At 39.2% G+C, this 57,671-nt stretch carries 38 protein-coding genes and 1 tRNA gene (2 of these 39 cut by a window edge); 13 read left to right on the plus strand and 26 right to left on the minus strand.

What is annotated here, in order from left to right; all coding sequences use genetic code 11:
* Positions 1 to 684, minus strand: the 5' portion of a protein-coding gene (locus AC1RJ8_RS01245; RefSeq protein WP_492952153.1) for a zinc-binding dehydrogenase. The gene continues 399 nt to the left of window position 1, outside the view; 684 of the gene's 1,083 nt are visible here — the first part of the coding sequence; it begins with the start codon at positions 682 to 684; its stop codon lies beyond the left edge, outside the window.
* Between the two features lie 218 nt (positions 685 to 902).
* On the opposite strand from AC1RJ8_RS01245, the gene AC1RJ8_RS01250 reads away from it, so the two are divergent.
* From AC1RJ8_RS01250 to AC1RJ8_RS01265, 4 genes are all read left to right on the plus strand, one after another.
* The gene (locus AC1RJ8_RS01250; RefSeq protein WP_492952152.1) at positions 903 to 1,595 is read left to right on the plus strand and encodes a phosphonatase-like hydrolase; all 693 of its coding nucleotides are present in this window, start codon (positions 903 to 905) and stop codon (positions 1,593 to 1,595) included.
* 273 nt (positions 1,596 to 1,868) lie between these two features.
* The gene (locus AC1RJ8_RS01255) at positions 1,869 to 2,231 is read left to right on the plus strand and encodes a SnoaL-like domain-containing protein (protein ID WP_492952151.1); all 363 of its coding nucleotides are present in this window, start codon (positions 1,869 to 1,871) and stop codon (positions 2,229 to 2,231) included.
* 293 nt (positions 2,232 to 2,524) lie between these two features.
* On the plus strand, positions 2,525 to 3,430 hold the full coding sequence (locus AC1RJ8_RS01260) for a phytanoyl-CoA dioxygenase family protein (RefSeq protein ID WP_492952150.1): 906 nt from the start codon (positions 2,525 to 2,527) through the stop codon (positions 3,428 to 3,430).
* Between the two features lie 327 nt (positions 3,431 to 3,757).
* Entirely contained in the window at positions 3,758 to 4,336 is a 579-nt protein-coding gene (locus tag AC1RJ8_RS01265; RefSeq protein ID WP_492952149.1) for a hypothetical protein, read from the plus strand.
* Positions 4,337 to 4,563: 227 nt separating this feature from the next.
* Here the strand turns inward: AC1RJ8_RS01265 and AC1RJ8_RS01270 are convergent, their stop codons facing one another.
* From AC1RJ8_RS01270 to AC1RJ8_RS01360, 19 genes are all read right to left on the minus strand, one after another.
* The gene (locus tag AC1RJ8_RS01270) at positions 4,564 to 5,262 is read right to left on the minus strand and encodes a DUF1826 domain-containing protein (protein WP_492952148.1); all 699 of its coding nucleotides are present in this window, start codon (positions 5,260 to 5,262) and stop codon (positions 4,564 to 4,566) included.
* A gap of 145 nt (positions 5,263 to 5,407) precedes the next feature.
* Positions 5,408 to 5,481, minus strand: a tRNA-Arg gene (locus AC1RJ8_RS01275).
* A 230-nt stretch (positions 5,482 to 5,711) separates the two neighbouring features.
* The gene (locus tag AC1RJ8_RS01280) at positions 5,712 to 5,945 is read right to left on the minus strand and encodes a hypothetical protein (protein WP_492952147.1); all 234 of its coding nucleotides are present in this window, start codon (positions 5,943 to 5,945) and stop codon (positions 5,712 to 5,714) included.
* A gap of 245 nt (positions 5,946 to 6,190) precedes the next feature.
* Positions 6,191 to 7,360 (minus strand): mannonate dehydratase, encoded by a 1,170-nt coding sequence (uxuA, locus tag AC1RJ8_RS01285; RefSeq protein WP_492952146.1) that lies wholly within the window; start codon positions 7,358 to 7,360, stop codon positions 6,191 to 6,193.
* A gap of 67 nt (positions 7,361 to 7,427) precedes the next feature.
* On the minus strand, positions 7,428 to 8,252 hold the full coding sequence (locus tag AC1RJ8_RS01290; protein ID WP_492952145.1) for an SDR family oxidoreductase: 825 nt from the start codon (positions 8,250 to 8,252) through the stop codon (positions 7,428 to 7,430).
* A 21-nt stretch (positions 8,253 to 8,273) separates the two neighbouring features.
* A complete protein-coding gene (locus tag AC1RJ8_RS01295; protein ID WP_492952144.1) occupies positions 8,274 to 9,740 on the minus strand; it encodes a glycoside hydrolase family 30 protein in 1,467 nt (488 codons plus the stop codon).
* 5 nt (positions 9,741 to 9,745) lie between these two features.
* On the minus strand, positions 9,746 to 10,870 hold the full coding sequence (locus AC1RJ8_RS01300; RefSeq protein ID WP_492952143.1) for a glycoside hydrolase family 18 protein: 1,125 nt from the start codon (positions 10,868 to 10,870) through the stop codon (positions 9,746 to 9,748).
* A gap of 1 nt (position 10,871) precedes the next feature.
* Positions 10,872 to 12,044, minus strand: a complete 1,173-nt coding sequence (locus AC1RJ8_RS01305) for a glycoside hydrolase family 88 protein (RefSeq protein WP_492952142.1) — start codon at positions 12,042 to 12,044, stop codon at positions 10,872 to 10,874.
* A gap of 1 nt (position 12,045) precedes the next feature.
* Positions 12,046 to 13,233 (minus strand): alginate lyase family protein, encoded by a 1,188-nt coding sequence (locus AC1RJ8_RS01310; RefSeq protein WP_492952141.1) that lies wholly within the window; start codon positions 13,231 to 13,233, stop codon positions 12,046 to 12,048.
* A 21-nt stretch (positions 13,234 to 13,254) separates the two neighbouring features.
* Positions 13,255 to 15,717 carry a glycoside hydrolase family 2 TIM barrel-domain containing protein gene (locus AC1RJ8_RS01315; protein WP_492952140.1) on the minus strand — a complete coding sequence of 821 codons (2,463 nt, stop codon included), beginning with the start codon at positions 15,715 to 15,717 and terminating at the stop codon, positions 13,255 to 13,257.
* Between the two features lie 12 nt (positions 15,718 to 15,729).
* The gene (locus AC1RJ8_RS01320) at positions 15,730 to 16,947 is read right to left on the minus strand and encodes a DUF5009 domain-containing protein (protein ID WP_492952139.1); all 1,218 of its coding nucleotides are present in this window, start codon (positions 16,945 to 16,947) and stop codon (positions 15,730 to 15,732) included.
* Positions 16,919 to 19,561: a glycoside hydrolase family 2 TIM barrel-domain containing protein gene (locus tag AC1RJ8_RS01325; protein ID WP_492952138.1), complete on the minus strand. Its 2,643-nt coding sequence runs from the start codon at positions 19,559 to 19,561 to the stop codon at positions 16,919 to 16,921. Before AC1RJ8_RS01325 ends, AC1RJ8_RS01320 begins: the two co-directional genes overlap by 29 nt.
* 204 nt (positions 19,562 to 19,765) lie before the next feature.
* A complete protein-coding gene (gene bglX / locus AC1RJ8_RS01330) occupies positions 19,766 to 21,985 on the minus strand; it encodes a beta-glucosidase BglX (protein WP_492952137.1) in 2,220 nt (739 codons plus the stop codon).
* A gap of 10 nt (positions 21,986 to 21,995) precedes the next feature.
* A complete protein-coding gene (locus AC1RJ8_RS01335) occupies positions 21,996 to 23,090 on the minus strand; it encodes an endo-1,4-beta-xylanase (RefSeq protein WP_492952136.1) in 1,095 nt (364 codons plus the stop codon).
* Positions 23,091 to 23,093: 3 nt separating this feature from the next.
* Positions 23,094 to 24,923, minus strand: a complete 1,830-nt coding sequence (locus AC1RJ8_RS01340; protein ID WP_492952135.1) for a glycoside hydrolase family 2 protein — start codon at positions 24,921 to 24,923, stop codon at positions 23,094 to 23,096.
* 106 nt (positions 24,924 to 25,029) lie between these two features.
* Complete coding sequence (locus AC1RJ8_RS01345) at positions 25,030 to 26,754, minus strand: RagB/SusD family nutrient uptake outer membrane protein (protein WP_492952134.1); 1,725 nt, start codon at positions 26,752 to 26,754, stop codon at positions 25,030 to 25,032.
* Positions 26,755 to 26,775: 21 nt separating this feature from the next.
* The gene (locus AC1RJ8_RS01350) at positions 26,776 to 29,799 is read right to left on the minus strand and encodes a SusC/RagA family TonB-linked outer membrane protein (RefSeq protein WP_492952133.1); all 3,024 of its coding nucleotides are present in this window, start codon (positions 29,797 to 29,799) and stop codon (positions 26,776 to 26,778) included.
* An 89-nt stretch (positions 29,800 to 29,888) separates the two neighbouring features.
* Positions 29,889 to 31,607 (minus strand): RagB/SusD family nutrient uptake outer membrane protein, encoded by a 1,719-nt coding sequence (locus AC1RJ8_RS01355; protein ID WP_492952132.1) that lies wholly within the window; start codon positions 31,605 to 31,607, stop codon positions 29,889 to 29,891.
* 4 nt (positions 31,608 to 31,611) lie between these two features.
* Complete coding sequence (locus tag AC1RJ8_RS01360; RefSeq protein WP_492952131.1) at positions 31,612 to 34,779, minus strand: SusC/RagA family TonB-linked outer membrane protein; 3,168 nt, start codon at positions 34,777 to 34,779, stop codon at positions 31,612 to 31,614.
* A gap of 460 nt (positions 34,780 to 35,239) precedes the next feature.
* Between AC1RJ8_RS01360 and AC1RJ8_RS01365 the strand changes: the two genes are divergently transcribed.
* Positions 35,240 to 36,259 carry a LacI family DNA-binding transcriptional regulator gene (locus AC1RJ8_RS01365; RefSeq protein ID WP_492952130.1) on the plus strand — a complete coding sequence of 340 codons (1,020 nt, stop codon included), beginning with the start codon at positions 35,240 to 35,242 and terminating at the stop codon, positions 36,257 to 36,259.
* Positions 36,260 to 36,412: 153 nt separating this feature from the next.
* On the opposite strand, the gene AC1RJ8_RS01370 is transcribed toward AC1RJ8_RS01365, so the two are convergent.
* Entirely contained in the window at positions 36,413 to 37,642 is a 1,230-nt protein-coding gene (locus tag AC1RJ8_RS01370; protein WP_492952129.1) for an MFS transporter, read from the minus strand.
* A gap of 170 nt (positions 37,643 to 37,812) precedes the next feature.
* Here AC1RJ8_RS01370 and AC1RJ8_RS01375 point away from each other — a divergent pair, with 170 nt between their 5' ends.
* The 3 genes from AC1RJ8_RS01375 to aqpZ all read left to right on the plus strand — a co-directional run bounded on the left by AC1RJ8_RS01375 (position 37,813) and on the right by aqpZ (position 40,201).
* The gene (locus AC1RJ8_RS01375; protein WP_492952128.1) at positions 37,813 to 38,256 is read left to right on the plus strand and encodes a MarR family winged helix-turn-helix transcriptional regulator; all 444 of its coding nucleotides are present in this window, start codon (positions 37,813 to 37,815) and stop codon (positions 38,254 to 38,256) included.
* A gap of 46 nt (positions 38,257 to 38,302) precedes the next feature.
* Complete coding sequence (locus tag AC1RJ8_RS01380) at positions 38,303 to 39,139, plus strand: MBL fold metallo-hydrolase (RefSeq protein ID WP_492952127.1); 837 nt, start codon at positions 38,303 to 38,305, stop codon at positions 39,137 to 39,139.
* Positions 39,140 to 39,493: 354 nt separating this feature from the next.
* Positions 39,494 to 40,201: an aquaporin Z gene (gene aqpZ / locus AC1RJ8_RS01385; protein ID WP_477584917.1), complete on the plus strand. Its 708-nt coding sequence runs from the start codon at positions 39,494 to 39,496 to the stop codon at positions 40,199 to 40,201.
* Between the two features lie 73 nt (positions 40,202 to 40,274).
* Here aqpZ and AC1RJ8_RS01390 read toward each other — a convergent pair whose 3' ends face one another.
* Positions 40,275 to 40,787 carry a glutathione peroxidase gene (locus tag AC1RJ8_RS01390; protein WP_057934336.1) on the minus strand — a complete coding sequence of 171 codons (513 nt, stop codon included), beginning with the start codon at positions 40,785 to 40,787 and terminating at the stop codon, positions 40,275 to 40,277.
* Positions 40,788 to 41,364: 577 nt separating this feature from the next.
* On the opposite strand from AC1RJ8_RS01390, the gene topA reads away from it, so the two are divergent.
* Together topA and AC1RJ8_RS01400 are read left to right on the plus strand one after the other, a co-directional pair.
* Entirely contained in the window at positions 41,365 to 43,926 is a 2,562-nt protein-coding gene (gene topA / locus AC1RJ8_RS01395; RefSeq protein ID WP_492952126.1) for a type I DNA topoisomerase, read from the plus strand.
* A 134-nt stretch (positions 43,927 to 44,060) separates the two neighbouring features.
* Entirely contained in the window at positions 44,061 to 44,465 is a 405-nt protein-coding gene (locus AC1RJ8_RS01400; RefSeq protein WP_492952125.1) for a hypothetical protein, read from the plus strand.
* 41 nt (positions 44,466 to 44,506) lie between these two features.
* On the opposite strand, the gene AC1RJ8_RS01405 is transcribed toward AC1RJ8_RS01400, so the two are convergent.
* The gene (locus tag AC1RJ8_RS01405; RefSeq protein ID WP_492952124.1) at positions 44,507 to 45,661 is read right to left on the minus strand and encodes an ATP-binding protein; all 1,155 of its coding nucleotides are present in this window, start codon (positions 45,659 to 45,661) and stop codon (positions 44,507 to 44,509) included.
* A 51-nt stretch (positions 45,662 to 45,712) separates the two neighbouring features.
* On the minus strand, positions 45,713 to 46,135 hold the full coding sequence (locus tag AC1RJ8_RS01410) for a nuclear transport factor 2 family protein (RefSeq protein WP_492952123.1): 423 nt from the start codon (positions 46,133 to 46,135) through the stop codon (positions 45,713 to 45,715).
* Positions 46,136 to 46,348: 213 nt separating this feature from the next.
* On the opposite strand from AC1RJ8_RS01410, the gene AC1RJ8_RS01415 reads away from it, so the two are divergent.
* The 3 genes from AC1RJ8_RS01415 (at position 46,349) to pbpC (ending at position 55,894) form a co-directional block, all read left to right on the plus strand.
* Positions 46,349 to 51,940, plus strand: coding sequence for an alpha-2-macroglobulin family protein (locus AC1RJ8_RS01415; protein WP_492952122.1), 5,592 nt, complete (start codon positions 46,349 to 46,351; stop codon positions 51,938 to 51,940).
* Positions 51,941 to 52,753: 813 nt separating this feature from the next.
* Positions 52,754 to 53,389: a hypothetical protein gene (locus AC1RJ8_RS01420; RefSeq protein ID WP_492952121.1), complete on the plus strand. Its 636-nt coding sequence runs from the start codon at positions 52,754 to 52,756 to the stop codon at positions 53,387 to 53,389.
* A 123-nt stretch (positions 53,390 to 53,512) separates the two neighbouring features.
* A complete protein-coding gene (pbpC, locus tag AC1RJ8_RS01425) occupies positions 53,513 to 55,894 on the plus strand; it encodes a penicillin-binding protein 1C (RefSeq protein WP_492952120.1) in 2,382 nt (793 codons plus the stop codon).
* Positions 55,895 to 56,134: 240 nt separating this feature from the next.
* Here pbpC and AC1RJ8_RS01430 read toward each other — a convergent pair whose 3' ends face one another.
* Both AC1RJ8_RS01430 and AC1RJ8_RS01435 read right to left on the minus strand, forming a co-directional pair.
* Positions 56,135 to 56,827, minus strand: coding sequence for a lysoplasmalogenase (locus tag AC1RJ8_RS01430; RefSeq protein WP_492952119.1), 693 nt, complete (start codon positions 56,825 to 56,827; stop codon positions 56,135 to 56,137).
* Positions 56,817 to 57,671, minus strand: partial view of a sterol desaturase family protein gene (locus AC1RJ8_RS01435; protein WP_492952118.1) — the 3' portion only. Its footprint extends 363 nt past the window's final position; the window shows 855 of its 1,218 coding nt (coding positions 364-1,218); its start codon lies off the right edge, out of view; the stop codon is at positions 56,817 to 56,819. The genes AC1RJ8_RS01430 and AC1RJ8_RS01435 overlap by 11 nt, the downstream gene beginning before the upstream one ends.

Genomic DNA, 57,671 nt, shown 5'->3' on the forward strand with positions numbered 1-57,671 from the left:
TAGAACATTGGCTCCGAACGCTTCGGCTAACTTTAAACGTCCTTCATTTACATCCGCTACATGGATTTCTTTTGCACCATCGGCACTGCACATTGCTGCACATACTAAACCCAACAGCCCAACACCAGAGATTAATACCTTTTTCCCTTGAAGGCTTCCTGAAAGACGGACAGCACCTGCAACCGTTGCCACAGCACAATTAATTGTAGCGGCAACTTTAAGCGGAATTTCTTTACTGATTTTAAGTACGGTAGTACCATGCTTTAATACACAGTGGGTTGAAAGTCCTCCGTGAAGCGCATCTGCATCTGTAACTTTAGCATGTCCATATTTAAATAGACCATCAGCCTTTTGAGGCATACCTTCTTTTGCCCTTGCCGAATCTGCGTTGGAAGCAAATATGCTCCAGGTTACCCTATCGCCGATTTCAAGTGGGTTTCCTAAATAATCTTTCTGGTTATGTTCTGGATGAAAAGCCAGCACTTTACCCACAATTTCGTGCCCCAAAACCGTAGGAACAGCTTCACTCCGCAACCCGCAGAAGGTATGCAGATCGCTTCCGCAAATCGTGGTATAAAGGTTTTGCACTAGGATTTCACCTGGATTAAGTACAGGAATAGCTATTTCTATTTCCTCAAGGGCCTTTCCCGATCCATTGAAAACAATGAGGGTTGCGATTTTCATTTTTATCTTTCTCTGTTGATTTAAATTTGGTTGTTCTAATCCATATTTTCTTATTGACGAAACAATAAAGCAAAAGTGAACTTTTAATGTTTAGCTAAAGTAAACAAATGTTAATATAAATGTTAACTATTACTAAACATTTGTTTAGTAAAAATACTGATAGTATATTTGACGACAATAGTTCAAAAAATTAATTTATCTAATTTAATAGAAAGCAAATGTACCCTGAAATTAAGATGGTAGTATTCGATATGGCTGGCACTACAGTGAACGAAAACAACCTAGTTTACAAAACACTAATGAATGCAATAAATGCCGCTGGTTTTTCTTATACCCTTGATCAGGTCCTTGCTGTTGCAGCTGGAAAGGAAAAGAAAGAAGCAATCAGATCGGTACTTAAAACCTACAAAGGTTCTTTTGATGAGGCAATGGTATTCGATATATATGAAGAATTTATTGGTAAACTAAAACTGGCATATGAAACTGAGGAAATTTTACCTCAACCAGGTTCAATTGAACTTTTTGAAAAACTTCGAAAAGAAGGAATAATTTCGGTGCTTAATACAGGTTATGACAGGGTTACTGCAGAAGCTATCCTGAGCAGGTTGGGTTGGAAAGCAGGTACAGAATTCGATACACTCGTTACTGCTTCGGAAGTTAGCCAGAACAGGCCTGAACCTGATATGATTTTATTGGCGATGAGACACCATGGTCTTACCGATGGTAAATCGGTTGTTAAGGTTGGAGATTCAAGTATTGATATTGAAGAAGGCAAAAATGCAGGTTGCGGCCTAAGCATTGGTATTACAACTGGAGCCCATACACAAAAACAATTAGAAGAAGCTAAACCTGATGTGGTAATAGACAATTTAATGGAGATCCTGGCCTTGGTAACCAACAAAACCAAATAATGAATCATTAAATAATAGCCGTTTAAATTTAAGGGCAGGCCAGGATTAACAATTTGTTAAACTCCGAAATGCGAAACTTAAAATGTTTTGTGTGATGAATATTTTATCCATTTCTGTGACTGTAATCCCATTTACCTAAGACTAATTTCAATCACGAATTTTAATAATTGCAATCTTCTTCATTAACACTTCAAGTTAACCTAAACTTAAAACCTTTTAAACAGGTAAAGCGTTTATTTTTAGATAACTTAGATCATAACTAAATATAAGCATATGAATACTCAGGAAGTAGCTGACAAATTGGTACAGCTTTGCCGTGAAGGCAAACACGAACAGGCCATTGATGAACTTTACGCCGACAACGTTATAAGCAAAGAGCCAAAAGGCTCGCCAATGGAATTAACAGAAGGCAAAGATGCCGTTAAAAAGAAAACCATACAATGGGAAGAAAGTGTTGAAGAAATTCATAGCGCTTCGTGCTCCGAACCAATTGTGGCAGACAATCATTTTGCTATTGTAATGAACATTGATGCCACTTATAAAGCTCATGGAAGAATGGCCATGAGTGAAATCTGTGTTTATGAGGTTAAAGACGGAAAGATCGTAGCCGACGAGTTTTTCTATCGCATGGGTTAAATATAAAAAGCCCCGATATCCATCTGGGCTTTTATAATCAACTAACCTAAACTTATAAATACTAACCAAATATTTATACCGCAAAACTAATGACCGATTATTAATTCAATGTTAAATATTTATCACTTGTTATCTGAAATTGGTTACACCGCATTAACTCATTAAATTGTAAAACACCGTTTATCGGCTGAAAAATAATTAGAATCAAATTTGCCTTGCCTGTTCTATGACGGAAAATGTTTTATTACCTTTAAATAAATGAGCAATTTCTAACCATAAAACGTATAAAATTGATGGCCAAACCCAATCTGCAAGACCTCTCAAAAAAACACCGACTCATTTCCGACCTATTTAAATGGCCTACCAAAGCTTCTGAATGGGAACAGTACAAGCTCGGCAACGAGCAACTTGATTTTTTTAAGACGTTTGGATACATTAGTGATGTAAAGTTATTGGATGAATGGCAGGTTGAGCGGTTGAACAAAGAATTAGCAGAAATTGTAGATCCTGCACACCCGCTAAACGGGCTGTTTCACGAATTTCACAGCAATGAATCTGCAGATCCCAACTCAGTTTTATTTCATGCTTTAGGCGCCTGGCGCATTACCGAAAGCTTTCATGATGTAATATGGAATCCGGCCTTTGCGATGGCGGCCAGTCAGATTTTAGGCAATAAAGGCGTACGTTTCTGGCATGATCAGTTGTTCTGTAAACCAGCAAAACACGGAGGAGTTGTAGCCTGGCACCAGGATTATTCTTATTGGACACGCACTGGCCCCATGCAACATTTAACCTGCTGGGTTGGATTGGATGATGCAACTACCGAAAACGGTTGTTTATATTATGTACCTAAAAGCCACAACTGGGGCTTGTTGGATAAACCAGATTTAGCTGGAGATATGGAAGGCTTAATGCCGTATTTAACAGAAGAGCAAAAGGCAGAATTTAATCCTGTCCCTATCGAACTTAAAAAGGGATATGCTACGTTTCACCATCCGTTAATGGTTCATGGTTCGTTCCAAAATAAATCACCGCGCTCAAGAAGCGCTTTCGTTTTAAATGTATTTACTGACGGTACCGAATCGAATACCGACGAGGCCTTACTTAAAGGCGTGGCACCTATTAGAGCGGGACATAAAATGGAAGGGCAATTTTTTCCACTGATATTTTCTCCTGATAGGCTAATGTCATTAAGTTGATCAAAGCGGTTGTAAGTCTGATTGTAGTTGAAGATTCTTTCTCATCAGTTAAATCGAAAAAAGATTGTCATTCAACTACACTAGAATTGATAGATTCCTAATAGAAAGGTCATCATTCCTGCGCAGGCGCAAACCAGAATTGCTCAGCGAAACTAAGCTTCAAGTAATGGTTAAATATAGAGGGGATTGTGACTTATTATAAATAAACCGGAGCAAAGAAAAAATTAACTCCCTCTTGGTGATCCATTTATAATAAAACTATCTATTCGTTTTCTCTAGGCGCTTTATATCACCTCAACGAAGCCGTACATTTGTAAAAAAAACACCATGAACGATATTACAGATTACCCTGTCTTGGCATATGTTGTTAAGCTCATCAAAAACACTATCACCGATATCAAAACAGAATATATTGCGCCAGCTAGCGTAGAACTAAAGGACGGCAATGACACGATATACCTCCAACAGCGATCTGATGAAAATGGTAACCCCTCAACAATTTTTATTAACGATCCTAAGGATATCATCTTCAGTGAAGACCTGCTTCCCTCTTTGAAGAACCTACAGGAAGGAGCTGAAGGAAAAACAGCACCAGCGCTGTTGAATGCCAGGGTGATCATCAACGAATTGGATGTAGAAACACACCTAATCTTCCATGCAGTAAAGGATCATTTTGACGAAATTAGCAACAGCTATGAATTTTCTAAAGCAATTGAAAAACAGGCAGACAAAATTAAAAGCAAATTTAAATTCGGGAGTCATGCCTTTGAGCTTACGGTGACCAATCATACGCAGCTGATCTCTATCACAGCAGACTTCGCTCCTTCATTTGACGAGTCTATCAAAAAAACTATCGAAAATGACACTGCTAAAGTCCAGCTGGCTGTCAACAAAATATTTAGATAAAGTAACAATAGCAGCGTATTAAAGATTGAAGCTAAAAGAAATGAGGGGTTGTATCATAATATAGATTTGTCATTCTGTCCAAAGGACTCCTATCCTACGGAGAGCTTGTCGAAGGACTTGTTTAAATACCATTAAGGTGTTTCGACAAGCTCTGCGTAGGAGTCTTTTGGACAACGTGACAGTGATTAACACCTAATAAAGGGGATTAGATAAAAAAAATTTTAATTTTAGCAGATCAGAAGCAATCTATACTCGCCATCTTTTTCAATTGGTGCACGGTGAATACAGGGCAAACATTGTTTTTCAGGATGATCCACTGCTAGTCTCCATAAATGTCCCAATCCTAGATTGATGGGCTTTGCACCAGCTTTGGCCTGGTAATGCAAGTCAAAATAATGTTCCATCAAAAAGTTTTCAAATTCCGATTCCGGACCGTTATACAACTCTTTGAGCTTTTGCCGGATTTCAGGGACTAAGATTTTCTGTTCAGCCTGATTATTAGCTAAGATTTCACTCGCAGCACCATAGTAGGTACATAAAAAAGTATCGGTACCAATGGGCGATCGGTCTACATGAAATGAATATACATCTGTTGAAATGAAACCGAGTTCCTCATCCCGCTCGTAACTTTTGATTAAATTAAGAGAAGGTGATGTACCTGAATCTGCCAACAACTCAAAATCACTTAAGATTACTTCTCTTGCCATATTACCTTGTTCAGATAGCTTAAGCACATGAAGGTCTTCCATAGAAACTTCCGTGAGGTCAGCTTTCAGTTCAAGTTTAGATACAATTTCCTTAAAGTCGCCAACCAGGTCTCTCTGCCAGCAACCTGCATTTATATCTCCCTTAAAATCCGTATTTAAAAGATGAGAAAAAGTGGAAACCACCGCTACCTGCTTGCTATCAGAAAATCTATTATCCATTACTAATTCAATAATTTAGCTATAAATACTTGTGTATTGAGGATTATTCCAAAGTTAGAATGCTTTTCGGGCATAACAGTTCTTCATCGATTTTAGGCCAGAAATAAAAAAAGCTCCCAGTTTTTTAACTAGAAGCCTTTAAATGTACCCCGGAAGGGATTCGAACCCCTGACCCACGGTTTAGAAAACCGTTGCTCTATCCAACTGAGCTACCGAGGCTCATTTTTTAATGAGCTGCAAATATAGAAGTTCTATTTAATATGTAAAAATATATTTTAAACTATTTAGAAGCTGCTTTTCGCATTTCAAATAAGTATTTAAGAACGAAGCAATTAAAATTTAATCCAGGCGAAATAAATTTGATTTAAGCCTGTAAAAAACATGATTTCTCACCCAATTCTGCATGATTACTACAGAACAGCTACGCTAAAAATCAAATCAATGCTAAATTACGCGTCTTCTCCGTTCCAAATATCATCATCGGCATGCCGAATTTCGTCATGACTGGCGGTAACACTCTTTAATTCTTCATGGTGATAATTTCTTTCAGGATTTTCCGGCAATCCGCTATCGTGATTTAGCGGCACCTTTCGTAAATGCTCAGGCTTCTTAACCTCAGGTAAATCATCATGTACAACAGAAGGCGTTAAGATCTTCTTCTTGGGGTTATTGCTGTTTTCCATAATTATAAGAGACTCAAATTTCAAGCCACAAGCAAAGGTGAGTTAAAATTTTGGGAATTGAGGTGTATTTGTGAAGAATAAGGGTTGGCGATAAGTGTCTGGCGGTCGGCGAAAGGTGGATAATGAAAAATGCGCACAAATAAATCAATGTTTTTATTTGTGCGCATATGTGATAAATTAAACACTAAAAGATCCTTCGACTACGCTCAGGATGACAAAGCGAAAGTGTTTCTCTAGGAAATTGTTTAGTAATTCCCTGTAACGCCTATTTCTAAGCCTCTTAATTCGGCCAAACCTCTTAATCTACCAATTGCAGAATAACCCGGATTAGTTACTTTAGCTAAATCATCCAACATTTGGTGTCCATGATCCGGGCGGAAAGGAATTGATTTATCGCGCAGTGCATTCTCTTCTGATAAGGCTTTCATGATTTCGTACATGTTCACATCCCCACCCAAATGATCTGCTTCGTAAAAACTACCGTCTTCATCTTTTTTGACGTTACGCAAATGCGCAAAATAAACACGCTCTTTAACCGCATTAAAGATCTCTAAGGCATTATTCCCCATGCCAGCTCCCAGCGAGCCTGTACAGAAACAAACACCGTTAAAAGCCTGATCTACTTCTTTAATGATATAATTAAAATCTTCGAGCGTACTCGCAATTCTTGGCAAACCTAAAATAGCATATGGAGGATCGTCAGGATGGATGGTCATTTTTATGCCTTCTTCTGTACAAACCTCAGCAATAGCTAACAAGAAAAATTTCAAATTTTCTTTTAATCCTTGTGTACCAATGGCTTTGTATTCATTAATACTGTTGCGCAAAGTCTCCAGTTCGATTTCTTTTTCATTAGGAATCCCCATTAGTACATTTACACGAAGATCAGCTAAATCCTGTTCTGTTAAAGTTGTATATTTAGCAGCAGCCCTATCTAAAATAGATTTTGAATAATCTGCCTCAGCTCCTGCTCTTTTCAAAATATAAAGATCAAAAATGGCTAAATCGATCCAGTTAAAATAAAGTGCTTTCGATCCATCGGTCATTTCGAGGTCCAATTGTGTACGTGTCCAATCTAATACCGGCATAAAATTGTAACAAACAATTTTAATTCCGCAAGCAGACAGGTTACGCAAAGAGGTTCTATAATTTTCGATGTACTGTCCGGCATCTGCCCTACGCGTTTTAATCGCTTCGTGTACGGGAACACTTTCTACTACCGACCAGGTTAAACCTGCAGCCTCGATAATGGCCTTTCTTTCCTGAATATCATTTAATGGCCAAACTTCGCCATGCGGAATATGATGCAATGCGCTTACAATGCCTGTAGCACCTGCCTGTTTAACATCTTGTAGGCTAACTGGATCGTTCGGACCGTACCAACGCCAGGTTTGTTCTAATTTTTTATATTTCATTTAATATATGATTACACAGATTTTGGGATTACATTGATAAAATGATCGTACAAATTACCTAAATTATTTAAACGCCAGAAAATGCTGTAAATCCTCCATCCACTTTAACATTCTCTCCATTTACAAATTTAGAGGCATCACTTAGCAAATATACTAAAGCGCCGATTAATTCTTCTGGGGCTCCAAACCGCTTAAAGGGTGTTTTAGAAATAATGGCCTGCCCTCTTGCAGTTAAAGAACCATCTTCGTTGGTTAATAGTGCCCTGTTCTGGTTGGTAATAAAAAAGCCAGGAACAATGGCATTCATCCTGATTTTATCCTGATAACGATTGGCTAATTCAACAGCCATCCATTTCGTATAACTATCAATAGATGCCTTAGCCAGCGAATAACCCAACACCCTGGTAAGTGCCTGGGTTGCCGAAACAGAAGATATATTTACTATGCTACCGCCGTTTTTGGCTATTTCTTTGCCAAAAATCTGCGTTGGCATAATCGTTCCGAACAGGTTTAAGTCAAAAGCCTGCTTTAAGGCCGGAATATTTAGGTCAAAAACATCGCTACCTGGTTGGATTACTGCCTCAGCCACGTTGCCTCCTGCTGCATTTACCAATGCATCGATCCGCCCAAATTCTTTAATAATGGTTGCATTTGCATCAATCAGGTTCTGTTCATTTAATACATCGGCAATAATGTAAATTGCTTTACCACCTGCATCAATTACATCTGCGGCCCTTTGTTTTGCTATTTCTTCATTTCTTCCGATTACAACGATTGTAGCACCTGCGGCACACAAACCGTTAATAAAAGCCTCGCCCAAAACACCTGTAGCTCCTGTAACTACTACAACCTTATTTTTCAGCGAAAACAGGCTTTCTACTTCTTTTACCATTTGTTTAGTTCTTTTTTAAGTTTATTCTATTACTAATGTTGTGATGGAGTGTGGCAAACTGGTTGTTGCTGCAGCCTCGCCCTTTATCCATAAACTGTATTTCAATTTATCATCTGATTGATTCATTACCACTACAACCAACTTACCATCGGGATTTAAAAAGGCTGTTGATTGTAATTTATCGCGACTGGATGCTGCTCCTATTCTTTTAGCTCCCGGGCGGATAAATTTAGAAAAATGTCCCATATAATAATAAGCATTTGTATAAATCAATTTATCATTTTTAGTATCGGCATGTATCGGAGCAAAACAGAAGTTACCGACATGGTTTGGACCACCTTTTTCATCTAAAAGAATATTCCAATCTGTCCAGGCAGCTGTTCCGGCATTAAAATCGTTAATCATGGAGTAACCATAACGCTCACCCAAAGTCCAGTCATCCAGTTTATTTACATCGTACTTTTCTTTACATCCTTCAGTAAAAATCAGGGCTTTATCCGGGTAAGCTTCATGTGTTTGTTTCACATTACCGAACTGCATTCCACTGCCTGTCCACGTTTCGTACCAGTGAAAACCAATACCCCAAACATATTTAGCCGCATCCTTATCATTCAAAATGGTACTGGCCCTTTGAAAAATCTGATCGCGGTTATGGTCCCAGGCAATAAGTTTTTTCGCCGAAAGGCCAGACTTCTGCAAGGTTGGGCCCAAGAAGTTTTTAATGAAATCGCGTTCTTCCTCGGCCGTGAACAAGCAAGATTCCCATTTCTGTTTGGCCATAGGTTCGTTCTGGACACTTAAACCCCAAACCGGAATACCTATAGCCTCGTAAGTTTTGATAAATTTCACGTAATGATTTGCCCAGCTTTGTCGGTATGCAGGCAATAAATGTCCGCCCTGAATTAAACTGTTGTTATCTTTCATCCACGCTGGTGGCGACCAAGGGCTTACAAACAGAGGCAATTTACCTCCAGATGCGGCAATAGCCTGTTTAATCAAAGGAATTTTAAATTCTTCGTCGTGCGCTACGCTAAAAGTTTTAAGGTCTTTATCATTATCCTGCACATAGGTATAACTTCCGCTCGAAAAATCGCAGCTGGCGATATTGGTACGTGCCAAAGTATAACCGATACCTTTATCTTTACTGTAATATGCCGTTAAAAGTTCCTGTTGATTTTTCTTAGATAACTTAGCAAATGTTTCTGCAGAAGCATCCGTTAAAGCGCCACCAATTCCCACTAGGGTCTGGTACTTTATAGTTGGATCTACAAAAATACAAGGCTCTGTTTCAAATGGTTGCTTATGCTCAACAAAACTTAAGGTTTCGGTTTTACTGATGCGATATTCAGACTTGTCTGCTGTAGTGTAAACCGTTACTTTTTTGTTGGAAACGGTATAAGTTTGTACCGGCTTAACCACTTTTTTTTTCTGGGCAGATACATTAAATGCCGCTGCCAAAATCAATAGGATGCTTAGATTTCGTTTCATTATTATCATTTTAAACTTTTATTGATCTGATTAACTAAATAGCCATTTAAATCAGAGTCGTACTCCCAAAACATCACCCCAGCCATGTTATTTTTCAATACATATTCACATTTTGCCTTTACCGATCTTTCATCATCATAAGTCATATATTCACGGCTTGCGGCATTATAGAGATAAGAAGCTTTGGCGTCTTTATCGTAATGTTTCTTAAAGCCTTTCTGATTGATCAGACTGTCTTTTAAAAAAGTATAACCTTTTCCATATCTGCTGCTTAAAACAGGATCGCCTAAGCCATTTTTAGCACCTTCTTTAAGGGTGAAAGACCGACTATAAAAGGCAATTCCCATTACTAATTTCTCGTCGGGAACGCCTGCAGCGGCAAACTCGCGAAAGGTTTTGTCTGCATAATGCTGTGCTGGGTAGCTTTTTGAGTTATACAGATTGGTATGATGCCCCGCAAAACTACCATTGTAGAAATCGTAGGTCATTAGGTTTACATAATCCAGATACTGTGCTGCTTTATCCATTTCCGTATGGCGGATAAAATCAGTAAAACCACCAACCGCAATGGTTAAGAGCTTTTTAGATTGATATTTATGTTCTAAACTATCCAATTCTAAACGGAGTTCTTTCAGCATCAGCGTAAAGTTCTGTTTGTCCTCCGGTCTGAAAACGTTACCTTCTTCGCCTGCTATACCAGGATATTCCCAATCAATATCTACCCCATCCAGCTTAAATTTCTCTATAATTTTAACGGCACTTTCGGCAAAAGCTTTACGCGATGTGTCGCTCAGTGCAGCATCTGAAAAATTTTCGCTCCAGGCCCATCCACCAATGGAAATCAGGATTTTAAGGTCAGGGTTTTTAAGTTTAAGCTGATTGAGCTGCTGAAAATTAACCGTATCAGTTGCTTCCCGGTGTAAAAAAGCACGGTTGTTTTTTACGTCGACAAAAGCATAATTGATGTGTGTGAGTTTCTCCGCAGAAATTTTACGCACATCAACCAGACCTCTATAACCGCCAACATAGCCAATAACCACTTTCTTTTTGGTTAAATAATCTGCCGGCATGCCCAGTAGTAAGCCGGCAGCTAGGCCCGCACCGATAAATAGCTTTAATAGACGCTTCATTTTAGTTTTTACTTCTTAACAAAGCTTCTAAATAGTAATAATCGGCATAATTGATCGGCACATCTATTTCAGACTTTGCCGGGCGGTGCCCAGTGCTGTGTTCCAAAATAAAGCCATAATTTGTGCCAATTTTACTGGTGTACTTTGTGCTGAGCGAATTTAAGATTTTATCGGCAGCGGCTTTGTATTTTTTACCATTGGTACTGTACTTTGCCAATTCGTAAAGTGCCGAGGCTGTAATTGACCCAGCAGATGCATCTCTGGAAACATCGGGAATTTTAGGATCGTTATAATCCCAATATGGAATGCCGTCAGCCGGCGTAATTTTACTGTTTAAGATAAAACCCGCAACACCTTCAGCCTGAGCTAAATATGCTTTATTTTTAGTTTCACGATAACACATGGTATAACCGTAAAGTGCCCAGGCTTGTCCACGTGCCCAAGCCGATTCATTAGCGTAACCCTGTGCGGTTAATTTCTGGCGCACATTACCTGTTAAGGTATCATAATCGATCACATGATAAGAACTAAAATCGGGTCTGAAATGATTCTTCATTGTGGTATTGGCATGTGTTACCGCAATTTTATAGAAAGATGAATCGCCGGTTAACTTAGTGGTTTCGAATAACAGCTCAAGGTTCATCATGTTATCGATAATTACCGGATATTTCCACTTATCGCCATTATGATCCCACGATTTTAACACAGCTGCTTTGACGTTGAATCTGGTAGACAATGATTTTGCCGCCTGAATAATTACAACTTTATAGGCCGGATCGTTGGTTAAACGGTAGCCGTTTCCAAATGGACAATAGATCATGAAACCTAAATCGTGTGTTCCTGTGTTAAATTGTTCCTTTTTGATATCCTCAGTATATTTCTTGGCCAAATCGAGCCATTTCTTATCCTTGGTATATTGATAAAAATACCATAATTCTGCCGGAAAGAATCCACTGGTCCAATCTTTCGACACCACCATTTTAAACTGTCCGTTTTCTACAGTCCGTGGTGAAACCAGATTAGGCTTTACTTTCCTGGCCGAATCTACATTTTTAATCAGTACTTCTGTTTGTTTTGCTGCAGATGCAAATGCTTTTTTAACATCTGTTTTTTGTGCCTTTACTATACTGAAAGACAATACAGTTAGCGCCGTTATTGTTACTTTTAAGTTCATATTATAACCAGATTAATGGGTTACGGATAGGTAAATTTCTAATTACTTCTTCTACCTGAGGCTGATGGTCTAATTTTGCCCAGGTTTGGTACCAATTGGCTTGATTGTATTGTACTGCTCCAAACAGTAAAAAAGGCTGTGCTACAGGCCAATTTTCCCAGTACATTACATCGGGCTTTAAGGTCCACTTGCTTTTATCGGCAATAAACGGATATAAATAAGTTAATCCTTTTTTTATGGATTTTCCATCGGCAGTTTCAAAATTCCAGAGGTTATCTTTTGGCGTAGATAAAATCTGGCAGAGCATCGTCATGGCATCAAGGTTAAAGATCGAATAACCGTAAGGTTTTGTTCTCGCCATTTCCAACGGAAAGCTACCGTCATCGCCCATTTGGTTTGGCAGAAGGATAGTTTTATAACTGGTACGCAAGGAATCGAGCATATTTTCGTTGCCACAAAGTTTTGCAAAAGATGCTACCTGCATGGCCCAACAGGTTGCATGGTTATTTTTCACGGTTTTTTCCTGAACACCTGGCTTGCTGGTGTTTAACCATAAGGTATAATCGGCAAACCATTTTTTCACACCTTTATTGGTATGCTGATCAAATGCTTTTGCTTTTTCCATGACTAATGCACCTTGAGCCACTTCCATTAAATGAATAGTATCGATAATACCATAATTACGCCCCGTAAACTTACCTTTTACCGCTTGCGCAAACAATAGATTGGGGTTCATCAATGTCTCCGAATTGATAAACCAGGCTTGAAAATGTTTAACGGCTTGTTTTATATATTTTTCATCGCCAGTAATTTTATAGGCGGAAGCCAGCGCACCGATAATTTTACTAAAACGGACCATCGCCTTACGGTGCGCTAAAAAGTTATCAGGATTGGTGAGTCCATCCCTGTTGATGTAAGGACCATCCGGATTTTTCGGGTCAGGCCAAAAATAGTCCGCTTCAGAGAAGAAATCATGCTTCCCACCTGCACTCCTTGGCGACGATGAAGCGGTAACAGTAATCGGTTTTTGCTGCATGGCCCAGGCTGCTTCTCCTAAAATCTGTTTTTTCAACAATGCTTCTGCCTGCTTTTTTAAATCGGTTCCTTTCAGATTGGGCTTTGGATATGCAAAGGCTGTTCCGGTAAGACCGAGCAGCACTAATAATGCATGGGTAATGATTTTTTTCATTGGTATATATTTGGTTAGGTATTATAAAGTTATAAAAACCGTTTTCAGACCTTCAGAAATTGCCGATACTACGCTTTGACCTTTATTTAATTTCATGCTGATCATCGCTCTTCCATTGTAAGCCTGCACTTTCCTGGAACCAGATGAAGTTCCTTGATTATCAATCAATTTACCATCGCCAGTTAAACCAAAAGTAATTAAATTAACGGCGTCTAAACATTGAATTCCTTTGGCATCAAAAAGCTTTACTTCAATGGTTGCCACATCATCTTGCTGACTGATTTTTTTCAGTTCCATTTGAGCTGGCTTTGTCCATTTTTCGGTTTGATAAGTAAATTTAATTTCGTCGGTTACGGTCTCCTTCCCTTTTTTGGCGATTACCTTAACCGTGTTTTCACCCTTTACAAACGGAAGATTCCAGCGCAAACCCGCTGCCGGATAATCTTGACTATTGCGTTTTTTACTGCCAAAACTTTTGCCATTTAAGAAAATTTCGGCATCTGTACAGTTGGAGTAAACTTTCACCATTTTCTCTTCACCTTCATCGCCCCAACGGATGGGCCAACTGTGTCCGTAGAGATGCACCATTGGTTTCTCTGTCCAGTAAGACTGGAAAACGTAATAGGCTTCTTTTTTGGTAAAATCTCTTTCTACCACGCCCTTCTGGTTCATGTAAGGCACTGGATTATCGGGACGAACGGGCGTAGAAAAGTCTTTGAAAGGCCAGTAAGCCGTACCGCTTAACCAGGGCATAGTTTCCTGCTCTTTTAAATGCCAATCGATTAAGTTTGTGATGTAGGATTCACTCCAGTCGCCATCTTTAGAAATCCTTGCCGCACCACCGTATAGAGAGGCGTCGCCTGCTCTTTCATCAGCACTTCCCCCGGTTTTGATCTTACTTAAAGCTTTATCAGGATTTTCTGAGTGACGTAGTGCATGACTATCTCCTCCCCATTCTACGTGTAAAAAGCGTTTTACCTTGGCAAATTCATCTTCAGATGCCTTTTTGTAATCGGTATAAGCACCACGGTACCAGCCAGCCCAAATAGAAGGAGAATACACATCTACAATATCGCTGCAAAAATCGCAACGGCGGATGGCTGTATAACGCGATTTATCCAGTTTGTGGGAGAGATCGTTCAGTTCTTTCATGAAAGTTCTGATCTTTTCCTTATCAAACTCCGGGAAATCGCCAGGCCAATCATTTTCGTTGCCAATCCCCCAGATGATAATGGCCGGATGGTTATAATGCTGCTCAACCATGTTGGTGAGCATTCTGCGGGCCTGCTGTTTATATACTTCACCACCAAGGCCACCACGGCACCATGGAATTTCTTCCCAAACCAGAATCCCCAAACTATCGCAGAGATTTAAAACAATACGCGATTGCTGGTAATGACCTAAGCGGATAAAGTTAACACCCATATCTTTCATCATCTGCATTTCCTCACGGATCATACCCTCAGTCATTGCTGCTGCTACACCTGCATGATCTTCGTGGCGGTGTGTTCCGCGTAACAATAAACGTTTTCCGTTCAGGTTAAACGGTCCTTTTTCTACAAATTCGATATTACGGAAACCAATTTTTTCTTCTCCTTTATAATTGCCTGCTGTAGAAATTACTTCGTACTGCAAACGATATTGCACAGGTTTTTCGGTAGACCATAATTGAGGTTTTTTAATCTCCAGCGACCATAAATCAATATCTGCAGATAAATTATTAAGCTTTTTCTCTGTTTTGCTCACGATTTTTCCTGCGGCATCAATCAACTTTAACTGAATAGTAGCGTTTTTAAGTCCGACAGGATTGTACAAACGTGCCCTGACAGACAATTTACCCAATTTACCCTGCACATCTACCTCAGCTTTAGCAAACATTTTATCAACGGATAACGAAGGTGTATAAACCAAATTCAGGTAGCGATAAATACCTCCGTAAACGTTAAAATCTGATAAATCAGAAGGGATCATTTCGAGATCTCTTGAATTATCGGTACGTACTGAAACCGGAACTTTACCCTTAAACTGTTTTTGATAAACATCTGTTTTTTGGAAAACGGCAATAGCATCGGTAATATCAACTGTCCATTCATCATAGCCTCCAACATGCGAAGTAACTTTGGTGGTGTATACATAAACATCTGTTTTTTGTCCGGCGCCTTCAAAATGTAAGATCGTTCTGCCGTTTTGATAAGGGTTTTCGATTTTAAGTTGTGTGCGGTACCAGGCTGGCCCCTGATAATAATTTACATCAGGATCAACCGCATCTTCTGCATTTACACAATGTGGTAAACTTACCTTCTGCCATAGTGGTACTGATTCAGGATTACCTGCGCCAACCGGACGAACAGCCTCCCAAATCCCTCCTAAATCTTGCTTTAAAAACTCCCAATTATTATTTAAGCGAACTGATTGTTGTGCAAACAATAACTGACTGTTAAACAAAACGATAAACAAGACTATATATCTAAATAACTTCAACATAAATTTTGAAAATTAAACTTTTAAACGCAATTTTTTCTTTTCTAAAAAGGACACTACACCAATCACCAAAAATGCCATCAAAAACGACCTGATAATCCCTCCAATACCCGAACTCATGAAATGCGGAAAATGAAAACGGACCAAACTCAAAAGCGCGTACAACAAATAAGGAATGAGGTAACAGGTTAGCGTACTGGTGCCGGCAGGTTTAATGAGTTTAAACCAATCTTTTTTCTGTTTAACATCTACCAGATAAATCAATAGCTCGAAAACCAAAATAGTAATGCCCATGCATACAAATAACCAGGCAGGTGTGGCATAAATTTTAGAAATTCCACCTGCATAAGGCCTGATGAACATACCAAAAGCGAAGGATAACAAACCATAAAAACTGATCAATATCCAGAAATCGAGGTATTTTTTGCCTCCGATTAGTTTTTTGTACATCGAAGTAATCAATGCACCGCCCAGCATCAAAACAATTGGCGAAGCATCGCCAATGATCCATAAGCGGTGGTTAAAAACGCCCATATGCGTGGTGATGTTCATGGTGGCAAAAGCTACAAAAGCTAACATGAGCACCAACAGATTGCCCTTAGAAAAAAGATATGCAAAAGCCGAAACGAGATAAGCCCAGCCAATAATGCCTAAAATACCCCACCAATGAGGTTTTAAATCTTCTGGATTTGCTTCGGAACCGCCTTTATACAGCAATGTCATTACTGCAATGAGCAAAATACCCAAAGCAATGAATCCGTTCTTTTTAAACTTTGAGAGACCAGATGGATAATCCAGCCATATCAAAAAGAAAGCTATGGTAAGGAGAATTGTATAAAGCGGATAAGGCAGTAATGCAGATTGGTGATCGTAATTCGCTAAATTGACATGAAAAAAGCCCATTACAATTAAGGCCAGTGCCCTTAAAGCGATATAGACTGAAATGGAAATCCATCCTTCGCCTTTATCTTTTCTACTTTGAATGGCAAATGGCAGAGAAAGTCCAACAATAAATAAAAAAGCGGGGAAAATGAGGTCTGAAAAACCCATTCCATCTACATCAGCTGGTGTATGTTCAATCCATCGTGGAATATTGGAAATCCCTGCAACATCGTTCACAAAGATCATCAGAAACATGGTGATGGCCCTTAAAACGTCGATTGATAAAATACGGACTGGCAGTTGGCTCATTTTCTCTAATTGATTAATAGATTTTTCTAAGTTGCACAGCATTTAAAACCGGTTTTCCCTGGATGGCATTAAAATCAATCACGATACCCCTCCCATTCTGTACTGTAACCCTGGTTGTTTTCTTTACTGCGCTAGTGTAACCGAAATCGGAAGCTAAATTCAGTTTTGGCATAAATGACATTCCGTTAATGGAAACATTGAAAATGCGCTGTTCTTCTACTTCTTTTTTATGGTTGTTATCTAAGTTATAGGCTAAAGCTTCTTTGGTTTCGCCACCAACGAGTTCGGCAAAATGTAATGCTAACTCATATTCTCCATTGGGTACATCGAATTTAAACTGTTTGATACCTACCTGCTGAGTTTGATAAACCGGATCGTTATCGGTACCTAAAATATTCTTGTCGCTGCCATAAGTAATGCGGTTATTGGTTCCTTTGTAAGGTTCGCCCCCTATCCAGCCCCAGCCGCCAACTTTGTAAGGTTGATCGGGCATCCAAAGCTGATGTTCTTTTTCGTCGATATAAAAACGTTTTGAACCTAAAAGGATATTGATATTTTTAAAAGGAATATTAGAATCGTTAAAATTAAATGGTTGTAACTGGAAGTTGATTTCCGCCTGATCATTTTGATCGCCGGAAACGACATGCAACTGATTTTTACCGTTAATAAAAGGCACTTGCCAGTCGATAATGTGGTCTACAGCTTCTTTTGTTCCTAAACTTTTACCGTTTAAAAAAAGTTCAGCCGATTTTAAATTAGTGGCCACCTGTACCGGCTGTGTGCAGGTTAAAGCTGCAGAATCTGCACTACCTGTTCGCTCTTTCCATTGGGCTGAAGTAATTTTAAGGTAAGGTTTGCCCGATAAATAAGCCTGGTAAAGAAAATAAGTATCTTTTGGCTCACGACCAATGGTTAACAGCCCTTTGTTGTTGATGTGGGGCATGGTTTCTTCGCGGGTTTCGGAATTAAAATCGGCTAAATTCCATGCTTCGCCTCCAGCTACAAATGGCCTGCTCAGCATTGCATTTAAATAAACCTGATTAAATTTGATGCCGTACTCTACACTTTTATCGAAGCGGATGGGCGAAAAAGAACGAATCCTAGGATCAGCATCTGCGCCATACTCTGTTACCATAAAAGGTGTATTGGGCAATTCTTTGTGGTGACGGTCTAAAAATTTAGCAAAATCTTCGGGAATGCCCGAATACCAACCAGAATATAAGTTCCATCCAACAATCATCGGAATTTTTGTCAATCCAACTTTGTTGTAAATATCCCAGGCACCATGGTTAACCAAAAGTGTATACCTGGATGGATCCTGTTTACGGGTTAAACTATCTAACTTTTGGGCCAGTTCGCGAACATGGTCAAAATAAATCTGCTGGCGAGGTTTATCGTTCGAGAATTTTAAGCGCAACAAAATCTCGTTCATATAAGCCCAGATAATAATACTGGGGTGATTAAAGTTCTGTTTAATCATTTCGGTCTGCATGTTCAAACAGTTATTGGTAAAAGCCTCGCTTTCGGTAATGGTGTTTACTACCGGAATTTCTACCGAAGCCAAAATGCCCAAACGATCGCAGGCTTCTAAAATCTGTGGGTCTTGAGGATAATGCGCTACCCTTAAAAAATTACCGCCCATGGCTTTTAGCAGTTCTATATCTCTGATCTGTAATGCATCGGGGGTGGCATTACCGCTGTTTTCGTAATCCTGATGGCGGCTGGCACCAATGATTTTTACAGCTTTATCGTTTAAGAAAAAGCCCTTTTCGGCATCAAACTTAAACCAGCGGAAACCTAATGGATTGGAGACCTGATCGATCACCGATTTGGTCTTAGGATCGACAATCTTAGTCACCACCCTGTACAGATAAGGATTTTCCGGCGACCATAACTGAGGTTTCTGAATCGCTTTGATATCCTGAAGGACCACCATATTGCCGTCTTTGTTTACATTCGCGGCAGTATTTTGACTGGTTACCACTTTTCCACTGGCATCGAAAATAGTTGTTACAACCTGCACTTTTTGATTAGCTGAAGTAGCATTATCAATTGAACTTTTAATCTGCACACTTGCCGTTGAAGCTGAAACCTGCGGTGTGGTGATAAAAACACCTGAACTACCATTGTCTGCCTGCGAAAAGTGAACCGGACTGGTGATCAACAGTGTTACATTACGATAAATACCACCAAAGAATGTAAAATCGGCAGTGAGCGGTGGAATATCTTCGTTAAATCTGTTGTTTGCCCTAACTTCGATTACATCATCTTTATAGTTTAAAAATGAAGAAATCGGCACGATAAAACGGGTGTAACTACCGATATGTTTAGCAGCAGATTTGCCATTAACCAATACCTCAGCTTCTTGTGCTATGCCGTTGAATACAAGAAAAATAGCTTTACCTTTTGCACCTTCACCGAGTTTGAGTTTACGTTTGTAAATTCCCAAACCGCGGTAATAACCAGGTGTATCATCCAAAACATCTTTATCGTTCCAGGTATGTGGGATATTTACCTTTTCAACTGGTCCGTTTTCTTTGTTAAACTCCCATTGATCGTTTAAACTGATGGTTTTCCGGCCTGCATCCTGGGCATAAGTGGTTAGACCGGTAATTGCGGCAATCAATAATAATAAAGGTAATTTTGCTCTTAACATTCGTTTAGTTTTCTTCGCTCAAAAATTTAATTCATAGATATGCTATCAATCGCATCGTCACCCTGACCTGTAGCGCAGCGGAAAGCTACGTAGTAAACCGAGCTTTAAGCGAGTTCACCGAAGGTAATTTATTTCAGGGTCTTTACCGATAGATGCTGATCCCGAATATTCGGGATCAGCATGACGACCTGAAAAAATAATTTCTTAGTTAACCAACGTAAAATCCTTTTCCAGTTTAATATTATTCGAAGCGGTTCCGATCATTAATTTAAAATCGCCTGCTTCGGAACCCCACTTAAGCTGCTGGTTATAAAAAGAAAGTTTCTCTTTATCGATATGGAAAGTGATGGTTTTACTTTCGCCCGCTTTTAACATTACTTTCTGAAAATCTTTCAGTTCTTTAACCGGACGGACTATAGAAGCAAATTTATCTTGCAGATATAACTGAACTACCTCTTCGCCAGTATATTTACCTGTATTTTTTAAAGTAAAACTTACTGTAATTTTTTCATCCTGTTTGATCTGTGTTTTGCTTACCGCTAAATCGCTATAATCGAAAGTGGTATAACTCAAACCGTAGCCAAAAGCAAATTTCGGGCTGTTTGGCATATCTAAATAGGCAGAACGGTAACGGGTATCCTTATCATTTTTAGCCGGACGGCCAGTGCTTAGGTAGTTATAATACAAAGGGATCTGTCCTTCATCGCGTGGGAAAGTCATTGGTAATTTACCTGCAGGATTATAGTCGCCATAAAGCACATTGGCCATGGCATTACCCGCTTCGCTGCCCAACCACCAGGTGTACATAATGGCAGGAACGTTATCGGCTGTCCAGTTAAATATTAACGGGCGACCGGCCATAATCAGCACCACAACAGGTTTACCCGTGGCCTGAATGGCTTTTATTAAATCTTCCTGAACACCGGGCATATGGATATTGGCTTTACTTTTTGCTTCCCCACTCATGTCTAATGTTTCTCCAACAGCCATAATTACCACATCAGCCTGTTTAGCTACTGCTAAAGCTTCGGCAAGACCAGCTTTCGATGAATCAGCCACTTCGCAACCTTTTGCATAAAGTAGCTCGGTTTGGTTGCCAACTTTATTTTTCAAGCCCTGATATAGCGAAACAAGCTTATCTTTTTCCCAGGCAATAGACCAAAAGCCCTGCATATCTTTTTCCGATTTGCCCAAAGGGCCAATTACCGCAATCTTTTTTAAGTTTTTAGATAAGGGTAAAACCTGGTTTTCATTTTTTAATAACACGATACTTTTCTCGGCCATTTTTAAGGAAGCTTTTCTGTTTTCGGCAGAATTCAGCTCCTTTTCCTGACGGCTTTCGTTACTGAAACGGTATGGATCATCAAATAAACCCAATTCGAATTTCTTACGTAAAATCCTTCTTACGGCATCATCAATTAAAGCAATAGGTATTTTTTTATCGGTAACTAGTTTGGTAAGGCTTGGCAGATAACTTCTGCTTTCCATATCCATATCGCTACCGGCTCTTATAGCCAGTTCTGCGGCCTGCTCTTTATCTTTAGCATAACCATGGGCAATCATCTCACCTATCGATCCCCAGTCGCTTACTACAAAACCCTGGTATTTCCATTGCCCTTTTAAAATATCGCGTTGCAGATAGCTGTTTCCAGTAGCTGGAATTCCATTCAACGTATTGAAAGCGTTCATAAAAGTAGCTGCACCAGCATCAACCGCAGCTTTAAAAGGGGGAAGATAAGTTTCCCAAAGTGTATGCTCACTCATATCAACCGCATTATAATCTCTCCCGGCAATGGCAGCTCCATATGCAGCGAAATGTTTGGCACAGGCCATAATCGCGTCAAGGTTACCCAAACCTTTACCCTGAAAACCTTTTACACGGGCAAAAGCAATTTTAGAACCCAGGTAGGTATCTTCTCCTGCCCCTTCCATTACCCTGCCCCAGCGTGGATCGCGGGCAATATCAACCATGGGTGCAAATGTCCAATGTACTCCAGAGGCGGCCGTTTCCCGTGCAGCAACCCTTGCCGCATTTTCCATTTCTGCCAAATCCCAGCTGGCGGCTTCTGCCAAAGGAATGGGAAAAGTAACACGGTAACCGTGAATTACATCCAAACCGAAAATCAACGGGATTTTCATTCTCGATTGCATGGCCACTGCCTGTACTTCGCGAGTTTCTTTTGCACCACGCACGTTAAGCATGGAGCCTAATTTACCATCACGTATATCCTTTAGTTTATTTGGATTATTCGTAATGGGCCCCGTTGCATCACGATCGCCCGTATACTGGTTTAACTGACCTATTTTTTCATCTAAAGTCATCAGGTTTAAAACCGAATCGATTTTCTTTTCGATCTTTTTATCCTGCGCTGTAGCAGAAAGGGATATCCCTAAAATAAAGGCTAATGGTAAATATCTTCTCATTAATGTATGGCTATTTAACTCCGTCTAATATTCCTTGATAAGCTGCTTTTCTTTGAAATTGTGCATCGAAAGGCAAGGGCCAATCGGGGCGGCTATAGGTGGAGGGAATCCAACTGTCGGCATCGGTTACATTCCATTGTGTGATTCCGAACTGTTGAGTTTTCGGAATGGCGTTGTAAGCCTGAACAATGGTTTTATATTTTGCAGCCTGCTGATCGCCCAATCCAGTTGTATAAGTCATCGACGGCACATTGTCTGGATTCAAGGCGATATCAATTTCTGAAATATGGATTTTTAAACCTGTAGCAGCGGCCGTAGTAATGGCAGCTGTTAAATTTGCATCAGTTTGTGTTACACGCGTATGCATCTGTATACCAATCCCATCAATAGGGATACCTTTATTTTTTAACCCTGTAACCAGCTTTATGATTGCTGTACGCTTGGTTGGACCAAATTCGTGACCATAATCATTGTAAAAAAGTAAGGCATTAGGATCCGCTTCGTGTGCATACTGAAATGCCCTTCCGATATAATCGACTCCTAATTTCTGTACCCAGATGCTGTTGCGCATGGTACCATCTTCATTAACGGCTTCGTTTACCACATCCCATGATACTACTTTACCTTTAAAGTGGCTTACAACCGTTTGGATATGTGTTTTTAAAAGGTTCTCCCATTCTGCAGTGGTTCCTTGAAAGTTATTCACCCAATCGGGAAGTGATTTGTACCAGTTTAAAGTATGGCCATGTACTCTTTTTCCATTGGCTACGGCAAAATCGACCAGATAATCTGCATCGCTCCAGGTATAGGTATCCTTTGAAGGATGTAGGGACCAAAATTTCATGGCATTTTCTGCCGTTACACTATTAAATTCTTTAATGACCAGATTACGGTAGTTAGTATTGCTTTTTAAAAGGCTCACATTAATAGCGGCCCCGATGGGGAAAGGCATATTTTTCTGTAAAGTAACATCTTCAATCGGTGTTGGCTGTATTAAAATACCAGGATCGATACTGGTACTCTTATATTTGGCACAAGAGAGGGTTAACAGCGACATCGAAAGCATTATTTTCGAAGCGAAACTAATTTTCTGTAATCTGTTCATATTTTATTTGTATTTGGCCTGCATCTGGTCGTAAAAATCTTTCAGCACATAAAAGGCTTTCTTTTTCTTGCCTGTTTCGCTGATCAAACCTTTACGGTTCCAGAAATTCTGATAAATAGGATGTTGCCTTCTTGGTGATCTGAAATCGGTTAAAATCCATGGCGTCATTCCACGTAAAGCACCGATTTTGCTTAACATGGTGATCTGGTTTTTGTACAATGCCTCCTGGTACTCTTCGCTCCAACGCGTATTTTCATCGGCATGGAAACCGCCCAAAGCATCGCCACCAAACTCGGTAATGACCACAGGTTTCTTATATTTGATATCGAAATTGTATTTGGTAATTTCGGATGGATTACCTCCCCAGTACCAGCCAGCATATTCGTTAAAACTAACCAAATCGATTTTTTCACCCAATGGGTCATTTAAAATGATGTTATTTCCATCCCGGTGAACTTCTAAAGCGGCAGCCACCAAACGGGTATCATCTAAAGAACGGGCCGTCTCTGCCAAATTGCTCATAAAACTTAAGCGGGCATCGCTTAATGGTGTTTCATTACCGATAGACCAAACGATTACACTTGCCCTGTTTTTATCGCGTACAATTAAATCAGTCAATTGTTTTTTTGCATTGGCGTAGGTTGCCGGATTGGTCCAGCTGATGGTCCAATAAACCGGAACTTCAGCCCATACCAATAAGCCCATTTCATCAGCCAAACGGATCATTTCTTCGTTATGCGGATAATGTGCCAGGCGAACATAGTTACAATTCATATCTTTTGCCCATTGTAACATCATGCGCATATCGCCTTCTGAGCGTAAACGGCCTGCTAAAAGCGGGTTTTCATCATGAAGGGAAATCCCTCTTAAAAAAACAGATTTACCGTTTAACAAAATGCTGTCGCCATCAACCTGAATGGTTCTGAAACCAATTTTATCGTTAATATTTTCCTTATCACTTTTAATATTTACAGCATATAATTTTGGGCTTTCGGGCGACCATAGGCTTAAGTTATTCCAGGTAAATTCATCCGCTATTTTACCCTCGTTATCCGTTTTGTATTTCTTTTCCAGCTTAAGCTCAGGGATAGAAAGGGTAATTTCCTGCCCAGCGGTTGCATCAGCAAGTTTTACCGAAAAATTTAACAGGTTATTGTTTCCTTTAACGAGCTGAAGTTTATAGTCGCTAATAAAATGGTCTGGAAATTCGGCCAGAAAAACATCGCGGGTAATGCCACCATAATTCCACCAATCGGTGTTTACAGTCGGGATTTCATCCTGTTTGCGGATATTATCAACTTTAAGCACAATGGAATTTTCACCAATCTTTAAGTTATTGGTTACTTCGAACTGGAAAGGCGTAAAACCTCCTTTGTGTACACCTAATTTTTTACCGTTAAGGTAAACATGCGCTTCGTAATTTACTGCTGCGAAATACACGAAATATTTTTTTCCTTTTTCGGGTTTTGCATCAAACTTTTTGCGGAGCCAAACATTACCCTCATAAAGTTCTAATTTTTCTGACTGTGAGTTCCAGTCGCCCGGCACATTCATTTGTGGTGAATGGTCGAAATCGTATTCGATCAGCTCTGATTTATCTTTCTGAACTTTATCATCAAAGTAACCACCTGTTCCGGTTTTCGACTGATCGAAAGGTTCATGGCGATAATCGTAGTAACCGTTTTCGTAAGGATCGACAATATAATTCCATTTACCATTAAGGCTTTGGATTTTCCGGCCCTGAATGTTCTGTATAGCGGTAACCTGACCGTAACTGATTGATGAAAGGAGCGAAAAGCAGATTAAAAATACGCTATAGGTTGTTTTTAGCATAACTTAAGTTTTAATATTAATTAATTGATCGTTTCAAAACTAACAATTAATTAACGGACGGTGTTTCCACCGCCCGCCTAAATTTGAGCAAAATCTAGTTCTTTGATTAATATCCGGCATTTTGTTTAAGCGATGGTGCCCTGTTTAGTTCATTTTGTGAAATTGGATATAAATAGTTTTTAGCGGTAAAAACCCTGTTTTCGACAACAAATGGCTGATAAGAATAAACTCCAGGTGAAACAAGGGTAATTCTCATGCCTGTAACATTTTTGTTTAACGTAGTCTCTCCTTCTTTCCACCTTCTTACATCGTAAAAACGTTGTTCTTCAAAACAAAACTCCACTCTACGCTCGTTACGGATACGTTTCCTTAGTTCCTCTTTTGATGGGATAACATAACCGGCTCCTGCAGGGTTGGTTGTTTGTAAAGGCGGCATATCAACACTTAGCGCTGCCGTAGTGGTATTTTTACGTTGCCTAACAGCATTAACCGACTTTAAAATCTCTGACAATGCGGCTACACCCTGTGCCTCATTTAATGCCTCTGCATAGTTTAATAATACTTCGGCATAACGAAAGAAAATCCACGGACGGCGTATAGTGGTATTTGAAGGATTGTTCCATACGGCATTTTCACTTAAAAATTTACGCATGTAATATCCGGTTTTGGTCGCATTTACATTTTGTCCTAAACCATCTTTACCGCCAACAAAAGTTTCGACAGGTTTACTTTTGAAAGTAGAACCGTTATACATAATGGCGAAATTTAATCTCGGATCTCTGTTTGCATAGGGGTTTGAAGCGTTATAGCCAGAAGCAGGATCACTAATCGAGCGGCCGGTTGTTTTCATTTCGAAAGCATCAACCAGATCCTGTGTTGGGTTGGTTCGTCCGTTTGCACCGTCGTAACTAATTGGTGCATTATTAGTTTCGATGGTATTGGTATTAAGGGTTTGTGTGGCAAAAATAACTTCTGTATTATAGGCTGCTCCAGATACGTTCCACAACCAGATATTTTGATAAGAAGAATAAATGGCGTGTTTGCCCGTATCCATCAATCGTTTGGCCGCATCAGCAGCGGCCTGCCATTTAGCTGCATCGCCACTTGGGTTATATTGCGGACTGGCAGCATACAATAACAATCTTGCTTTTAAGGCCATTGCGGCAGTTTGTGTAGCCCTTCCCCTGCTTGCTACAGCCCAATCAGTTGGACCGATCGGTAATCTGGCAATTGCCGAATCACAATCTAAAGATATTTGTGCAACACATTCATCAAATGTATTTCTAGGTAAATCTAAATTCTCATCTGCATCTAAAACCCTGGTAACCAAAACAGCACTGCCATAACGTTTTACAAGCTCAAAGTGAAAAAATGCCCTTAAAAAGAATGCCTCACCACGTAACCTGGCAATATCCTGGGCAAAAGTTAAACCATCCGACGGGATGATCACACTTTTTGGTGCATTAACCAAAAACATATTGGTTTTACGGATCCCCGTGTACATGGCGGTGTAAACATCATCTACAACCCTAACCGGGCCCCAGGTTCCGTTATTTAGAATATTGATATTCGAATTTAGATTGGAGTTGACAGCTTCATCACTACCAGATGCCAGCATGGCCCCATCATTATCTAAATTATAACGATCAGAGAGTGTAGCATAAATATTATTTAAAAAGTTCCTGGCAAAATCAGGATTTGCCCAAACCTGAGCTTCCGAAACATCTCCGTTTGGCGTAACTGTGCCATCTTGCAAAAAGCCATCTTTTTTACAGCCTGCCATATAAATTGCTGATACGGCAAGGAGTATATAGAATATATTTTTTTTCATCTTGTAAAGATTACAGTGTAATTAAAATTTCAAATTCAACCCAAATGAATATATTTTCATATAAGGATAATAAGCTCCTGAAGATGTTCCATATGAATAACCCGATTCAGGTAATTCAGGATCAATATCTAAATTACCCAGTTTATCAAAGGTTAACAGGTTTAGTCCGCTTACATAAAACCTTAACTGAGATAGTTTTAATCTTTTTACAAAAGCTGTAGGAAGAGCGTAACCTAACTCAATATTTTTCAGTCTTAAATAATTGCCGGAACGTATCCAAAAATCAGAATTCTGGGTATTGTTACCACGATCAGCAACCAATAACCTCGGGTAAGTTGCACCTGGATTTGTGGGTGTCCATCTATCTACGCTAAACTGGTTAATGTACCCTGTATTGGAGTTTCCTGAAATGATCAGATCATGAATACTGATGCTTCGCCCACCCATGCCCTGGAAAAGGAAGTTAAGATCGAAACCTTTAACGGCTACACTGGCACCAAAACCGTAAAAAGATTTTGGAACGAAGTTATAATCAGTATTAACAAAATCAAGGTTATCAATTACACCATCATTATTCTGGTCTTTATATTTAATATCGCCAGGCCCTACTGTTCTTGAAAAACGCTGTACAGGCGATGCACTAACTTCTGCCTGCGACTGAAAAATCCCGATGGCCTCCAACATACTGCTTACATAACCTGTACCCTGGATTACACTGGAAACTTCGTGGCCAACTCTTGATTGGTAACTTGGAATACCGGCGCCCTCGTTTATAGCGATAATTTTACTTTTGGTATAAGTATAATTTGCAAATAGATTCAAATCTACGGAACCGATTTTTTTGTAAAAATTAAGATTGGTTTCAAAACCTTTGTAAGATGCCTCGCCTTCGTTTACCTGTAAAAGTGTTTGACCAAGTACATTTGGAAGTAATGAATTGGTTAACAGATCTTTTCGGTCTTCCGAAAAATAATCAGCACTGATTGAAAGCGATTGTTTAAATAATTTCGCATCAAAACCAATGCTTCCTTTGTAGGCCTTTTCCCAGGTTAAATTAGGATTGGCCAAAGCCCTTTGCTCAGTACCACCTACCCCGGTGTAACTTGTGCCGAAATTATATCCGGTACCGCTTCTGTTAAAATAATCGTTAAAAGCGAAACGGCGTAAATTATCAGTTGCATCATTACCCACAAGACCATATGAACCTCTGATTTTCAATAGGTCAAGAAAACCTGAAGAACTTTTCATGAAACCCTCATCAGATATGATCCATCCTGCCGAAACAGCGGGGAAGAAACCATAACGTTTGCCAGGAGCAAAACTTTCAGAACCCGAAACAGTTCCGATCAGATCCACGTAATAACGCTGGTTATAGTTGTATGATAAACGGTTAGACCATCCTTCTCTCCTTTGATCTAAAGCGGTAAATGTTGAGTAGTTAGCTCTTGAGCCACGCGTAGTGAACTTGATACCATGTTTACCAAAAGTACGGTCGTAATCAAAACCTAACCACAGTTCATTTCTACGCAGGTTGCCCATAAAAGTATTAGCGGCGTAACTTGCAATAGATGCCGTTCCATAAGTAGCAGGGCCTCCGGCTGCAAATGGATCAACAGTGGCATAAGTCTGGTTAAAGCCATAACGGTAGGTTCCAGCCACATCATAAGAATAAAACACATTGAAAGATAAACCTTTGGTAATGTTTTCAAGTTTTTGCGTTGCAATGATCGTTGCTAGTAAATTCCTGGTTAAATCGGTGCTTACGCCTCTCGATTCTAACATCGCCAATGGGTTATTGGCCTGGAAAATAGAATTTCCGCCATAACTTCCATCAGCATTTAAAACTGGGAATGCATTTGCCGGGGTACTATATACCGTATTTAAGAAAGTACCTGTACCAATATTTGGGAAACGCAGATTGGTGATGCGCCCACCCACATCAAGTGATACATCTAATGATTTACTCACATGCAAATCAATATTGGTACGCAGGTTATAGCGGTTAAAATTGGTATTTGCATCGTAGGTAGGGTTATCACCGCCTTTATAAATACCGGCCTGATTATAAGCACTTACCAAAGTATAATACTTAATAAAGGCATTACCACCTGTAACGGTAGCTACATAGCGCTGTGTAGGTGCCACCTGCCTGATATAATCTTTAACAAAATTATTGTTTGGATACCGGTAAGGATCAGAACCTGTTTGGTAAGCCTGTAGCGCTGTAGCATTATATGCCGGTGCGGCACCTCCGTTTATAAGCGCTTCATTATAAAGTGTTGCATAAGAGTAGGCATCGAGCGGACTGGCAATGTTTAAGGGCTGCTGTATACCGGCTTGTGCATCAAACGTAACTTTTGTTGAAGTTGCACTACCCCGGCGCGTTTTTACGTAAATTACGCCATTTGCACCGTACATGCCGTACCATGCAATAGTTCCGGCATCTTTCAATACACTTATACTTTCAATTTCACCTAAATCCATCGATTTAAAATCGCGCTCCACACCATCAACGAGTACCAAAGGTTCTTGATTATTATTATAAGATGAACGTCCGCGGATCAGAAAGCTGGAAACATCATAACCAGGTTGTTGCGATCCATTTGGAATGATGGCCAAACCCGATAAGCGACCTGAAAACACGTTGTTTAAAGAGGATGACGGGATCTGAGGAAGATCATCAGCTTTTAAGGTACTGATGGTTGCTGTAATCTCTCTTCTTTTTCTTACGCCAAATGGAATATAAACATTGTCGTCATCTCCAGCATCAACAAGTGTTTTACTTAAGATAACAGGTGCATTATTTACTTCCAAGGCAGGCTTAAGTACCAAACCATAACCTATCATTTTGAAAACAAGCACATCACTTGATGTGGTTTGAATGGTAAAAGAGCCATCTGCGCCCGTTGTTATAGATTTGTTGCTTTTATCTTCCTGTATGGTAATGACCACGCCCGGAAGCGGTGTTTTATTTTGATCTAAAACTTTGCTGGTAACGGTCAGTGCCTCATCGGGTGTTTGACCGCTAACTTTTAGTACTGCCATCCACAAAAAAAGAAGGCAAACTATATATTTTGATTTTGATAATTTCATAACTGAATAAAATCTGTTTTACGTTATATTAAACATATTGTTTATTCCCATCCCGGATTTTGGATCAACACCCCATTGCTCTTATAAATCTCAGACCTCGGTATAGGGTAACGATCTTGTTTAGAAGTATATGTTTTTTGAAAATTCGGACCCAGCAATACAGGGGAATAAGTAAATGAACCATTAGTATTTTTAACCACATTCATTCCGTACATGGGAATAGCGATAACTTCAGGGCCGATTTTCCAGCGCATAATGTCATACCAGCGGTGATCTTCGAAAGCCAATTCTATCGCACGTTCGTGGCGGATAGCTATTCTCATTTCACCCTGAGTCATATTGGCCTTTAACCCGTACAAACCGTTGGCACCTGCAGCTATCCCTGCACGGGCACGGATATCAGTTAACTGTTTATAAACAGATGCATCCGGACCATTTGCTTCATTTTGAGCTTCAGCATAATTTAGCATGATTTCAGCATAACGAAAGAAAATGTAATTGATTAAAGCTGTACCCGATGTACCACCCAAACGCACGTAGGTTTCTGGCCAGTATTTTTTGCAATAATACCGGGTAGCTGTATAAATAATATTTGTCGGGTTCCAGTCTTTACCATAAGTTACTACGCCCGTAGCTGAGGTTGAAGACCACATTTCGATCTTTTTACCTTGCCAGTTTTGATCGTTGTAAAGAATGTTGGCGTAAAAACGAGGATCTCTGTTTAGGTACGGCTGCTGAGGATTATAACCGGAAGTAGCATCTGTAATGGCTTTGCCATTTGCCATTTCGTACATGTCGACGTGGTTTTGTGTAGGATCCATCTGGCCCTGTGCACCTCCAGAGCCTGGAGACATGGCATAATCAGCCAAAATTCCATCAATTGCCCTTGGGCCTCTGATTTTGATCATAATATATTCAGGCGAGGAAGCCATGTTTAATATATCAGCATAGGTGGGCTGCAAAGCGTAAACCTGGCCGGCACTGGTACCGTCCATTACCTTACTCGCTGCATCTGCAGCCAGTTGCCATTTGGTTTTATCATTACTGGGATTGTTCAGCGGACTTGCTGCATATAAAAGCACCCTTGCTTTAAGGGCCAATGCTCCACCTTTAGTTGCTCTTCCGTAATTTGATGCACCATTATCAGCATCATTATTCAGTAAAGTATAGGCCTTATCTAAATCGGCAATAATAAAATCAACACAGGCTTGATAAGATGCCCTTGGAAAATTGATATCATCGTTTACGCTATATTCCTTATCCATAATTGGAACGCCACCAAATCTTTTGATAAGTTCGAAATAAGAAAAAGCACGTAAAAAACGCATTTCACCTTCAATTCTCTGTTTCGGAAAAACTGGAGCTGTTGGTACGCTGGCCATTCTGTTCAATACTTTATTGTTGATAGCGATACCGGCATAACATCTTGTCCAAACATCGCGCATATCATTTAAAGATGCAGAATTAGAGTGGTCGTGATATAAACCCCTGTTTAATGTAGTAACCGTAGATTCGGAATTACCTGATACGGCCTCATCAGAGGCTTGTGAGGTTGAACCGCGGTGATCGTTAAACCTGGCATAATCATTAATCATGTAATTATATGCAGCATCAGCATAACTTGCAGCTCTCAATGGATCGGCAAATACACCATTATCATCTAAAGCAATTTCTGGGGTCCTGTTTAAGAAATCTTTTTTACACGAAATTGAAAGAAGTGTAAGTAAAAAAACTAAAGCATATATTTTATAATTTCTCATCTTATTAAAAATTAACGTTAACACCAAGATTGAAAACTTTAGATGACGGATAGAGTGATTGTAGTGGGAAAGTTTGATTTACCGTGTTTAAATTTTCCGGGTCTACATACATTTTAAACTTCGTCCAGGTGTATAAATTTTGTCCGTTTGCAAACACCCTTACACTACCAATTTTCAGTGCCGTTGTCCAGGCCTGTGGTAAAGTCCAGGCCAGTTCTACGTTTCTTAACTTAACATAAGCAGCATTCTGGAGGATAAAATCGTTAAGTGAATAATTTAAACCAGTGTATCCTCTTGCATGTAATGCCGGCCAGGTTGCAGTAGCTGCGTTTTCAGGCGTCCAGGCATTGAGCATAAACGGATACATCTGTTGCCCGTTATTTTGCTCAGTTAAAATTACGTTCGAACTTACATGGGCCACCCCCTGGAACATTACCGAAAGTGTAATGCCTTTATAGGCCAACCTTGGCGTAATACTGAAAATATATTCAGGATTTGGTGAATAACCGATTGAAGTTCTATCATCGGGTGTGATCACACCATCTCCATTTAAATCTTTAAATTTTAAATCACCAGGAATCGGTGTACCCCCCTGCGGCTTAACAGAAGCAGCAACATCAGCCGCTGAAGTATAAAAACCATCATTTAAATAGCCAATAAACTGACCTACGGGCTTACCTTCAGTTTTTTGAGCATCGGGTGTTCCAGCTGGCTCTGATGCGTTTTTTACAATGTTTTTAGCATAACTCAACTGTCCGTTAAGCCCGAAAGTAAACTGATCGATTTTACCCTGGTAATCCAGTTCTACTTCATAACCCTTATTGTAAACCACACCCACATTCAATGATGGATAAATGTGGCCAAATGATAAAAGCTGATCTTTTGGAGAAGTTAAAATGTCTTTACGGGTTTCATCAAATACATCCACATTTAGTTTCAGGGCATCATTTAAAAAACGTGCCTCCATACCTAAATTCCGTTTTGTTCCAGTTTCCCAGGTAATTTCGGGATTTCCCAATCCATTATCCGGAATATAGATTGTTGGATAAGTTGTTGGCGAATTTGGTGCACCAAATTGAAGCGCTGGAAAAACAGTAGTTGGAATTGAGGTATAACTGGTTAAGAATAAAAACCGGCCAATTCCCTGGTCGTTACCCACTAAACCATAACTACCCCTAAATTTTAAATACGTAATGGCATTGTTCTTTTTCCAGAAAGGTTCGTTAGAAACGGTCCATCCGGCAGAAAATGATGGAAAGAAACCATATTGCTGACTTGGAAAACCTAAGAAACCATCAAACGCAAAGTTTTCAGATCCATTGTAAGCTGCATTAAACTCTGCAAAATACCTTTGTGCATAATTATAGGTAACCCTACCAACCACACCCTGCGCAGCTCTTGGCGGTGCGGTATAAATATCTCCGCCATTGGTACGTACAAGCTGGCGTGTACCCAAAATTAAACCTGATACATTACTTTTACCAAAATCGCGGTCATAATAAAAACCTGTCTGCAGGTTATAATTCGTACTTCCCTGTGTAACGCTAATAATAGAGCTTAAAGGCTCATCACGGTTCCTTGTATCAGTTGAAAGTGTAACTGCACCCGATTTACGATCATATACATAAGCTGCCCAGTTGGCGTTTCTACGCTGCTGATTTATAAAATAAGAATCGTAACCAAAATTGGTTTTAAATGATAAACCTTTGGTAATAAATCCTAATTTATATTCGAGGTTAAAAGTACTTTCAATGGTATTACTATCATCATTACGTGTCCCATAGCGGGTTAAAATGGCATATGGATTCCAGATGTTGGTCCCTACGTTCGGGTTTGCCGTAATTCTGCCATCAGGCAAAGTAACAGGATAAGCATAAGCAGGAACCTGAAGAATACGCGAGATCATTCCTTCAATAGTGTCATAAGAGAATGCTGATGATGACAACAAACCCGATGGCTGATAGCGGTTAGAAAAACGCCCGCCCAATTTAATCCCAACGGTAAAATCTTTATTCAGCTGTAAATCAACATTCGAACGAAAATTGTAACGGCTAAAATTAGGAACAGTATTGATTCCGTAAGGTGAATCGAATTTTTTAAAAATACCATCCTGAAATGAATAACCTGCGGAAACAAAATATTTAGCAATTTTTGTTCCTCCGTTAATATTGATATTGTGAGCAGTTTGAGGATAAAACTTACGTGTTAAATAATCAAACCACTGCACATCAGGATAGCCGATCGGATCAGATCCGTCTTTAAACTTTTGAAGCTCATCATCGGCAAAAGGCGCTGCCTGACTGTCGTTCTTATAAGCCTGGTTTAATAAACGGGCATTATCATAAGCATTTAATCCAACGGCCAAACCCGTATAAGTCTGTAAAGCCACATTACCTGTGTAGGTAATCCGCGGTTTACCAATTTTCCCCTGCTTGGTCGTAATTACAATTACACCATTTGCTCCCCTGATGCCATAAATTGAGGTGGAAGCAGCATCTTTCAAAACGGTTACTGTTTCAATTTCACTTGGATCTACATCGGCAAAACTTGGTCTTTCAATCCCATCCACCACCACAATTGCCGAAGAATTATTATAAGTTGCCACGCCACGTACTTTAAGTGTTGAAGCATCGGCCCCTGGCTGACCACTGGTTTGAACAGCCTGCAAACCAGGTAACCTGCCAATTAAACTATTGGTTGGGTTTGGAGTTGGCGATTTCATGATATCTTCCGAACTGATCTGTGCAACAGCACCTGTTAAGGTCGATTTTTTCTGTGTACCATAACCAACCACCATTACTTCGTCCAATCCCTGTGCATCGTCTTCTATCGTTACGTTTATTACTGCTTTACCGGCAACTGCAACTTCTTTTGTGGCATACCCTACGTAAACAAAAACCAATACTGAGCTTCCGGTAGTACCTTTAATGGCATATTTTCCATTATCATCGGTAACAGCCCCGATCTGCGTTCCTTTTATCCTCACACTTACGCCCGGTAGCGTAATTCCCTTATTATCTTTCACTGTGCCTGTTACCGTCGTTTGCGCATAGGCTGTAAAAGAGTAACTGATCAGAAAAAGGAAAGTAAGGGTATAAAGCACTTTTAACCAGTGGGTTTTCTCAAACCCAACAGATGGTAAAGTACTTTTCAAATTGTAAAGTCTATCCATAATTGTAATAAATACTAAATCTATTTTGTTAAAATTTAATGCGTAATAAGTCCCTTATTAAACAGATTTGTAATTGTACAGATCCAGTTAATTCAGTCTAAAATATTGCCCACCATGTGCATGATCAGCGATAAGAAAAATGTTTGAGCCTTGCGGTTAAGCGTCTTGAGAATGGTATGATGTGGGCTTTGAAGCGTAATATTTTTGCGACAAAATAAAGTTAGTTTTTGCAACTAAACCCGATACTTCAGTAGATGCCCTTTTAAAACTGAAGTTAGTAAGTAATGATTTCATCATGTTTATTTGGTTAGTTTGTGTTTGTGATAACGAATTTAGAAAAGCTAAAAAGATTAAAACGTTTTAAAGTAGGTCAAAACGCAATAAAATCCACTGAAACTACATTTCAAACGTTTGAAATAATTGCGTTTTTTTTCTTAACTATGCATTGAGATTGGAAAAGATGACGAACAATACCCCTGTTACACTAAAATTCTTGGCTGAGAAGTTAAAGATGTCAGTATCAACAGTATCAAAAGCCCTTAACAACTACCCAACCATAAACGAATACACAAAAAAACGTGTTCAGGAAATGGCTCGCGATTTGCATTTTACACCCAATAAATCAGCTATTAATTTAAAGGAAAAAAGGTCGCGCATTATTGGTATAATCTTACCCAATCTTTTAGATCACTTTTTTACCAGAAGTATTTATGGTGTGGAGCAGTTTGCTACTCAAAATGGATACAATGTAATCATCAGTCAATCTCACGATGATCTGGAAAAAGAGATTCAGTCTGCAAATATGTTGCTGCGAAGCCGTGTGGACGGCTTAATTGTAGCTATTTCGAAACATACACAAGATTTTGCGCATTTAGACCAGTTCGAAAATATGGGCATTCCGGTGGTGTATTATACCCGAAACCCAAGTTTTAACTTAAGCTGCCATAAAGTACTGGGCAATACTTTTCAGGGCTGTTACCAGGCCACAAAGTTTTTAATAGACAGAGGACATAAAAAGATCGCTTATTTGGGCGGCCCAAAAATGATTAATTTTACACACGATCGCTTTAATGGTTACATCAACGCGCTAAAAGATAATCAGGTACCTTTTTCATCAGAACTGGTTGCTTATACTGATTTTGATAAAGAAAATACAATTTCAGCAATTAAAAACTTGTTTGCCAATCCAGAAAATATGCCTACAGCGCTTGTGGCTTTTAAAGAGCCTATCCTGTTTGATGCGATAAAATACCTCAGATCGATAAATCACCCCAACTTTAACGAAATTGAATGTATAGGCTTTGGGAACACTTCTTTTATCAGTTACCTTGATTCACCACCAATTGCTTCGATAGAAGAAAACCCCGAATCGGTAGGCGAAAATGCGATTAAACTGTTGATACAATTGATTAATAAAGAAATCGACATCAAAAATTACCAAAAAGTAATGGTCGATTGTAAGTTGATTGTGCATAGGTAGTGGCGTTTGGCGCTAAGCGGCTAAACAATGCGCCTTATCCAAGCGATTGTCACCCTGAATTTATTTCAGGGTCTATCATATGCAAGAAAGATGCTGAAATAAATTCAGCATGACGATTCTAATAGAAATACTAAAGAAAATTTAAGGCACATATTAATTTAACGACATTGCACTGCCCTTCAATTGATTCCTATGTTTTTCATTGTACACAAACGCAGCTACAATCAACAACCCCGCAACCCCTTCAAAAGCAACTACAACCTGTGTACCAAAAAGATGTGCCAGATAGCCCATTAATAAGCTCCCTATTGGTAACACCCCCTGGTAAGCCATAATATAGTAACTTAAAGTCCTTCCCCTCATTACGTCGTCGGCATGGGTCTGCAGATAAGTATTGATCGATGAGGTTTGCGCCATTAAACCCAGAGCAGCTAAACCAGTACAGATTAAGGCCAGAATAAGTGATGGTGATATAGCCAGTGCCACAACTGAAATGGCCAGCAAAATACCCGACATCATTACAATTTTCTGCAAATTCTGATTCACCTTTAAGGTAGCCATGTAAATGGCCCCAAAAAAGGCTCCGAACCCTGCCGCACTTTCAAACCAGCCAAATGTTGTAGCATTTCCATTAAAAATATCTTTGGCAAAAACAGGCAATAAAGTAGTGAAAGGGATAACCAATAAACTCGATGCGGCCATCATTAATACCATTGAGGCTAAGTCTGGCGATGATTTAAGGTAATCGTAACCTTTTTTCAGGTCGATCCAGATATTTTCTTTCGATTTTTGATGTGCAGTAAGTTTAAGCTTCATCATTACCATACAACCTAATACCGCAATAAAGCTTACAAAATTGATCAGGAAACACACATCCTCTCCTAAGGTACTTAAAATGACCCCTGCCAGCGCTGGTCCGATTAGCCTGGCTGCATTAAACATGGAAGAGTTGAGCGCAATGGCATTTGGCAAATCTTCTTTATCATCAATTAAATTTACCATTAACGATTGACGGGCGGTAACATCAAAAGCATTTACCAAGCCCTGAACCAGCGAAAGTGCTGCAATCCAGAACATATCATATACTTTAAACCAGATCATCAAAGCCAGGGCACCAGCCTGTAACATCAGGATCACCTGGGTAATCACCAATATCTTATACTTATTATGCCTATCTACATAACTCCCCGCATATGGTGCCAGCACCAGCGAAGGAATTAAACTCAAAAAAGTGATCAATCCCAGCAAAAAAGCCGACCCTGTTAAACGGTAAACCAACCAGCTGATGGCTACACGCTGCATCCATGTACCGATTAACGAAATAGCCTGACCTGTAAAAAATAACCTGTAATTGTAATGCCTTAGCGAACGAAAAATACTCATGTTTAAAATAGTAAAGTAACTTTACAAAAGTACAAAACCAAGCTTTAACTTTAAAACCGAAAACGAGTATTTTTATCACTCTAAAATCATAATTACATGATATAAGAAAATAAATTTGCATTTTCTATAAAATTAAAAGCTTATATTTGTAAAGTTTATTTACCATTAACATGCCAACCCAAACACAAGATATTGCAGCGAAGTTAAGAAGCACCGTTACCCGCTTAACCAGACAGCTACGCAAACAGAACGTAAGTTCGGACTTTAGTAACGCCGAACTGCTAACGATGTCGCTGCTCGAGCAACATGGTAAAATGTTATCAACCGAATTAGCCGATATGGAAAGAGTATCTAAACAAGCTATTTCGCAGATCATTAACCGCTTGTCCGATGCCAAATGCGTAGAACGTTTTCCAAGTGAAGAAGATAAGCGAAAAGTTTTTATCGGCTTAACCAAGCTTGGTGAAAAACACATTATTGCCAGCAGAAAAATAAAAGAAGAATGGCTGGTACAAACCATGGAGAAAATTTTTTCTTCGGAAGAAATCAACCTGATCCAGGCTTTCCTGCCACTCCTCTCGCGCCTGGTAGAACACAACGGTGCAAGAGTATAATTTTGCTTTTTCCTTCACCAAATAAGCCTTATCTTGCAGGCTGAAAATGGCACTATATTTTACATCAATCAATTCGGGCAGTAATGGCAATTGTTACTATGTAGGTAACGATAATGAAGCTATTTTGGTTGATGTAGGCCTCACCTGTAAAGAGGTCGAAATAAGGATGAACCGTTTAGGTTTATCAATTAGTAAACTAAAAGCCATTTTTATCTCACACGAGCATAGCGACCACATTAAGGGGCTAGCCGTGTTTGCTAAAAAACACAAACTCCCGGTTTACATTAGCACCGCTACCCTAAAAAGCAGTCGGTTGGTTTTGGATACAAACAATATCTTTTCATTAAGCCATTTACAGCACATTCAGATTGGCGATTTAAAGATTTCTGCCTTTTCTAAATTTCATGATGCTGCTGATCCTTATAGTTTTACTGTTGAATGTAACGAGGTAAGAGTGGGTGTTTTTACAGATATAGGCTCGGTATGCGATCGTTTAATCGCCCATTTCAAAAACTGCCATGCCGCTTTCTTAGAAGCTAACTACGATACGGCGATGCTGGAAAATGGCCGATACCCTTATTTTTTGAAGCGGAGGATTACAAGCGGTCACGGTCACTTAAGTAACACACAGGCCCTGGAGCTCTTCACGAACCATAAAGCTCCGTACATGAGTCACTTATTATTGAGCCACTTATCAAAAGATAATAACGACCCAGAGCTGGTTGAAAATCTTTTTAAAAATGTTGCTGGCAATACTTTCGTTAAAGTAGCTTCAAGATATGAGGAAACAGCGCTGTATTACGTTAGCAATAATGAAAACACACCCGAAGCTTACAATTTTGACCCTAGCCTATACCAGCCAGAACAGCTTAACCTGTTTTAAACCCCTAAAACCAAAAACACTTTGCCTTTTTATATCAATTTAGTTACAGTAGGGCTTATTTTGAGCAAAAAATAGCGATTGAATGGACAAAACCATAATTACCCGCAAAAATTGTAAATAATTTTATTTTTCATACAAACATTTTATTCTAATATGGGTTTTATATAAACTTCATAAATAGTTTGTTTGGTTTATTGGGGCTTATGGATTTAAGCCCCTTTCTCTTGCCTAAAACGCTGTAACCATCAGACTAAAATCACCAGAACTTTACTCCATTCTATATTCTAAATTTTTAGTTATATTCGATTGACAATCAATCTGATATAATATTTAAACCTTTAAATAATAAATTATATGGAGACAAGTAAACTTTCTAAATTCAGTGCCGAATTTCTAGGCACGCTTGTGTTGGTTTTAATGGGTTGTGGTAGCGCGGTTATAGCTGGTGCAAATGGCACAACCGGTGTTGGCTTATTGGGCATATCTTTTGCCTTTGGCTTATCAGTTACGGCTATGGCTTATGCTATTGGGCACATTTCAGGCTGTCACATTAATCCGGCAATTTCAATCGGAATGGTAATCGCTGGCCGGATGAAAATTACTGAAGCTGCTTATTACATTGTGGCTCAGGTACTAGGGGGCATTGCAGGCGCATTTATTTTACTGCAAATTGCCTCAGGAAAGCCAGAATATTCTTTGGCAACAAATGGATTAGGGCAAAATGGTTTTGCAGCACTATCTCCACAACATTATAGCCTACATGCTGGCTTTATTGCCGAAATTGTACTCACTTTTATTTTCTTACTGGTTATTTTTGGCTCAACCTCTACTAAAAATATCAACGGCGGCTTTGCAGGACTTGCAATTGGCTTAAGTTTAACACTAATTCATATTGTTGGTATTCCGGTAACGGGTGTATCAGTAAATCCGGCAAGAAGTATCGGTCCTGCACTTTTGGTTGGCGGAGAAGCTTTAAGCCAGGTTTGGCTCTTTATTGTAGCACCCATTATTGGTGCTGCGCTCAGTGCCTTAGTTTGGAAAACTGTTTTGGAGAAAAACTGATAAGGTAAAAGGCGGCAGGCTTAAGGGCTGGAAGGAAAAACCTTCTACCTTAAACCTTCCGCCTTCCCGCTTTTTATAGGTTCTTTACAATCGCTTCGTCAGTAGGTTTTGTTTTAGAACGGAAACGGTGTACCAATTCTCCTTTTTCATTGATTAAAAATTTCTCAAAGTTCCATTTAATATCACCTTGCTCTTCTGTATTGGTTTGAGAAGTTAAGTACTTAAACAATGGGCTGATATCATCACCTTTTACACTGCTTTTCTCAGCAAGCAAAAACGAAACATTATACTTCCCAGTACAAAATTCTTTAATCTCTGCATTGGTAGAAAATTCCTGTCCGCCAAAGTTACCCGCAGGGAAACCAATTAATACTACCTTTTTGCCGTATTGCTTTTGAAGTTTTTCCAAATCTTCATACTGTGGGGTAAAACCACATTTAGAAGCTGTGTTAACAATTAAGATTTTTTTGCCTTTAAATTTCGATAGTTTAATTTCTTTACCATCAATGGTTTTAAAGCTGAAATCGTAAACATTTTTTGGTGGAGATACCAATAAGTTTAATAGGATTAAAATTGTGCTGATCATCGTCGTTTTATTTTTATATACGAATATAGGCACAAATAGGTTGTGTTAACGTAACGTTGTTGTAAATTATGGGATATGGATAATTAAAGCGTTTAAGGTTTTGAGTTTGAAAATGAAAGCAGGATTTCATCGCTCAGATGAAAAGTTTTTTTGATTAGGAAATTGAAGGTAGTGGTTCTTGGCGGTTACAGCCCCGCTATCGCTTATAGTCCTCGCTGCGCTCCGGGCTATTCCGCTCTATCTGGTTTAATTAACAAAGCGTGAAGCCATTTTATACCTTCAGCTTGGCACAACGCCATTAAAACCTAAATAGCAGTACTACACAGGCCACCTAAACCCGACCGAAGCGAAAAACCCGCAGACCGAGGAACGAGGTTGAGGATTTGTAGTAAAGGGCGGGACAAAGCCTTACCTACAAATTACTAATATTGCTTTTCAAAAAAAGATTAAAACCACATTAAAATCAACCTATAAACCAACATATTTCCTTTGCAATTAATAAAAAAAATATATTAAATTCTCCTCAGGTTTGGATTTATGCTTTAATTATAGCTTTATTTGCACAAAAACGTATTTCATGGCCAAAAATTTATTAATCGTCGAGTCACCCGCAAAAGCTAAAACTATAGAAGGCTACCTAGGCAAAGATTTTCTTGTAAAATCTAGCTACGGCCACATCCGCGATTTAGTTAAAGGTGATATGGCCATTGATATCAAAAATAATTTTGCGCAGACATACGAGGTACCCGCCGACAAAAAAAACATTGTCGCCGAGTTAAAAAAACTAGCTAAGGAAGCCGAAATGGTATGGTTAGCGTCCGATGAGGACCGTGAGGGAGAAGCTATTTCGTGGCACTTATTCGAAACTTTAGGCCTAAAAGTGGAGAAAACAAAACGCATCGTTTTTCATGAAATTACCAAACCAGCAATCTTAAAAGCAATCGATAGTCCGCGGGGAATTGATTATAACCTGGTAAATGCCCAACAGGCACGCCGTGTATTAGATCGTTTGGTGGGTTTCGAACTTTCTCCGGTATTATGGAAAAAGGTAAAACCATCATTATCTGCAGGCCGTGTACAATCAGTTGCTGTACGTTTAATTGTTGATCGAGAAAGAGAAGTTTTAAACTTTAACGCAGCTGCAGCCTATAAAATTACTGCCCAGTTTTCTACCGGTAAAGGAAGAGAAATTGTAAAGGCAGAATTGCCACAACGTTTCGAAAATGAGGCTGATGCTGAAAAATTTCTTCAGGACTGTGTAGATGCCAAATTCGACATTACGAGTTTAGAAACAAGGCCTGCAAAACGTAATCCGGCAGCGCCGTTTACCACCTCAACGTTACAACAGGAAGCTTCCAGAAAATTAGGTTTTTCGGTAGCCAGAACCATGCAGGTTGCACAAAGACTGTACGAAGCAGGTAAAATTACCTACATGAGAACAGACTCTGTAAACTTATCAGAAACGGCATTAAACGCCGCTGCTGCTGAGATTAAATCTGCGTATGGCGATAAATACCATCAACATCGCGTTTATAAAACAAAATCGGCCGGCGCGCAGGAAGCACACGAAGCCATCCGCCCTACTTATTTCGACAGGCATAGTGTAGACGGCGATATTTCGGAAAAACGTTTGTACGATTTAATCTGGAAACGTTCAATTGCTTCACAAATGAGCGAAGCATTATTCGAAAAAACAACCGCTCAAATTACGGCTTCAACCCGAAAAGAACATTTAGTTGCTGAAGGTGAGGTATTAAAATTTGATGGTTTCTTAAAAGTTTATCTGGAATCTACTGATGATGAAGAAAACGAAGAAAAAGAAGGTGGCGCAATTTTACCTCCTTTAAGCAAGGGGCAGGAACTATTTTTAAAAGAAATGCAGGCAACCGAGCGTTATTCGCGTCCGCCTGCAAGATATACAGAGGCCAGTTTGGTTAAAAAACTAGAAGAACTGGGCATTGGCCGTCCATCTACTTACGCACCAACCATTTCTACAGTACAAAACCGTGGTTATGTGGTTAAAGAAGATAGAGATGGCAAACAACGTAAGTTTACTTCTATCATTTTAGCTGATGGACAAGTAAAAAAAGAAATAAAATCAGAAATTACCGGTGCGGAGAAATCAAAACTCTTCCCTACCGATATTGGTGAGGTAGTAAACGATTTCTTGGTAGAACATTTCAAAGGCATTGTCGATTTTAACTTCACAGCAAAGGTGGAGAAAGAATTTGATGAAATTGCGCAAGGTTTACAAGAGTGGACCAAAATGCTGCACTCATTCTATAATCCATTTCATACCGAAGTAGAAACAACGCTTGAAACGGCAGAACGGGCCACTGGCGAGCGCTTGTTGGGCTTAGATCCTGCTACTGGTAAAAATGTATATACCAAGGTTGGTAAATTCGGACCATTGGTTCAAATTGGTGAGCTTGATGAAGAGGAAAAGCCTCGGTACGCCAGCTTAATGCGCACACAATCTGTTGCAACCATTACTTTAGATGATGCGCTGGAGCTATTTAAACTTCCTTTCCAACTACCTGATTTTGAAGGGAAAGAAGTAATGATCGGGGTTGGCCGTTTTGGCCCATACGTTAAATGGGGCGAAAGTTTTATTTCCCTTCCTAAAAACGAGGAACCTTTATCGGTAACATATGAAAGAGCGGTTGAAATTATCCGCCAGAAAATGGACGATGATGCACCTATTGCTTATTATGAAGGTTTAGGCGTAACAAAAGGAAAAGGCCGCTTTGGCCCTTTTATTAAATGGAACGACCTATTTATCAATATTCCAGCAAAAGGATACGATTTCGACAATTTAACACAAGAAGATATTAATACCTTAATCGGCAAAAAAGTAGAAAAAGAGGCCAACAGATATATTAAAACCTGGGATGCTGAAAAAATTTCTATCGAAAATGGCCGTTGGGGACCGTTTATCCGTTTTGGCAAGTTGATGCTTAAATTGAGAAATAACGAGTCTACAAAGCAAAAATATACACCAGAAGAATTGGTTGATATTGATCTGGAAGTAGTTAAGAAAATGATTGTAGAGCAGGTGCCCAATGCTTTCGAAACGAAGAAAAAAGCACCTGCAAAGAAAAAAGCCCCAGCTAAAAAGGCTGTAGCGAAGAAAAAATAGTTAACAGCGCGTCACCCTGAACTTGTTTCAGGGTCTCTGTTTGAGAAAGATGCTGACCACGAAGTAGCTACAAGGCAATTGAAAACACTATTTCTACTTGTAAAACAAGTTCAGCATGACGACAAATAATGGTTATGAAAGCAGATTTACCAGAAAATACAGTTGAAGATATCGCAATGGCCGTTGTATTGATGGGCGAAACACCTGAAGTAAAAAGCTGGACGGTTTATCTCGTTAATTTAAAAAACGAACCGATAACCAATGTTCTAATTAGCTCTAAAGGTTATGGTGAAAAAGACGGAAAGCAGGTAAAAACTTCTGTTTTAAGGCATTTTGTAGGCGATTTGGAGGCAAATTCTTTTACAGGAGTGGAAGCCATAGATCCTGAAGTTTTCGGTTTAACCAACGAATATTGGCTAAGCTATTACATTGGCAGCACCATTTATGATAAGAAATTCATTTTTTTGCCTGAAAGCATCATTGATTCTAACCTGATTAAAATCCCATTGGTAAACAGACCTGGAGTGATGATAAAGTAGTCATTAGTTGAGAGTCCTAAACCCGCGATAAAAGGCTACTGTTATTCCCAGCCCATACTGTTCCAGGGATAGATATTAATATTAGTACTTCTCATCTGCGATTCAATTCCTGCATATATTATTGTTCCCCCTGTTCCAGATGTTAATTTATTCCAAAAATTAATTCCCTTAAAGTAATCGGTATTTATCGTTTTACCAGCTTTAATTTCTATTGGGTAAAGCGTACCTGCTTCATCAATTAAAACATCAATCTCATTGCCTACATTATCCCTCCAAAAATATAGATTATCGGTTAGTCCCAAATTAAATCTTGACTTCAGCATTTCTATAATAACCATATTTTCAAAGAGACTTCCCTTACTTGGGTGAGTATCTAATTGTAGTTCATTCTGTATCCCTAGTAAGGCGGTTGCCAATCCAGTATCATAAAAATATAATTTCGGCATTTTAACTATGCGTTTATTAAAATTTTGATGATGAGGTTTCAGTAAATGTATCACGAAACTACTTTCAAGAACCCCAATCCACGAAGCTATTGTTTTACTATCTACACCAACTTCAATCCCTAAACTATTCATGTTTAATAATTGTCCAATCCTACCCGCACATAATCTTAAAAATCTTTCGAACAATGACAAATTGGTAATATTCTTTATCTGTCTCACATCTTTTTCCAAATATGTATTTATATAGTTTTGATGCCATTTGTTGGGTGGGATATTTTGATCATAAATAGGTGGATATCCGCCCTTTAGAATAAAACCGTTAACATTTTCATTAAACATGTTTGCTGATTTTAATTCTGAGATAGAAAGCGGTAAAAGTTTAATATAAGCCACCCTACCCGCTAAGCTTTGTACGATGCTTTCCTGAAGTAAAAAATTATTAGATCCTGTAATAATGAATTTCCCTTTAGATGTCGATTCATCCAGAATTTGTTGTATATAAGAAAAGAGTTTAGGGGTTCTCTGCGCTTCATCTAAGATAGCGCCATCAGGAAATTGACTCAAAAACCCACGTGGATCATCTTCAGCGTATAAGCGCGTATCCGGGTTTTCTAAAGAAACATAGGGTTTCTCTGGAAAAACATTTCTGGTTAAGGTAGTTTTGCCAGATTGCCTTGGACCAATTACAGCTATTGATTTAAATTGGTTACTTAACTCAAGTAATTCTTTTTTAGCAATTCTTTCAATCATATTATAAATTTACAATTTCGGAATCAAATTCCGAAATTGTAAAAAAAATATTTATAATACTTTAACCGCTTGTCTGCCAATTAATTTCCATCCTGATTTTTCTTTGCTCCAGATTAAAAGAATATACAATTTCACATTTCCTGGCACATTTTTATCATTTGTTTTGGCATTTAGTGTATGACGAACCAAAGCTGTTTTGTTTTGAACTATAACAGTCTGATCAGTTAAATTAATATCCACAAAATCAGATTCTCCAGAAAGTAACGAGTGCATAAATTCCTGCTTGGTTTGAATCTTTCCACTCGAATGGCCGTAACTTAGGTTATTCAAAATTATTTTATCAAGTGCTAAACTATCAGGGTTAACCATTAATTTGGTTAACTTGGATACAGCATCTTCTACTGCTGTTTTTTGAGCAAAACAAAAGCTGGTCGAAAATAATAAGCCCGAAAAAATCAAGAGTTTCTTTATCATATCTGGTTGTATTGGGGTTAATGTTGTAAACTTATCCAAAACCATGCAAAGGAACAAACCCTAAGCGTTAATTTTCAACATAATTTATTTTAACGTGAATTTTAGTTAATTTTCGGATGAAATATAGGGTTTCGGCTGCAAAGGATAAATTGCGGCACATCTATTGCTTTTACCGCACCATTATATTTCCATTTATCTTAACGAATTTCAAACATGGAACAACCATCTACCTACCAATCTTCCTCTAAAAAGAAATTTATCTTCATCGGACTACTTGCTGTTTCTATAGCAGCAATTGTATTTATCTATTTTAATAGAAAGAAAAAAAATCATGAAGAAAATCAGGCTTATGCAAAATATATCGAAGCCTATACTTCAGGAACCATTTCAAAAAAGAGTTTTATCAGGGTTCACCTGGCAAATGCGGCAACAGGCATGCAGGATCTGGGCAAAGCAGATTCACGCGAACTTTTCGATTTTTCCCCTTCTATCTCGGGCAAAACCTACTGGATAGATCCACAGACGGTTGAATTTAGACCTGATGAAAACCTTAAACCAGGTAAAAACTACGAAGCAACATTCAAACTTTCGGAGGTTTCTGCTACAGAAAAAGGCCTTGAAGATTTCGACTTTGAATTTAAAGTAATTACTCCAGGCATGATGCTTTCTCAAAACGGGTTGGTTTCGCAGAACAATACTGCGATGGATTACATGAAATTAACCGGCGAAGTGGCTACTGCCGATGTGGAAGAAACCAGTAAAATAGAGAAAACAATTTCTTTAGATTTTGACCAAAAGTTAAAGATTAAATGGCAACACGATCCGGCAAAAAACACCTCTAAATTTACCATCGACAGCATAAAAAAGACTGGAAACGACCAAAATTTAAAAATAGACTGGGATGGCGATGCCATTGACGCAGAACAAAAAGGAGAAGTAGAAATCCGCGTTCCGGCGATAAATAAATTCGAAATCCTGGACATGAAGGCCATCCAGGGCGAAGAAGATTATGCATTGGTACAGTTTTCTGAACCGATTGGCGTAGGACAGGATTTAACCGGTATGATTACGCTCGGTAACCTGAGCGACTTAAGGTATACTATTGATGCCAGTCAGGTTAAAGTTTATGCTGCCGAAGAACTTAAAGGCAATTATACTTTAAGTGTAAATGCAGGAGTAGAAAACATCAATGCGAAAACACTTCCAAACGGTAAAGTAGCCAATCTAGTTTTCGAGGATAAATTACCATCAGTTACCATTGCGGGTGCAGGTACAATCTTACCTAACTCCGGAAAGCTGGTTCTACCTTTCGAAGCGATTAATTTAAAGGCTGTTGATGTTACCGTCATCAAAATTTACGAAAACAACATCCCGCAGTTTTTTCAAACTAACAGCTATAAAGATGGCAACGAACTGCGTAGGGTAGCGAAACCCATTCTGCAAAAAACGGTGCGATTAGATGAAGACAAGGCACTTAACCTCCATAAAAAGAACCGTTTCACCCTCGATCTTGACAAGATGATCCGTACAGAACCAGGTGCAATGTACCGGGTTACCATCGCTTTCAGACAGGAATACAATGCCTACAACTGTAAAACCGGGGAAGAAAAAACCGATGGTAGTGAGGAAGAGGCCGAATATGGAGACTACGAAGGTTATGGCGAAAAGATTGATGAAGACGATGACTTTTGGCAGCGCTACAATAATTATTACCCGCCAAATTACAGGTGGAATGATAAAGACAATCCATGTACACCATCTTTTTATACCAACCAGCGCTGGGCCAGCAGAAACTTAATTGCTTCGAACATTGGCTTGGTGGCCAAACGTGGTAACGATAACAGTATGCTTATTGTTGCAACAGATTTATTGACGGCAAAACCATTAAGTGGTGTAAACCTTGAGTTAATGGACTACCAGAAACAGATCATATTCACAACTAAAACTGATGGTGATGGTTTTGCAAGTTTTGACCTGAAACGTCAGCCTTTCTTATTAATCGCCAAAAATGGCTCAGAACGCGGTTACCTTAAATTAGATGATGGAAGCTCACTTCCGCTAAGCCGCTTCGATGTGAGCGGCGATGTGGTTCAAAGTGGCTTAAAAGGCTTTATTTACGGCGAGCGTGGCGTTTGGCGACCAGGCGACAGTTTATTTGTTTCTTTCGTGCTGGAAGATAAACTGAAAAAACTTCCGGCTAATTATCCGGTAACGATGGAATTCTATAACCCAAAAGGTCAGCTTTATAAAAGATTAATCAATGGCAAACCTTTAAATGGATTCTACACCTTTAAAACCGCTACTGAAAGTACAGCGCCTACGGGCAACTGGATGGCAAAAGTTAAAGCAGGTGGCGCTACATTTACCAAAACCCTAAAAATCGAAACCGTAATGCCAAACCGTTTGAAAATTGATTTCAACGTTGGTAATAGAACATATTTAAGCTCGGGAACATCAGCCGCTACCTTATCGGCCAAATGGCTATTCGGTGCAGTTGCGCAAAACTTAAAAGCGAAGGTTGATGTAAACTTAAACACTACAGAAACCAAATTTAAGGGTTTTGAGGGCTTTAGTTTCGATAACCCAACGGTTAACTTCGAATCGCAGGTTAAAACCATTTTCGAAGGCATTTTAAACCAGAACGGTACAGCTCAGATTAACACCAACCTCAATCAGAATAATACAGCTCCTGGTGTGTTAAGGGCAAACTTTACGACCAAAGTTTTCGAGCCAGGAGGTAATTTTAGCATCGATAATTTTAGCATCCCTTATCACGTATATAGCAGTTATTTGGGTATCCGACCAGAAAAAGGCGACCGTTTGAGTGGCATGCTGGTTACTGGTAAAGCGCATAAAATCGAAATAGTAAATGTAAATACCGATGGAAAACTGTTAAGCGGAACCAAAACCGTTCAGGTAGAATTATATAAAACACAATGGCGTTGGTGGTGGGAACAGGATGATCAATATACCTATGCCAACTTTACCCAAAATCAGTATAATAAACTGGTAGAAAGCCATCAGGTAAACTTGTTCAACGGAAAAGGAAGCTGGAATTTACGCGTTGATGAACCAGAATGGGGCCGCTATTTGATTTTAGTACGCGATGTAAATGGTGGGCACGTTACCGGTAAATCTGTTTATGTAGATTGGCCGGGCTGGGCACAGCGTGAGCAAGGCAGCAACCCAACTGAAGCATCTATGTTATCGTTCACAGCCAACAAAGAAAAATTCACCGTTGGAGATGATATTACCTTAACTATCCCAACGGGTAAAAATGGAAGAGCATTAATTTCTATTGAAAATGGAAGCCGTGTATTAAAAACCTTCTGGATAGATACCAAAGCCGGACAAACGCAATTTAAATTTAAGGCAGAGAAAGAAATGGCACCTAATGTTTTTGCCAATATCACTTTACTACAACCGCATGCACAAACGCTTAACGATCTACCAATCAGGATGTATGGGGCTATTCCGCTTTCGGTAGAAGATCCGCAAACCATCCTAAAACCAACCATAAAAATGTTGGATAAAATCAAGCCTGAGACCGAAAACACCATTACTGTTGCTGAGCAGAACGGTAAAGCTATGACTTACACCATTGCCCTAGTAGATGAAGGATTACTCGACTTAACACGCTTTAAAACACCTGATCCACATGGTGCATTTTATGCCCGCGAAGGTTTAGGCGTAAAAACGTGGGATTTATTCGACTATGTGCTTGGTGCGTGGGGAGGAAATTTAGAACGCATTTTAAGCATTGGTGGTGATGGTAGCGTCAACAAGAACTTAAATCCAGCAAAAGCCAACCGTTTTAAAGCAGTGGTTAAATTTATGGGGCCATTTACCATCGGCAAAGGCGAAAGTAAAACACACAAATTTAAATTACCCCAGTACATTGGTGCAGTAAGAGCTATGGTAGTTGCCGGGCAGGATGCCGCATATGGTTTTACAGAAAAATCGGTTCAGGTTAAAAAGCCGTTAATGGTTTTGGCTACTTTACCAAGGGTTATCGGTCCGGGAGAAAGTTTCACCTTACCAGTAACCGTTTTTGCCACAGAGAACAACCTGAAAAATGTATCCGTACAACTCCAGGCAAGTAATTTAATCGTTCAGGGCACCAATAAACAACAGCTTTACTACAAACAAACAGGCGAGCAAATGACCTATTTCGAAGTGAAAGCGCCAAACACAGTGGGTATTGCCAAAGTAAAAGTGATTGCACAAAGCGGAGCTGAAAAAACGGTTTACGATGTGGAAATGGATATCAGAAATCCAAATCCATACATAACCAATGTGGTGTCGGCAACCGTTCAGCCGCATACTAAATGGGCTATAAACTATCTGCCAATTGGTATGACGGGTACAAACTCCGGTTCACTAGAAGTCTCCTCTATCCCTGCGATTAACCTTGGTAAAAGATTGAGTTACCTTATCCAATATCCGCATGGCTGTATTGAGCAAACTACTTCGGGTATATTTCCTCAACTCTTTTTGGATAGATTGAGTCCGTTGAGTGAACAACAAAAAGCCACCACAGAGAAAAACATTAAAGCCGGTATAAACAGGCTGAAAGGGTTCCAAACTACAGAGGGCGGTTTGTCTTACTGGCCTGGCGAAGGTACTTCTGATGAATGGGGAAGCAATTATGCCGGACATTTCCTGGTTGAAGCACAAAATGCTGGTTACACCCTTCCAGTTGGCCTTTTAGATGAACTATTGCGTTACCAAAAATCAAAAGCAGCAAACTGGGCGCCAAACAGTAATAATTTTTATGGAGGCGATTTGTCTCAGGCCTATCGTTTGTACATGCTTGCATTAGCTAAAAAACCTGAAATGGCAGCAATGAACCGTTTAAAAGCTTTTGAATATTTATCAATCGCTGCAAAATGGCGATTGGCAGCTGCTTATAAACTGGCCGGACAAAATGATGTGGCTCAAAATATGATCAGAGGTTTAGATACATCCATTCAGGCTTACAAACAATTGGGTGGGACTTATGGCTCTGATGTACGCGATGAAGCCATGATTTTAGAAACCCTTACCCTACTCGGGCAGAAAGCAAAAGCTGCAAGTTTACTACAACCTTTAGCTGCTAAACTTGGCGAAAATACCTGGTATAGCACGCAAACAACCGCTTATAGTTTGTTGGCTATTGCTAAATTCTGTGGTTCAAATCAGTCGGCTAATAAATTGCAATATCAGTATGTACTAGACGGAAAATCGGCACCGGTAAGTTCGAATCAATACATCAGCAGTACGCCTGTAACCTTTAAAGGAAATACAGCTTCTGTTACGAATAACGGCAATAATGTATTATTTGTCCGTTTGGTTTTAGAAGGACAGCCAATTGCTGGTCAGAACAATTTCTTACCAAACCGACCTGAAGTATTGGATATGAGCGTGACTTACAAACGTTTAAACGGTAAAGTACTGGATCCGACTACCTTAAAACAGGGAACAGATTTTTATGCAGAGGTAACCGTAAAAAATCCTGGCAGAATGGGATATTATGAACAAATGGCGCTCACACAGATTTTCCCTTCAGGTTGGGAAATCATCAATACCCGCGTTAACGATAATCAGAGCATTTTAGCCTCATCTCCTTTTACTTATCAGGATATCAGAGATGACCGTGTTTTCACCTATTTTAATGTTAGGGAAGGTGAAAGTTTAGTTTATAAAGTGTTGCTTAACGCATCTTATCTGGGTAAATATTACTTATCGGCCGTTCAATGCGAAGCGATGTACAATAATGATATTTCGGCAACTGAAGCTGGCAAATGGGTGCAGGTTGTGAAGTAAGGGATTGGTGTAAATTGCTAATGGTTCGTGGAGACACGAACCATGGCATAAAGTTTATTTCAAAGCCTCGGTTCGTGTCTCCACGAACCGAAACTTGAAAAAATACAGCCAGTCCACATTTGTATCTCCATAAACCGAAATTTAATGACAATGGATAAATTATTTGAAGCCAGAAGAAAGAATTACATTGAAATCAGACAAATTTACTCTTGGACAGCAACGATAAACAAATGGCAAAAATTATTGTATAGAAATGAATTTAAGGATATTATATTGAATTCATTTGAATACCTGAGTAGATTAAACAAGATTGATGTTTTCGCGTTTGTAATTATGCCTAATCATATTCATACCATATGGAGAATCAATTAATTAAATGGGAAAGAAACAGCACAAGGCTCATTTTTAAAATACTCAGCACATGAGTTCAAAAAACTATTAAGTCCAAATGAGCTCAGCAATTATCATACAAATTCCATTAATAAAAATTATGAATTTTGGCAAAGAGATCCTTTAGCAATACATTTATATACTCCAGAAGTTGCATATCAAAAACTGGATTATTTGCATAATAACCCCTGTACGGAGCATTGGCAATTAGCAACAGAACCAGAAGATTATTTGTACTCATCAGCTTCCTTTTACGAAAAGAACAAAACTAATTATTCGTTTCTAAGTGATTTAAGATTAGAATTTTTATAAACACATAAGTGGTTCGTGGAGACACGAACCATGGCAACAGCAAAACAAAATATTGGTCGTAGCGTCTCGCTACGACCAATCGAAGAATATACAAAACAGAAATCAGCCCGAATGAAAATTATATTTACAATTCTTGTTTTTTTTATTCCCTTGTGTTCAATTGCACAAAAAACCGCAATTGTATCCGACAGTAACTACCAGATGGGATATGTTTACCTTAAAGGAGCGTTTAAACCAAAAGTACTTGCCGAAAACGACTTAAATTTTAATCTGTTAACTTATTTAACTACTTATTTAAATAAAAAAAATGTTGAAAATAAGGAATTAGAAAATTTTGACTTTAAAGAGCTTGAGTATTTTTCTCAGCGATATAAATATAAAAAAATGGTTGCCTATGCTGAAGATTTCTGTATCAAAAATAACCTGGATCAGATTATAATTATCAGAACAAAAAATGCCTACACCTTAGCAGATCCTATGCGAATGTTTTTTGGTTTCGATCACGATTTTGGCATTGCAACATTGAGCATGTATGATAAACGACCGATGTTGTTCTATAATCTTTCGATCATCAGGTATTTAAAAGGAAGTAATGATTTTAAAGTACTCCTGGAGCCTGGCTACAAAAATCAAAAATTCGATGATGTGGTTTTTGATAAAGAAAACTACAAACTTATAAACGATAAAGTTTTAATCCATTTTCAGCCCGTTTTTGAAGCCATATTAAATAAGGCGCTTGATAAATAAATTTATAAAGCGCATAATCCTGTTTGTAGCGCTCGTATCTAGTTATAGTGTCGTGCTACGACCTTCGAAAATAAAAAATAATAAACGTCTTAACGAGGCGATAAAACCAGCGTTAAAAATTAAATGAATAAAATCCCAAAAGCTTTCCTCATTTCCGATCTCATCTGCTTTGTCCTGATTTTGGCATTTCTTTTTTCGCTGCCCTCAAAATTATTTAAAACGCCTACTTCCTTTGTAATCGAAGCCAGCAATGGCAATTTATTAAGCGCAGCCATTGCCAGCGACGGACAATGGCGATTCCCAGTAGCAGACATTGTTCCTGTAAAATTTAAAGATTGTATCATTGCTTTCGAGGATAAGCGGTTCTATAGTCACTTTGGCATTGATTTTTTAGCCATGAGCAGGGCCATGCGGCAAAACTGGAAGGCAAAAAGTGTGGTTAGTGGCGGTAGTACATTAAGCATGCAGGTAATCCGATTATCGCGAAAACAAGACCGAACGGTTTGGCAGAAATTATTGGAAGTGATTTTAGCCATTCGCTTGGAAACAAAATATTCAAAAGCGGAAATTATTGGACTATACGCAGCAAATGCGCCCTTCGGCAGTAATGTTGTGGGTTTAGAAGCGGCAAGTTGGCGCTATTACGGTCGCAATGCAAAAACCCTATCATGGGGCGAAATGGCAACATTAGCAGTATTGCCCAATAGTCCTTCTTTGGTCCATCCTGGTAAAAACTCAACGCGGTTAATTAAAAAAAGAAACGATTTATTAGATAAGCTGGCTAAGTTAAGATACATCGATCAGGCAACAGCTAATTTAGCTAAGCTAGAACCCGTTCCGGGCAAGCCTATGCCCCTGCCCCAAAATGCACCGCATCTGTTAAACCGTTTTAAAGTAGAACGAGCGAACCTTAAAATTCCCTTTACCAGAATTACATCTACGCTGGATGAAAATATCCAACTAAAAGTTAATGCCATATTAAAACGGTACAACAACCGCTACCGGGCAAACGACATTAATAATATTTCGGCGCTGGTACTCAATGCCAAAACTGGTCAAGTGGTAAGTTATGTAGGCAATATTTACCAGCCCGAAAATACTGACCTGCAAAGCCACGTGGATATGATTAAAGCGCCACGAAGTCCTGGCAGTACCTTAAAACCTTTGCTTTATGCGAGTATGATGAATGATGGCTTTATTTTGCCGCACACTTTAGTTCCCGATATCCCAACTCAAATAGCGGGTTATTCACCACAAAATTATGATTTGGGCTATGATGGTGCCATTGCTGCCGATAAAGCGTTGAGCCGCTCTTTAAACATCCCTGCGGTGAAAATGTTGCAGCAATATAAATACGAACGATTTTACGATAAACTAAAAAAACTGGGAATAGGAACACTTAACCAACCAGCAGATCATTATGGCCTGTCTTTAATTTTAGGCGGTAGCGAAGTTACGATGTGGGATCTGGCCAACACCTACATGGGCATGGTGCGTACGCTAAATCATTTCAATACCTATAAAGGTTTGTATAACCCTGAAGATTATAAACCTGCAAGCTATTTCAATAGTGAAAATAAAGATGAAAGAGATTATCAGCGCACCTCCTTTTTAGATCACGGCGCTATTTGGGCTACTTTTAATGCAATGGAAGAGGTAATGCGGCCAGGCGATGAAGGTTTATGGGAGCAATTTTCTTCTTCGCAAAGAGTTGCCTGGAAAACAGGAACGAGTTTCGGTTTTCGCGATGCCTGGGCTGTTGGCTTAACACCAAATTATGTGGTTTGTGTTTGGGTGGGCAATGCCGATGGAGAAGGAAGGCCTGGCCTGGTAGGGATTGAAGCAGCTGCCCCAGTTCTATTTGACATTTTCAGGTTACTGCCTAATGGAAAATGGTTCGAAACACCAGTCACCAAACTTAAAAAGATAAAAATATGCAAACAGAGCGGTTATAAGGCTGGAGAATACTGTACAAATGTGACAGAAGAATTAGTGCCGGTTGCAGGAGAAAAAACGGCCGTTTGTCCTTTCCATAAATTGGTTCATTTGGACAGAACAGGCACGTTTAGGGTTACCGACCAATGTGAAAGCATAACCCATATGTTACATAAAAACTGGTTTATTTTACCACCAGCTATGGAATATTATTATAAAATAAAGAATAGCGATTATAAATCCCTTCCTCCTTTTAAAAGTGGCTGCGACCTTTCAGGCGGTAACAGTGTAATGGAGGTAATTTACCCGAAAAACAATGCAATAGTTTACATCCCCTTAGAACTAGATGGAACAAGAGGCAAAATTGTAATTAATGCAGCCCACAGAAATTCAGGCGTTAAAATACATTGGCATATTGATAATGAATATGTTAGCACTACTACTAACTTTCATCAACTGGCCATTAGTCCTCCGCCTGGTAGACATACTTTAACCCTGGTTGACGAAAATGGAGAACGACTGGTGCAAACTTTTACGGTTTTAGACAAGGAAAAGAAAGGTGGAAGGTAGAGGGTGATAAGCTGGAGGGTTTAAGCGCTCAAGCACTAACACCGTTTTATATTTGGCTTGTTTTCAACTGTGCAAAGTGCTATAAAACCTGATCAAGTGGTAATCCTTTTTAATTTCCAGTAACTTACCTTTTTAGCGCAGCATTAAAAAAATTGGAACGATAGCAGGACTGCTTCAACAGATTACCATAGAAACCTGCTTTTCGAAAACTTCAAAGATTAAATGGCTTAAGTAAATCTGTTATACTTCGGTTCTTGTAACCACTAACTGACGAGAAATGGTTCCATAAACAATCAGATACTGCGCAATCATATAACTTGCCATAATTAAAGCCCCACTTTGCGGAATGGGCTGAGCGAATTTATTCACGGCCAACACACTGTCTGACAGTAAGAAAAACAGTGCCCCATATAGAATAAGTTTAAAGCTGAAAATATTCACTTTCCCGTACCGGTTAACAGCCATAATAGCCATAACCGTGATAATAATGGCATACATTAAAACGGGGAACTGCATTGCGCCTAGTTTTGGCTGCAGGTAGAAAAACAGACCTGAACAAAAAATAGCAAATGCGCCCACAGCCCACAAAAAATAAGGTGTTTTGTGATTGGGATTCGATCTATGATCAAGTGTAAATGCCCTGATGTAAAAAATATGGCAGGCAACGAAAGCGATTAACCCATAGATAAAAAAACTTGGTTTACCGCTTTGAAACATCAGCAAAATATCACCAGCCCAAGCAAAAATTAATCCGATGAAAATTCTCTTATGGAAACGCCCTTTCAAGTTTGTGCTCAGATAAAGCCATACTAAAAGCACCACCACAATTAATGGCTTAGAGAAATTTCGGAGCTCAATATTATTGGCATATTCGGCATATAGCTGAATTACAAATACGAGGAAAAATATAAATGAAAATAGCTTAGTCTTCATCAGGGTTGGGATTTGCCTTTTGCAAATTAAAAAACCAAATTACGGATATTAACTGGATTGCCACAAAAATTACTTGATATCCGATCGGAAATTTCAAAAATAAAACCAGCAAAACACCAAACAGCAGCCTAAAATATTCGAACCTAATTTGCCATATCTTTTGTTCTAATAAAGCACCACAGGTAATTAATGTGAATATAGTAAAAATAGCTCCTGATACTAAATCAATGGTTTCCATTTTCTGATAAGAAAACAATATCGCAGAACCAGCAGTTAAAGCAATTAAAAACTGAATCAGGACGTAACCCGTTAACTTTGATTGATAGGCTGGATTATACTTTTTATAGGTTTCTGCATCTATTTCAGGCGCATGTTGAAATCCACCCAGGTGTACTGGAAACCAGCCAGGCGGTTTAAGAAAAACTTTAATTTTATCACTGAATTTAGGTGATTGTTTTGCTGTTGTAACCAGATCATCCCAATAATGAAGATTCGCCCAAACGGGATTCCAGCTGGCTAAGGGTTTGGTGATGCCATAATAAACCGCTTCTTCTTCTTTCTGAAAAGTACCAAAAAAGCGGTCCCATATAATCAATGTACCAGCGTGGTTTTTATCGATATATTTTGGATTAGAGCCATGATGTACCCGATGATGTGAAGGTGTGTTTAAAATATACTCTAAAAAGCCCAAACTTTTAATGGCTCTGGTATGAATCCAAAACTGATACAAAGTATTGAAAGAACTTAGTGTTAAGAACATAATCGGATCAAAACCAACAAATGCCAATGGAAGGTAAAACACCCAGCTAAACCAGCCCTGAAACCAGCTTTGCCGTAAAGCCAC

Source organism: Pedobacter sp. GW822-FHT03F06, assembly GCF_058801365.1.

Bases quoted from the DNA above. Each gene is read 5' to 3' on its own strand.
- AC1RJ8_RS01250 (WP_492952152.1), top strand. From the start codon at position 903: ATGTACCCTGAAATTAAGATGGTAGTATTCGATATGGCTGGCACTACA.
- AC1RJ8_RS01400 (WP_492952125.1), top strand. From the start codon at position 44,061: ATGAAAGCAGATTTACCAGAAAATACAGTTGAAGATATCGCAATGGCC.
- AC1RJ8_RS01300 (WP_492952143.1), bottom strand. From the start codon at position 10,870: ATGAAGCGTCTATTAAAGCTATTTATCGGTGCGGGCCTAGCTGCCGGC.
- AC1RJ8_RS01430 (WP_492952119.1), bottom strand. From the start codon at position 56,827: ATGAAGACTAAGCTATTTTCATTTATATTTTTCCTCGTATTTGTAATT.
- AC1RJ8_RS01290 (WP_492952145.1), bottom strand. From the start codon at position 8,252: ATGGTAAAAGAAGTAGAAAGCCTGTTTTCGCTGAAAAATAAGGTTGTA.
- aqpZ (WP_477584917.1), top strand. From the start codon at position 39,494: ATGGAGACAAGTAAACTTTCTAAATTCAGTGCCGAATTTCTAGGCACG.
- AC1RJ8_RS01370 (WP_492952129.1), bottom strand. From the start codon at position 37,642: ATGAGTATTTTTCGTTCGCTAAGGCATTACAATTACAGGTTATTTTTT.
- AC1RJ8_RS01410 (WP_492952123.1), bottom strand. From the start codon at position 46,135: ATGATAAAGAAACTCTTGATTTTTTCGGGCTTATTATTTTCGACCAGC.
- AC1RJ8_RS01315 (WP_492952140.1), bottom strand. From the start codon at position 15,717: ATGTTGAAGTTATTTAGATATATAGTCTTGTTTATCGTTTTGTTTAAC.
- AC1RJ8_RS01305 (WP_492952142.1), bottom strand. From the start codon at position 12,044: ATGAACTTAAAAGTAACAATAACGGCGCTAACTGTATTGTCTTTCAGT.
- AC1RJ8_RS01325 (WP_492952138.1), bottom strand. From the start codon at position 19,561: ATGTTAAGAGCAAAATTACCTTTATTATTATTGATTGCCGCAATTACC.
- AC1RJ8_RS01340 (WP_492952135.1), bottom strand. From the start codon at position 24,923: ATGCTAAAAACAACCTATAGCGTATTTTTAATCTGCTTTTCGCTCCTT.
- pbpC (WP_492952120.1), top strand. From the start codon at position 53,513: ATGAATAAAATCCCAAAAGCTTTCCTCATTTCCGATCTCATCTGCTTT.
- AC1RJ8_RS01280 (WP_492952147.1), bottom strand. From the start codon at position 5,945: ATGGAAAACAGCAATAACCCCAAGAAGAAGATCTTAACGCCTTCTGTT.
- AC1RJ8_RS01350 (WP_492952133.1), bottom strand. From the start codon at position 29,799: ATGGCAGTACTAAAAGTTAGCGGTCAAACACCCGATGAGGCACTGACC.
- AC1RJ8_RS01265 (WP_492952149.1), top strand. From the start codon at position 3,758: ATGAACGATATTACAGATTACCCTGTCTTGGCATATGTTGTTAAGCTC.
- AC1RJ8_RS01360 (WP_492952131.1), bottom strand. From the start codon at position 34,779: ATGGATAGACTTTACAATTTGAAAAGTACTTTACCATCTGTTGGGTTT.
- AC1RJ8_RS01270 (WP_492952148.1), bottom strand. From the start codon at position 5,262: ATGGATAATAGATTTTCTGATAGCAAGCAGGTAGCGGTGGTTTCCACT.
- uxuA (WP_492952146.1), bottom strand. From the start codon at position 7,360: ATGAAATATAAAAAATTAGAACAAACCTGGCGTTGGTACGGTCCGAAC.
- bglX (WP_492952137.1), bottom strand. From the start codon at position 21,985: ATGAGAAGATATTTACCATTAGCCTTTATTTTAGGGATATCCCTTTCT.
- AC1RJ8_RS01255 (WP_492952151.1), top strand. From the start codon at position 1,869: ATGAATACTCAGGAAGTAGCTGACAAATTGGTACAGCTTTGCCGTGAA.
- topA (WP_492952126.1), top strand. From the start codon at position 41,365: ATGGCCAAAAATTTATTAATCGTCGAGTCACCCGCAAAAGCTAAAACT.
- AC1RJ8_RS01335 (WP_492952136.1), bottom strand. From the start codon at position 23,090: ATGAACAGATTACAGAAAATTAGTTTCGCTTCGAAAATAATGCTTTCG.
- AC1RJ8_RS01405 (WP_492952124.1), bottom strand. From the start codon at position 45,661: ATGATTGAAAGAATTGCTAAAAAAGAATTACTTGAGTTAAGTAACCAA.
- AC1RJ8_RS01380 (WP_492952127.1), top strand. From the start codon at position 38,303: ATGGCACTATATTTTACATCAATCAATTCGGGCAGTAATGGCAATTGT.
- AC1RJ8_RS01355 (WP_492952132.1), bottom strand. From the start codon at position 31,607: ATGAGAAATTATAAAATATATGCTTTAGTTTTTTTACTTACACTTCTT.
- AC1RJ8_RS01320 (WP_492952139.1), bottom strand. From the start codon at position 16,947: ATGCTGTGCAACTTAGAAAAATCTATTAATCAATTAGAGAAAATGAGC.
- AC1RJ8_RS01420 (WP_492952121.1), top strand. From the start codon at position 52,754: ATGAAAATTATATTTACAATTCTTGTTTTTTTTATTCCCTTGTGTTCA.
- AC1RJ8_RS01310 (WP_492952141.1), bottom strand. From the start codon at position 13,233: ATGAAAAAAATCATTACCCATGCATTATTAGTGCTGCTCGGTCTTACC.
- AC1RJ8_RS01295 (WP_492952144.1), bottom strand. From the start codon at position 9,740: ATGAAACGAAATCTAAGCATCCTATTGATTTTGGCAGCGGCATTTAAT.
- AC1RJ8_RS01390 (WP_057934336.1), bottom strand. From the start codon at position 40,787: ATGATCAGCACAATTTTAATCCTATTAAACTTATTGGTATCTCCACCA.
- AC1RJ8_RS01375 (WP_492952128.1), top strand. From the start codon at position 37,813: ATGCCAACCCAAACACAAGATATTGCAGCGAAGTTAAGAAGCACCGTT.
- AC1RJ8_RS01415 (WP_492952122.1), top strand. From the start codon at position 46,349: ATGGAACAACCATCTACCTACCAATCTTCCTCTAAAAAGAAATTTATC.
- AC1RJ8_RS01365 (WP_492952130.1), top strand. From the start codon at position 35,240: ATGACGAACAATACCCCTGTTACACTAAAATTCTTGGCTGAGAAGTTA.
- AC1RJ8_RS01345 (WP_492952134.1), bottom strand. From the start codon at position 26,754: ATGAAAAAAAATATATTCTATATACTCCTTGCCGTATCAGCAATTTAT.
- AC1RJ8_RS01260 (WP_492952150.1), top strand. From the start codon at position 2,525: ATGGCCAAACCCAATCTGCAAGACCTCTCAAAAAAACACCGACTCATT.